At 45.3% G+C, this 53,042-nt stretch carries 44 protein-coding genes and 1 pseudogene; 28 read left to right on the top strand and 17 right to left on the bottom strand.

Features of this window, described 5'->3' with window-relative positions; translation table 11 throughout:
• Together BMY62_RS11255 and BMY62_RS11250 are read left to right on the top strand one after the other, a co-directional pair.
• Nucleotides 1–294, top strand: a pseudogene (locus tag BMY62_RS11255) (hypothetical protein); the annotation flags it as partial.
• A gap of 147 nt (nucleotides 295–441) precedes the next feature.
• Nucleotides 442–4,320: a hypothetical protein gene (locus BMY62_RS11250; RefSeq protein ID WP_090659815.1), complete on the top strand. Its 3,879-nt coding sequence runs from the start codon at nucleotides 442–444 to the stop codon at nucleotides 4,318–4,320.
• 31 nt (nucleotides 4,321–4,351) lie between these two features.
• Here the strand turns inward: BMY62_RS11250 and BMY62_RS11245 are convergent, their stop codons facing one another.
• Genes BMY62_RS11245 through nudF form a run of 3 tightly spaced genes read right to left on the bottom strand, consistent with a single transcriptional unit; the run spans nucleotide 4,352 to nucleotide 7,193 of the window.
• The gene (locus tag BMY62_RS11245) at nucleotides 4,352–5,134 is read right to left on the bottom strand and encodes a slipin family protein (RefSeq protein WP_090659812.1); all 783 of its coding nucleotides are present in this window, start codon (nucleotides 5,132–5,134) and stop codon (nucleotides 4,352–4,354) included.
• A 4-nt stretch (nucleotides 5,135–5,138) separates the two neighbouring features.
• Nucleotides 5,139–6,518 carry an NfeD family protein gene (locus BMY62_RS11240; RefSeq protein ID WP_090659808.1) on the bottom strand — a complete coding sequence of 460 codons (1,380 nt, stop codon included), beginning with the start codon at nucleotides 6,516–6,518 and terminating at the stop codon, nucleotides 5,139–5,141.
• A gap of 39 nt (nucleotides 6,519–6,557) precedes the next feature.
• The gene (gene nudF, locus BMY62_RS11235; RefSeq protein ID WP_090659805.1) at nucleotides 6,558–7,193 is read right to left on the bottom strand and encodes an ADP-ribose diphosphatase; all 636 of its coding nucleotides are present in this window, start codon (nucleotides 7,191–7,193) and stop codon (nucleotides 6,558–6,560) included.
• Nucleotides 7,194–7,461: 268 nt separating this feature from the next.
• On the opposite strand from nudF, the gene BMY62_RS11230 reads away from it, so the two are divergent.
• From BMY62_RS11230 to BMY62_RS11215, 4 genes are all read left to right on the top strand, one after another.
• On the top strand, nucleotides 7,462–8,811 hold the full coding sequence (locus BMY62_RS11230; protein ID WP_371264087.1) for an EAL domain-containing response regulator: 1,350 nt from the start codon (nucleotides 7,462–7,464) through the stop codon (nucleotides 8,809–8,811).
• Nucleotides 8,812–8,951: 140 nt separating this feature from the next.
• Nucleotides 8,952–9,908, top strand: coding sequence for an efflux RND transporter periplasmic adaptor subunit (locus BMY62_RS11225; RefSeq protein WP_143058801.1), 957 nt, complete (start codon nucleotides 8,952–8,954; stop codon nucleotides 9,906–9,908).
• Nucleotides 9,905–11,074 (top strand): ABC transporter permease DevC, encoded by a 1,170-nt coding sequence (gene devC, locus BMY62_RS11220; RefSeq protein ID WP_256207572.1) that lies wholly within the window; start codon nucleotides 9,905–9,907, stop codon nucleotides 11,072–11,074. The genes BMY62_RS11225 and devC overlap by 4 nt, the downstream gene beginning before the upstream one ends.
• 5 nt (nucleotides 11,075–11,079) lie before the next feature.
• Nucleotides 11,080–11,763, top strand: coding sequence for an ATP-binding cassette domain-containing protein (locus BMY62_RS11215; protein ID WP_090659800.1), 684 nt, complete (start codon nucleotides 11,080–11,082; stop codon nucleotides 11,761–11,763).
• Nucleotides 11,764–12,315: 552 nt separating this feature from the next.
• Here BMY62_RS11215 and BMY62_RS11210 read toward each other — a convergent pair.
• Nucleotides 12,316–12,957 (bottom strand): reverse transcriptase domain-containing protein, encoded by a 642-nt coding sequence (locus BMY62_RS11210; RefSeq protein WP_090659797.1) that lies wholly within the window; start codon nucleotides 12,955–12,957, stop codon nucleotides 12,316–12,318.
• 29 nt (nucleotides 12,958–12,986) lie between these two features.
• Nucleotides 12,987–13,127 (bottom strand): hypothetical protein, encoded by a 141-nt coding sequence (locus tag BMY62_RS16175; protein ID WP_177170367.1) that lies wholly within the window; start codon nucleotides 13,125–13,127, stop codon nucleotides 12,987–12,989.
• 687 nt (nucleotides 13,128–13,814) lie between these two features.
• On the opposite strand from BMY62_RS16175, the gene BMY62_RS16170 reads away from it, so the two are divergent.
• From BMY62_RS16170 to hslU, 7 genes are all read left to right on the top strand, one after another.
• On the top strand, nucleotides 13,815–13,958 hold the full coding sequence (locus BMY62_RS16170) for a hypothetical protein (protein ID WP_177170366.1): 144 nt from the start codon (nucleotides 13,815–13,817) through the stop codon (nucleotides 13,956–13,958).
• A 265-nt stretch (nucleotides 13,959–14,223) separates the two neighbouring features.
• Nucleotides 14,224–14,733, top strand: a complete 510-nt coding sequence (locus BMY62_RS11200; RefSeq protein ID WP_090659792.1) for a GNAT family N-acetyltransferase — start codon at nucleotides 14,224–14,226, stop codon at nucleotides 14,731–14,733.
• A 15-nt stretch (nucleotides 14,734–14,748) separates the two neighbouring features.
• Nucleotides 14,749–15,576, top strand: a complete 828-nt coding sequence (dapF, locus tag BMY62_RS11195; RefSeq protein WP_090659789.1) for a diaminopimelate epimerase — start codon at nucleotides 14,749–14,751, stop codon at nucleotides 15,574–15,576.
• Nucleotides 15,577–15,683: 107 nt separating this feature from the next.
• The gene (locus BMY62_RS11190) at nucleotides 15,684–16,373 is read left to right on the top strand and encodes a DUF484 family protein (protein WP_090659786.1); all 690 of its coding nucleotides are present in this window, start codon (nucleotides 15,684–15,686) and stop codon (nucleotides 16,371–16,373) included.
• The gene (xerC, locus tag BMY62_RS11185) at nucleotides 16,373–17,272 is read left to right on the top strand and encodes a tyrosine recombinase XerC (protein ID WP_090659784.1); all 900 of its coding nucleotides are present in this window, start codon (nucleotides 16,373–16,375) and stop codon (nucleotides 17,270–17,272) included. The genes BMY62_RS11190 and xerC overlap by 1 nt, the downstream gene beginning before the upstream one ends.
• A 113-nt stretch (nucleotides 17,273–17,385) precedes the next feature.
• Entirely contained in the window at nucleotides 17,386–17,907 is a 522-nt protein-coding gene (gene hslV, locus BMY62_RS11180) for an ATP-dependent protease subunit HslV (RefSeq protein WP_090659781.1), read from the top strand.
• 63 nt (nucleotides 17,908–17,970) lie between these two features.
• A complete protein-coding gene (gene hslU, locus BMY62_RS11175) occupies nucleotides 17,971–19,305 on the top strand; it encodes an ATP-dependent protease ATPase subunit HslU (protein WP_090659780.1) in 1,335 nt (444 codons plus the stop codon).
• 239 nt (nucleotides 19,306–19,544) lie between these two features.
• On the opposite strand, the gene BMY62_RS11170 is transcribed toward hslU, so the two are convergent.
• The gene (locus tag BMY62_RS11170) at nucleotides 19,545–21,194 is read right to left on the bottom strand and encodes an MFS transporter (protein WP_090659777.1); all 1,650 of its coding nucleotides are present in this window, start codon (nucleotides 21,192–21,194) and stop codon (nucleotides 19,545–19,547) included.
• Between the two features lie 36 nt (nucleotides 21,195–21,230).
• Here BMY62_RS11170 and BMY62_RS11165 point away from each other — a divergent pair, with 36 nt between their 5' ends.
• Entirely contained in the window at nucleotides 21,231–21,464 is a 234-nt protein-coding gene (locus tag BMY62_RS11165; protein WP_090659774.1) for a hypothetical protein, read from the top strand.
• 82 nt (nucleotides 21,465–21,546) lie between these two features.
• On the opposite strand, the gene ispH is transcribed toward BMY62_RS11165, so the two are convergent.
• The 3 genes from ispH to BMY62_RS11150 form a co-directional block, all read right to left on the bottom strand.
• Nucleotides 21,547–22,491, bottom strand: a complete 945-nt coding sequence (ispH, locus tag BMY62_RS11160; RefSeq protein ID WP_090659824.1) for a 4-hydroxy-3-methylbut-2-enyl diphosphate reductase — start codon at nucleotides 22,489–22,491, stop codon at nucleotides 21,547–21,549.
• A 53-nt stretch (nucleotides 22,492–22,544) separates the two neighbouring features.
• Complete coding sequence (locus tag BMY62_RS11155) at nucleotides 22,545–23,669, bottom strand: 3-deoxy-7-phosphoheptulonate synthase (protein WP_090659771.1); 1,125 nt, start codon at nucleotides 23,667–23,669, stop codon at nucleotides 22,545–22,547.
• A 93-nt stretch (nucleotides 23,670–23,762) separates the two neighbouring features.
• On the bottom strand, nucleotides 23,763–25,490 hold the full coding sequence (locus BMY62_RS11150) for a chloride channel protein (protein ID WP_090659768.1): 1,728 nt from the start codon (nucleotides 25,488–25,490) through the stop codon (nucleotides 23,763–23,765).
• Nucleotides 25,491–25,853: 363 nt separating this feature from the next.
• On the opposite strand from BMY62_RS11150, the gene BMY62_RS11145 reads away from it, so the two are divergent.
• The 4 genes from BMY62_RS11145 (at nucleotide 25,854) to pyrF (ending at nucleotide 31,512) form a co-directional block, all read left to right on the top strand.
• Entirely contained in the window at nucleotides 25,854–27,122 is a 1,269-nt protein-coding gene (locus tag BMY62_RS11145) for an ATP-binding protein (RefSeq protein WP_090659766.1), read from the top strand.
• Nucleotides 27,119–27,679, top strand: a complete 561-nt coding sequence (locus BMY62_RS11140; RefSeq protein ID WP_090659763.1) for a response regulator transcription factor — start codon at nucleotides 27,119–27,121, stop codon at nucleotides 27,677–27,679. The genes BMY62_RS11145 and BMY62_RS11140 overlap by 4 nt, the downstream gene beginning before the upstream one ends.
• 104 nt (nucleotides 27,680–27,783) lie before the next feature.
• The gene (gene rapA / locus BMY62_RS11135; protein WP_090659760.1) at nucleotides 27,784–30,684 is read left to right on the top strand and encodes an RNA polymerase-associated protein RapA; all 2,901 of its coding nucleotides are present in this window, start codon (nucleotides 27,784–27,786) and stop codon (nucleotides 30,682–30,684) included.
• A 111-nt stretch (nucleotides 30,685–30,795) separates the two neighbouring features.
• On the top strand, nucleotides 30,796–31,512 hold the full coding sequence (gene pyrF / locus BMY62_RS11130; protein WP_090659821.1) for an orotidine-5'-phosphate decarboxylase: 717 nt from the start codon (nucleotides 30,796–30,798) through the stop codon (nucleotides 31,510–31,512).
• 54 nt (nucleotides 31,513–31,566) lie between these two features.
• Here the strand turns inward: pyrF and BMY62_RS11125 are convergent, their stop codons facing one another.
• Nucleotides 31,567–32,598, bottom strand: a complete 1,032-nt coding sequence (locus tag BMY62_RS11125; protein WP_090659757.1) for a retropepsin-like aspartic protease family protein — start codon at nucleotides 32,596–32,598, stop codon at nucleotides 31,567–31,569.
• Between the two features lie 354 nt (nucleotides 32,599–32,952).
• Between BMY62_RS11125 and BMY62_RS15965 the strand changes: the two genes are divergently transcribed.
• The 5 genes from BMY62_RS15965 (at nucleotide 32,953) to BMY62_RS11100 (ending at nucleotide 37,322) form a co-directional block, all read left to right on the top strand.
• A complete protein-coding gene (locus BMY62_RS15965; RefSeq protein ID WP_143058800.1) occupies nucleotides 32,953–33,387 on the top strand; it encodes a hypothetical protein in 435 nt (144 codons plus the stop codon).
• 152 nt (nucleotides 33,388–33,539) lie between these two features.
• Nucleotides 33,540–34,613: a phosphoribosylformylglycinamidine cyclo-ligase gene (gene purM / locus BMY62_RS11115; protein ID WP_090659752.1), complete on the top strand. Its 1,074-nt coding sequence runs from the start codon at nucleotides 33,540–33,542 to the stop codon at nucleotides 34,611–34,613.
• Nucleotides 34,614–34,634: 21 nt separating this feature from the next.
• A complete protein-coding gene (gene purN, locus BMY62_RS11110; RefSeq protein ID WP_090659749.1) occupies nucleotides 34,635–35,273 on the top strand; it encodes a phosphoribosylglycinamide formyltransferase in 639 nt (212 codons plus the stop codon).
• A complete protein-coding gene (locus BMY62_RS11105; RefSeq protein ID WP_090659746.1) occupies nucleotides 35,270–36,049 on the top strand; it encodes a DUF3108 domain-containing protein in 780 nt (259 codons plus the stop codon). Before purN ends, BMY62_RS11105 begins: the two co-directional genes overlap by 4 nt.
• Before the next feature lie 13 nt (nucleotides 36,050–36,062).
• On the top strand, nucleotides 36,063–37,322 hold the full coding sequence (locus BMY62_RS11100; RefSeq protein ID WP_090659743.1) for an RsmB/NOP family class I SAM-dependent RNA methyltransferase: 1,260 nt from the start codon (nucleotides 36,063–36,065) through the stop codon (nucleotides 37,320–37,322).
• 36 nt (nucleotides 37,323–37,358) lie between these two features.
• Here BMY62_RS11100 and BMY62_RS11095 read toward each other — a convergent pair whose 3' ends face one another.
• The 5 genes from BMY62_RS11095 to BMY62_RS16520 form a co-directional block, all read right to left on the bottom strand.
• Nucleotides 37,359–40,001, bottom strand: coding sequence for an MMPL family transporter (locus BMY62_RS11095; RefSeq protein WP_256207570.1), 2,643 nt, complete (start codon nucleotides 39,999–40,001; stop codon nucleotides 37,359–37,361).
• A 19-nt stretch (nucleotides 40,002–40,020) separates the two neighbouring features.
• Entirely contained in the window at nucleotides 40,021–40,677 is a 657-nt protein-coding gene (locus BMY62_RS11090; RefSeq protein WP_090659737.1) for an ABC transporter substrate-binding protein, read from the bottom strand.
• On the bottom strand, nucleotides 40,655–41,806 hold the full coding sequence (locus tag BMY62_RS11085; protein WP_090659734.1) for a glycosyltransferase: 1,152 nt from the start codon (nucleotides 41,804–41,806) through the stop codon (nucleotides 40,655–40,657). Before BMY62_RS11085 ends, BMY62_RS11090 begins: the two co-directional genes overlap by 23 nt.
• Nucleotides 41,807–41,917: 111 nt before the next feature.
• Nucleotides 41,918–43,036, bottom strand: a complete 1,119-nt coding sequence (hpnH, locus tag BMY62_RS11080; protein WP_090659731.1) for an adenosyl-hopene transferase HpnH — start codon at nucleotides 43,034–43,036, stop codon at nucleotides 41,918–41,920.
• 554 nt (nucleotides 43,037–43,590) lie between these two features.
• Nucleotides 43,591–44,244: a peptidoglycan-binding domain-containing protein gene (locus BMY62_RS16520; protein ID WP_256207569.1), complete on the bottom strand. Its 654-nt coding sequence runs from the start codon at nucleotides 44,242–44,244 to the stop codon at nucleotides 43,591–43,593.
• Between the two features lie 254 nt (nucleotides 44,245–44,498).
• On the opposite strand from BMY62_RS16520, the gene BMY62_RS11070 reads away from it, so the two are divergent.
• The 5 genes from BMY62_RS11070 to spt all read left to right on the top strand — a co-directional run bounded on the left by BMY62_RS11070 (nucleotide 44,499) and on the right by spt (nucleotide 50,539).
• The gene (locus BMY62_RS11070; protein ID WP_143058799.1) at nucleotides 44,499–45,776 is read left to right on the top strand and encodes an FAD-dependent oxidoreductase; all 1,278 of its coding nucleotides are present in this window, start codon (nucleotides 44,499–44,501) and stop codon (nucleotides 45,774–45,776) included.
• A gap of 539 nt (nucleotides 45,777–46,315) precedes the next feature.
• Nucleotides 46,316–48,142 carry a fatty acyl-AMP ligase gene (locus tag BMY62_RS11065; RefSeq protein WP_090659725.1) on the top strand — a complete coding sequence of 609 codons (1,827 nt, stop codon included), beginning with the start codon at nucleotides 46,316–46,318 and terminating at the stop codon, nucleotides 48,140–48,142.
• Between the two features lie 6 nt (nucleotides 48,143–48,148).
• Entirely contained in the window at nucleotides 48,149–49,060 is a 912-nt protein-coding gene (locus BMY62_RS11060; protein WP_090659722.1) for an NAD-dependent epimerase/dehydratase family protein, read from the top strand.
• A gap of 27 nt (nucleotides 49,061–49,087) precedes the next feature.
• On the top strand, nucleotides 49,088–49,342 hold the full coding sequence (locus tag BMY62_RS11055) for an acyl carrier protein (RefSeq protein ID WP_090659720.1): 255 nt from the start codon (nucleotides 49,088–49,090) through the stop codon (nucleotides 49,340–49,342).
• A complete protein-coding gene (spt, locus tag BMY62_RS11050) occupies nucleotides 49,343–50,539 on the top strand; it encodes a serine palmitoyltransferase (protein ID WP_090659717.1) in 1,197 nt (398 codons plus the stop codon).
• Nucleotides 50,540–50,629: 90 nt separating this feature from the next.
• On the opposite strand, the gene BMY62_RS11045 is transcribed toward spt, so the two are convergent.
• On the bottom strand, nucleotides 50,630–51,292 hold the full coding sequence (locus BMY62_RS11045; protein WP_090659714.1) for a histidinol-phosphatase: 663 nt from the start codon (nucleotides 51,290–51,292) through the stop codon (nucleotides 50,630–50,632).
• A gap of 15 nt (nucleotides 51,293–51,307) precedes the next feature.
• Nucleotides 51,308–51,985, bottom strand: coding sequence for a DnaA regulatory inactivator Hda (hda, locus tag BMY62_RS11040; RefSeq protein ID WP_090659712.1), 678 nt, complete (start codon nucleotides 51,983–51,985; stop codon nucleotides 51,308–51,310).
• Nucleotides 51,986–53,042: the final 1,057 nt, after the last annotated feature.

Here is a 53,042-nt window from a genome sequence, read left to right as displayed (position 1 = left end):
CATGAAGCGAAAAGCGAATGCGGCATGGCCGATTATCAAGTACGCCGGTGGGATGCATGGCATCATCACATGGCGCTGGTCATGCTGGCAACGCTATTCTTGGTCAAGCAAAAGATGCTTGGGCGCAAGCAATGGCCGATGTTATCCTTCAATGACCTGGTGACCGCATTAGCGCACATGCTGCCGCAAAGACAACTTACCACCGAGGATCTGGCTGATATCATTCATAAGCGGCACCGGCGACGGCTCAGCGCTAAAAAGTCTTCTGCCAGGCAAAAAGTGGCTTTTGAGTAATCTGACAAAGTAGAACTAGGTTTAAAGTACTTAAACCGAATACCACTTCTTGCTTACATCTCGACTTATTCTCGTGCTAATACACAGGCTTTCAGAATACCAAATCAGCAAACTGCCAATCGATACAAAGTTCCAGGAATCACAGCCATGAACACGCACGCAGACAAAAAACCGGAAAATGAGAATACATCCGCTGTAATCAATACTGCTAAAAAACTGAATGTTAATAGAAGCAATCCCCAGTTTGTCGATAACCGATCTGAAACCGCTGCCCGTAACGCACTGCGTGAAACAATCAACAACAGCGAACAGGTAAAGCAGCTGTCTGCTTTTCGGGAAATGGTCAGCGGCAGCACCCGGACAAAACAGCAGTGCGCCATTTCGAAGTTTTCCGCGAGTACACGGCCTGCAGTCAGGAATGGAAAAACCAGCCTCCAGGCGAACACAAAAACAGACGTCGTGCAGCGACATGTCATTCAACTGGAATACGATGCCGATGCGAAACTGGAATCTGTCAGAACGAAAAAGGATGAAGCCATTGAAAAGCTGAAAAGCGGCAATTATTTAGATGCCATAAATCTGCACACCGAGATAAAAGAAATTACCCAGGACCTGAACGAACGCAGAGCCAGCGGCCGGGACAAAGTCTATAACAAGCACGCCAACGGTTCGGTAGATTTTTTAAAAGCTGTGATCAAGGCTTTTCAGGAGATCCCGCAACCGAAAGTGGATGAATTGACCGAGAAATTTGAAAACCTTTTCATAGAATACAAGGCATTATATAACGATGCGTTCGATCAAATTGCCAATGCCATTGCAGCTAAAAATGATCTCAAGGAATACAACGAAAAAATAGAGCTGGTTGGAAAACAACACCGCGAAAAATACGGCAAACTTGAAGAATTATTTAAACCCATTTTCAGCTTCAACGAAGCGTTAGAAAAAGACAAAGACATTCAATACAGCCTGGAAAAAGACCGGTCTTCTTCAATATCCGGTTCCGCCTTAAAAACGCTGGACTTTGCCAAAATAAAAAAGCCTTACAAAAAAAATCGCAAGTTATTATTTACCCAGCTAAAGCAAAAGAAAACAACTATTAAAAACTATGAAAAGGACACGGAAAACGAGCCGCTGCGAAAAAATACCGCACTCACCTTGCTGGCCGGCACCGAGGAGCGGAAAAGCAAAATCGTTGAATTGTTTAAAAATGATTTCGGCAAGCAATTGCAGATTTTCAACCAGATCAACAAAAAACACCGCAAAGATCCGATTGAAGATGTCGTCAAACTCTTTGGCGATATCGGGCTCGAACATGTCGCCAATACGCTTCAACTAATCGACAAGATCGGCGGCAAAGGAAGCATTGCCGAAATCAATGATTATCAGAAAAAAGCCAGGGCCACCAAAGACAAACCCAGTCTAACGGGTGCGACCGGCTTTCTGGAAAGTCTGGAGTATGACTTTCTGGCCAGGCTTACCCGATTCATGATAGAGGTTGGAAAAATTTGTAACTTGGGGGACATCAAGAGCCTATGGGAAAAAGCAGCGAAAAATAATCACACCGACGAAACCATTTTACTTTTCTCAGGCGCGTACATACCGGAAACTCTGGCCGGTTCCGAAGCAGATATCGGTATGGCATTCGCCCAGAAAACCGGAAACAGCACACCGGCAGACTGGGGGAAACTGTTAGGCATCAACGCTTGGGAAAAAGAACATTTGCTTGCACTCGCAAAAGCCTTCGATGAAAACAACGGAAATGCCACCGCTGAGCAATGGGTCAAGACTGCGAAAGCCGACCCTGCGCTTAAAACCAGACCGGATGAAGTGCGCGCCACAACCAGGTTAAACATGTTTGCCAATGAAGATTGGTACGACAACTACGATATTTCAATAAAGGGCTCTTCTGCCCGGAAAGCGCAGAAGAAATACACCCAGCTTTTATATGCGCTGCTGGGCGATAAAAACCTGACAGGACTCGGAGATATCAGTTTTGATAATATCAAAGATGACTTTCTGTCCATGCTGATATTTTTTCACCGGCATATCGCTTCGTTTGATTCCGGCACGGGTCAGGGTTTCGACCGGGAGAAAACGGGTGAAGGAAAATATGCCAGAAGCAACAAAGATCACCCTCTAAATGAGCAGTACAAGGATTTATTATCCCAGGAAGGCGTCAATACTAAAGATTTGCTCCAGCCTTTGAACACCGCTTTACTTGATCTTCAGGGCGGAGGCTGGGTACAGTCAACCGGAACCAAAGGTGCAGCCACCTACCGAACAGGACGAAAGGGAGTCGCTTCGGCAGGACTGCCTACTCACAACCTTAAACTGTTGCAAGACCAGCAGGAAATCATCGGCGTCTCCAGCGACAAAAAGAAGGCGAAAGGAACGTTTTTCAAAGACCCCAAACTGACCACTGTTCCCAAGATCAGCCGTTCCGTTGATAATGACACGTCCATAACAGATACCTTAATTGAAAAGCAGAAAGAAGCGCTAAAAGATAAAATCAGCACCACATACGCCAACAAGAATTTTCATGACGGGCTATTGCAGGACAGAGGTGCGCTGGTAACAAAAATAAGTACGGTGATCAATTCGATTTCGGGTGGAGACCAGGTATTAAACGCCATCGGCTCGGAAGATCATCCCAGCCTGATCCTAAAAGTGCCCAAACCCGCCAAGTACAGGTACAAAAACACTGATTACGACACGACGAAACAAATCCTTCCGGATATTGCTACTGATTTTAACTCGGCACCAGGACAGGAAATAAAAATAACCGAAAGAGGCAGTTTCGGTTTTCAACGACCCACCATAGCCGATACCGGAGAATCTGTCAGATTATGGCCGGGTTATACACCGGTAGAGTCGCTTTTGCCCGGCCTGAAAGCGTTGGTAGAGAATCTGGCCAGTAAAAAAACCGGCGTCCCTTTAACGAAAATCGGCGATCTGGATGCATTAAAAACCGACACCAAGCAACCGGTCTTGTATATCGAAGCCTTGAAAACAGCCATGCGGCATGCTTTTATTGTTTTACAACGTAAAATAGACAGTAATGCGCCGAACGAAAAGAAAAGAGTTTATGAGTGGCTAAAATCCAGAATGCTTATCAAGCTTCAGCAAGCAGGTATTTTATTGGCAAAAGGCAACACATTGTTCGATGGTGTCTCAACACCAACTCAAAAAGAGAAAAACAAGCACTTCGCGATAACTGCAGACATGACCGACAAACTGCAGGAATATGCCATGCTGCTATCGGCCACCACACTGGATAACACTACCAACCCCAACAGCGACCACACCACCCCTGGAAAATTTAAAGACACAAACGACGTTTATGAGAAAAAAGTCATTTCCAAATTAAGCGCTACCGATTACCGGGTCTTCTATCTGGACAGCGGCGAGCAGGCGTTGGTTATAGCGGGAATGCTTGCCAACAGATTTCAGCAAGGCAAAGATGAAAGCAATTCCAGAGTTAGCAGAAGTCAATATATCAGTAAAAACCCATACTTTGAAATCGGCGTTTTTGGCGGAGACAGGCGTTCCAATCTCGAAAAAGACGAATCGGGAAATTCAGGAAAAATCGTTCACGCAGACTTGTCGCCCGTGATTACGGAAGGCAGAACCAGGCCCAAACCCAAATCCGAGACTCAAACGGAAGTCAAACGAACCTGGCAGGACGCAAAAGGCGATGTGAATAGACGTGACGTCATTCCGATTATCGATATTACCAACAGCAGCATTGACGAGGCGGTCAATCTAGGCAAAATGCCGGATAGTTTCATCATTGTCGAAAGCTTGACCAAGCACCAGCAACTCGGCGCTGATAAATTTATCATGGGCAGGCTTATCGCTGTTAGCAACGCTGAAGGCACAAAAGACCCAAATAAGCTCGTCAAAACAAATTTTCTGGATCTGGCACAAAAAATTGTCGGACCGGTCGCCAACGAAGCCTATAACCCGCTGTTAGCAAAAATCAGAGCCAATATGGACAGGGCGCTTTATTCGAATGACCTGGCATAATCACCCGGCCATTCGGTTGGGTGCAATAAAATCAAGCGCTTTCCGTTTTGCTTTCCTGCTCTTGCGCCTGTTTTTCAAGAATCTTTTGAAACGGCACGATGATCTCCATAGGCAATGGAAAAACAATGGTTGAATTTTTCTCTCCGGCAATCTCGGTTAGTGTCTGTAAATAGCGCAGTTGCAACGCTTGCGGCTCCTTGACCAGCACCTGCGACGCTTCCAGCAGATGCTGTGACGCCTGCAATTCGCCTTCGGCATGAATAATTTTGGCGCGCCGCTCGCGTTCGGCCTCTGCCTGCTTGGCGATGGCGCGGATCATGGATTCATTGATGTCGACATGTTTGATTTCGACATTGGCTACTTTAATACCCCAGGCTTCCGTCTGTTCATCCAGAATTTTCTGAATATCGTCGTTCAGCTTGTCACGACTGGCCAGCATCTCGTCGAGTTCATGCTGACCCAGAACCGAACGCAAAGTCGTCTGTGCCAGTTGACTCGTGGCAGCGTCAAAATCTTCTACCTGAATAATGGCGCGCTCGGGATTAACCACACGGAAATAAATCACCGCGTTCACTTTAACGGAAACATTATCACGTGAAATCACATCCTGACTTGGCACGTCCATGACGATGGTTCTGAGATCAACACGCACCATGGTCTGGATAACAGGCACGATAATAATGAGCCCCGGGCCTTTGACTTTCCAGAACCGGCCCAACTGAAACACCACGCCGCGCTCATATTCTCGCAGTACTCTAAACGCACTGGCGAGAAAAAGAATGACGATACTCAGAATAATCAATACGATTTCCATCAGACTAATCCTCCATGAATTGAGTAGCTTTATTTGAATAGGGCTCAACCTTTAAAACCAGTCCGTCTATCGCCACCACACGAACCCTTTCGCCGCGCTTGAGTGGCGTACTTGCCTGCGCCTCCCACCGCTCACCCTGGACTCTGACCCACCCCTGTCCAGAGAAATCATTCAACACCTCACCGGTGCAGTGGATGATATGTTCAGCTCCACTAACCACCGGACGCTGCCGCGCCTTAATCGCCATACCCAACACCAGCAGGAAAAACGCGGCTGACAATAAAGCGAATGTCACAATCAGCGGAATCGATACGCCGTATCCGGGTACCCCCGTATCCAGCAGCATGACGGAACCGATAACGAATGCAATCATGCCACCGATGCCAAGGGCACCAAAACTTGGCACAAAAACTTCCGCCAGCATGAAAGCAATACCGAAAAGCAGCAGCGCAAGCCCCGCATAATTGATAGGCAGTACCTGGAACGCGAACAACGCCAGCACCAGACAAACAGCACCCACAACACCAGGAAAAATCATACCGGGGTTGGAAAACTCGAAAATCAGTGCATATATGCCGAGCAACATCAGTATGTAGGCGATATTCGGATCGGTAATAATCGCCAGTAGCCGGGTACGCCAATCGGGTTCAAAATGCTCAATAGAAATATGCTGAGTGGATAATGTCCGAGAATTACCCAGAACATTGACGGTGCGGCCGTCGATCTTGGCCAGCAAATCCGGAATATTTTCTGCAATAAGATCGATGACACCATTTTCCAAGGCTTCTTCAGCGGTCAGGCTGGCTGCCTGGCGCACTGCTTTTTCCGCCCATTCGGCATTACGACCGCGCATTTGTGCCAGACCGCGAATATAAGCCACTGCATCGTTGATGATTTTATTTGACATGGGGTCTGCAAGTTGTGTTTCCTCCTCATTGCTGTCCCGGGACCGGTCAAACATGTCTTTATCAGGCGAACCTGGAAAACCACCGATCTGTACCGGCGTTGCCGCTCCAAGATTTGTGGCAGGCGCCATGGCGGCAATATGACCAGCATACAGAATATACGTACCTGCACTAGCCGCACGTGCGCCACTGGGCGATACAAAAACAGCTACCGGCACGGGCGATGCGATTATGCTGCGAATTATTTCACGCATGGAAGCGTCGAGTCCGCCCGGTGTATCCAGCTGCAAAATAATCACCTGACTGTTCTGTTCGATCGCTTTGTCAAAACCGCGCTGCAGATAGTCATTGATAGCTGGACCAATGGCACCATTCACATTCAGCCATAACGCCTGACCGGTATTCTGTGCGGTCAATATTGGTGACCAGCAAATAAACAGGAGAAAAATAATAGCACCGCTTATATTTGAATAGCGCATGTTTATAGTCCACCTCAGGAGCAGTTCATACGGCATTGCTTACCCCATCCATTGCGTTCGAACCTGATCGCGATTTAACGCCAACCATTGTAATGCAATGATTGCGCTGGCGGAATTGATTTTGCCTGATCTCAGATACTGCAGCGCAATATCGTAAGCAACAACGTGTACCCGGATATCCTCGCCTTCATGCGCCACACCAAAAATACCGCCCGCACGTGCTGCGTCCACCCGGCCACAAAACAAAGTAACTCGCTCGGTCATGCCGCCGGGACTGACCAGGTAATCATACAAAGGAATCAAATCAGCGACAACGCAACCCGCTTCTTCAACACTTTCACGTTTGACGACTTCATCCGCCTGTTCACCATCTTCGATAATACCAGCAACGATCTCAAGCAACCACGGACCGCCAGGCGCACTCATGGCACCGACACGGAATTGTTCAATCAGAATGATTTCATCTCTGTCAGGATCGTAAGGTAGCACTGCTGCCGCATGTCCGCGCTCGAACAACTCACGTACGATAGGCTGACTCCAGCCACCACTGAACAGGCGATGACGCAACCGAAACCGGTCTATGCGAAAAAAACCCTGATAACAGACTGCTTGTTCGAGAATCTGCAGATCCTTGTCGTGCGCCATTGTCGCTTCCTTGTTCCTTCCTTTTCTCATCAGTGCTTTTACTGAACAGTATAGTGTGGGAAGATATCATGTGCAAAAATTAAAAACAGTCATTCCAATATAAAACCCGAACAGATGATCAGTTCAGTCTATACCGCACGGCGATGGTTGATTCAGACGACAATACCAATGCGCAATGTCAGTGCTCGAAAACTTACTGCTTATCGCCCGGCTGGCTGAAACATCGTGTCTATCACCCCAATTTTATTGCGCAATTCAAAATCCCCTGCTAGATTTAAGGTTGTTGAGAGAATGGATAATGGGCTCAATAATATCCAGACTTGGCTCTAACGAACAGAATTTATTGACAAACAATACGTTATGGATACAGCATTACCACTTTATTGTTTCCGAACGCGTAGCGCTCAAAGAAAATATCATGCATAGTGCCTCCCAAATAAAAATTCTAATAGTCGATGACGATACTTTCATGTTGAAAATTCTGACCAAAATGCTGAATAACCAGGGTTTTGAATCAGTAGAAGCATGTGATAACGGAACCGACGCACTGGCCAGGATTGACCGGCAAGAGACGTGTCCAGATCTGATTTTACTTGATCTCAATATGCCAAATATGGATGGCATCGAATTTGTCCGCTACCTGGTCGAACGCAAATTCCCTGGCAGTCTCATATTGGTCAGCGGCGAAGATGAGCGAATGCTTAAAACTGCAGAAAAACTCGTGCACGCGCACCGGATTCCCATGCTGGGCTATCTGCATAAACCGGTCAGCCCCGATAAACTGAACGCACTTATCACAAAATGGGCGCCGCCCGAGAAACAGCAGCAACCGGTATCCGAAAAAAAAACGTATAGCGCAGAATCGCTACAAACAGCAATAACCAACCGTGAACTGGTCAATTACTATCAACCCAAAGTAACTGTGGCCACGGGCAAAATCATTGGAGTTGAAACGCTGGTACGCTGGCATCATCCATCGGACGGACTGGTAATGCCAGGTCAGTTCATCCATATTGCCGAACAGTGTGGACTGATCAACGATCTGACTTGCCTGGTTCTGAAACAGGCACTTACCCAAGCCAGAATCTGGCAGGAAAATGGCATTGTGCTGCGCGTAGCCACCAATGTTTCAATGGATAACCTGACATCATTGGATTTTCAGGATCTGGTTGTAAATCTTGCCATTGAAAACGGATTGTCACCGCAGAATATTGTACTTGAGGTAACAGAAAGTCAATTAATGGACGCCGACTCCCGCGTGCCACTCGAGATTTTGACCCGATTGCGTTTAAAGCGGTTTCATCTGTCGATCGACGATTTTGGCACCGGTCATTCATCGATGGCACAGTTACGCGACATTCCTTTTGACGAGCTCAAAATTGATCAGAGTTTTGTACATCGTGCATGGTCGGATGAAACGTTACGCGCCATGTACGATGCCAGTCTCTCTATGGCAAAGCAACTGGGTATGGAGGTCGTAGCAGAAGGTGTAGCGGATGCTGAAGACTGGACGTTCTTACGCAATACAGGTTGCGATTTTGCCCAAGGCAACTTTATCTCAAAACCACTCAAGGCCGAGGATTTTGAACAATGGATGAGCGATTGGGAAAATCGTTTGCATAACGGCCTGATCGCGAATACTGCCTGATTTCCAGAGCTTTGCAGACCAACGGTTTAGTAACAATTCTTTATCAAAACCAATTACAATACAGCGTACACAGACAACAGCGTACTATAAACTTTGCATTAGCGCTGATTTTCCGTGCAAGAAATGGAACTGAAACGTTTATGCGCTGTTTAAGCTTTCGCCGTTTTCGATTTATTGAGAATTTCTGGTTGGACAATCTATCCAGCTGTTTCTTTTTTGGCATTCTGTTATTTTTGGTGGCCTGCTTACCGCTCTCTGTTGTGCACGCCAGCACGCCGGAAGTTACCAAAAAACAAATCGGTATCGGCGCACTGGGTTATATCGAACCCCGTTCCAGGGTAATCAGGGTTTCTCATAACGCTGGCCCGGAGGGAGCCAGAGTTGCGCAGCTTTTTTTTCAGGAAGCGGACCAGGTCAAATCAGGCCAGAAACTGGCTCTGCTTTCCGATCACAAAAAGAAATTTGCCGAAGTCGATGCTGCCAAAACCCGCATCAAGGCACTGGATGCACAACTGGCTGCCGAAAAAGCCACTATGGCTTTTAATCAAAAAGAATACCAGCGTTATGAATCGCTTTCACGCCAATCGATGACGACGATCTCTCATGCAGAAAACAAGCATCTCGCGTTCAAGCAATCGCAATTAAACGTTGAGCGTCTATTAGCTGAAATTGACAATGCAAAATCCCAATTATTGATTGCTGAGGCGGAGCTCGAAAATACAATTATTTATGCGCCGATTACCGGTACGGTGTTAAAAATTCTAACGCGCCCTGGTGAACGCATTGCAGATGCCGGACTACTTGAAATGGCCGATTTATCGCAGTTGGATATTGTTGCCGAAGTATACGAATCTGATTTACCTAAAGTCAAAGTCGGACAGCAGGCACGCATCAACGCTCTTGGCTTCACACGCATGTACAGCGCCGAAGTCAGAGAACTCGGTTTTCAGGTCAAAAAAAACGATTTGAATGATACTGACCCCCTGGCCGACAGGGACAATCGAATCATTGAGGTGCGTCTGACACTTGAAACTGACGCCATTGTCGACCTGAAACACCAGATTTTTCGTCAGGTACGCGTGCATATCAAGCCGTGAGCATCGTGAACACATGGTATTTTCCAACGCGACTTGCCTGGCGGCAGTTGATCCATGACCGGCTAAAACTGGTTGCAGCCATCAGTGGTGTATTATTTGCCTGTGTTCTGGTTTTTATGCAACTAGGCTTCAAAGATGCGTTGTATGCCAGTGCGGCTTCCATGCCGCTGAAGTTCGATGGCGACCTGTTTTTGATCCACCAGCAAAGCGAAGCCATGTGGCGGCCAGCGCAGTTTGAACGCAGTGAACTGATGCGTGCACTGGGCCATCCGGCAGTTGCTGAAGTTGCGCCGTTGTACCTGTCACTGGCAACATTTAAGGCACTGGACACCCAGGTTAAGCGAACATTGATGGTCTATGGCTACGATCCGGATACCGATTTGCTGAATGTCGATGCCATCAAAACCAAGAAGCATGAACTGCGGGTTAAAGACACTGTCCTGTTTGACGAATACTCCCGCCCTGAATTCGGACCGGTAAGCAACATGTTAGAAGCGGGTCAGAACAGAACAGAGGTTAATGACTACAAAGTTACCATTCTGGGTGTTTTTCAATTGGGCATTTCATTTGCAGCTGACGGCAATATCGTCACCAGCGATTTAAATTTCCTGCGCATCTTTCCGAACCGGAGTGCCGAAGAGATTGATGTTGGTGTCATTCGATTGCAACCCGGTGCATTCATACCGGAGATAAAAGAAGAACTACGTGCTCATTTGAACGACTTTGTAAAAATCTACACGTATGAAGAAGTGCTCGAACATGAACGACTGTACTGGGAAAATGCCGCACCGATCGGGTTTATTTTCAACTTCGGCACCATCATGGGATTGATTGTCGGCATGGTGATTGTGTATCAGATCCTGTTTACCGAGATTAACAATTACCGTTTTGAATTCGCCACGTTGAAAGCCATGGGCTATCCACACAGCTATTTTATCCGCATGGTGTTTGCCTCAGCATTCATTCTTGCTATTCTCGGTTTCGTTCCAGGGCTGGCACTGTCCAGCAGTCTGTACAATCTGGCTGAATCGCAGATATTTATACCGATGCCAATGACACTCGAAAAGGCCGTTACTGTTTTCGTGTTTATCCTGTTTATGTGCACTACAGCCGGTTCCCTCGCGATCCACAGATTGGATTCAGCAAGCCCCGCCGACATGTTCTGAGCATCATGGTCATTGACGTCCACAATCTGAATTTCAGTTTTGGCAGCGGTTCACTTACCCAACCTGTACTAAAAGGCATTGATCTCGCCATCCGAAAAGGGGAAATTGTACTTATGACGGGTCCGTCCGGCTCGGGTAAAACCACGCTGCTCACAATTATCGGTGGTTTGCGACAAGCTTCAAACGGCAGTGTGGTGATTCTCGGTGAGCAGCTGGTCAACAGTAATGAGCAGACCAAGGTGAAAATTCGTCGCCAGACAGGATACATCTTTCAGCAGCACAATCTGCTTAAATCACTTACAGCACTGCAAAATGTATGCATGACGCTGGAGTTACAGCGCGACCTGACTGAATCCGAACGACAATACCGCGCTCAACAGATGCTCGCCGCAGTCGGACTTGAAGACAGGATGCATTATTTTCCGGAAGCACTTTCCGGCGGCCAGCGACAGCGCGTCTCGATTGCCAGAGCGCTGGCTGGGCGACCCAAAATCATTCTGGCTGACGAACCGACCGCATCTCTGGATAGACAAAGCGGACATGACGCCGTCGAAATTTTAAAGCAGCTTGCCAAAGAATTGAATACGACTATCCTACTGGTTACACATGATTATCGAATTCTTGACATTGCCGACCGCGTGGTTGAGTTGGAGGACGGTTTTGTTAAAGCCGTTGAGAAACAAGAATAAGAGGCTTGTTGTTTTTAATACTTGTCTCTGGTTCGTGGTAACCGTCAGACAAGGCCAACAATTCTTTGCATCCCGTTTCATCAGAAACGATAATCGCCAGTAAACATAACCGGCCATCTATTCGTCGTACCGTACTGTAGACGCTATCAGTCCAGATGTATACATACCGCCTGCCGCTCAGGTCACGCGAGACCCGTTATGACAACTCTGTTCCCGAACGATCCTGTATTTTTGGTACTTTGGTTTCAATATCTCATAGTCCGGATTGAATCGTCCGATCGGAAAATATCCATTTCTCAAAACTGCTGATTTATCTTCATCAGTATTTAAATTGCCATGCCGCCCAATAAAGCTGACCACCTCTGATTCTATTGCCACCACCAGTATTTTACGCGCACCTTCTCGCAACACTGCCTGTAACGGATCATTTTGTTCTAACGATTCAGCCTGAAAATATTACTATCTCTCATACGGTGTTTTCCTCTTTTTACTGATAGATCTACCGAGATCCTTACCAACAGACTACACCGCTTTTTCTTACCTTGTCATACACTAGAAATAATCCCAGATTTCCCGTTCGGAAAATTTCGCCGCCATAGAACGGCCAGTTACCTGACCGCCCCGGCACAGATCCCGGCGTGCGGAATTACCGCACCGGGCTCTTCTGACCAGATGATTGAAGAAGCCTTTAATGTCGGCCTCTACCATATAACCGTAACCATTATATTGGAGATTGAACGTCAAGCTCTTTACGGCCTCTTTGGCTCCCGTCATCGGACGGTATCCAAAGCTGTTGGGCAAAAAGTCCTGTTCGTAAATCGCCTCCAATAACTGGCTGGCCGCAGTCTGCACCAACTTGTCTTCCAGGGCGGGTAGCCCTAGTGGACGCAGCTTGCCATTGCTCTTGGGTATGTAGTGTCTCTTAACCAGTTTGGTTCGATAGCGTTTCTGCTTGAGTTTGTTGACTACAGCGATAATATTATGCTGCAAATCCTTTTCGTAGTCTCGGGCTTTCACCCTGTCTACGCCTGCAGCAGCGCTTTTGTTCAAGCGCCGCCAGCTATCCGTGAACAGCACCTCGTTCAGCTCTCTGTATAGATTGCCAAACCGATGCGTACGTTTGGCTTTCGCCTTGTCGGCTATGGCTTGCAGTGAGGTTGGCTTAGTATGTTCCAGTCCTGCAATGTCCGGCATAAGTTTCCTTTACAAGCTGCGTGATATTGTCAGCCGCTTCCCCATGTACATGGCTCTCCCATGCGCAGAGCACTATCCGCTGATCCGACTCCCCATGCATCGTCGTTCGTTTCACCATTTCGGTTAACTGCTCTACCTGCAAGGCTGCCAACACCCTTACAGGAACGCATGGGGCCTCCCAAGTTCTTGTGTACATCTCTCATTGCATGCCATGGCCTGAGGACCCCGGTAGCCTTCCACTGTCTCGCCTTAACTACGACAGTTTCATGTTGGCTTCGTGTTCATTAACACACTCGCCAACTACCACAATGGATATTTCGAGGCTGTACCAGCGCTTCAGGGTGCGCGATCACCCTTTTGGCCTACAATGTTCTCTGTCTACGCTTCACCTGTATTGTTCGCCGAGGATCACCCAGCACTGCCCCAGCCGCAAGACTCGATACGGGCGGCGGGCTAGGCCTTACCCGACAGGGGCTTTCACCCTGCAAGATGCACCAAGCTTCGCTTGGCGCGATAATGAAAGTCATTAGATAAACTTGTTGAATATAAAGTTGTTTCTATAAATTTGAGTTGCTTAAATCTGCAAGTTTTCCTTCCGGGAGATTTCGACAAAAGTTGTTTATTTGATTGGTTTTTCGTTATTGGGAAATCGCTAATGGAAAATCTGGGTTAATCATAGCTCTAAAATGTTCGAAGTCGGCCTGATCTGACTTGTTGATTTCGCCACAAGCTGAGCAAGCTCATAATTCTTCAAGTTTGACATAGATCAAGATACGGCAGGTGTATTACAGGCACCATTACGAATCGCATATCATCCAATGATATCGTTTATTTCAATTTTAAAGGACTATATCTATATGAAACAATTAGCACTTGTTTTTGTTTTGCTGTCTTCATTCATGCTTATGGCATGCTCTCCATCTGCACCGGACTCACCCAATCCGGACAGTTATGGACAAACCATTAAACCTGATCATAATGTGCCAGCAGATCATCAATAAACAAGTAATTTAAACGTACTGAAAGCATTGTTAACACTTCATTAACTTGCTTTCAGTAACAATTTAACAAAACATTTTCATCAACTCTCAGACAGATTCTTCATGAACGCGCGCGGAACGTTCTTCAGGACAGTTCATGCGCACAAAAACCCATATTCGCTTCCGACATAACAAATACGTTCACAATTCTCGCGTGTTTCCTGGGTTTTTCGAGTGTTTCATTACGCTCAACACTGATTTCCACTTGATATAAAACAGCCCGGTGATGATCAAAATTCTGCCACTTACAAAGAATGATTCTGTCACTATCTCTATTCTGGCCAGAGAAATCTGGTTCAGACAATACTGTGACATGCTCTCGAACGCACAAATCTACTATATGCTGGCACAACGCTATTGTCCTGTGCTGATTCAGTCTCAATTATCAGAAGAAAATATCTGGTGGAAAAAACTGGTTATAAACGATACTATTATCGGATTCTCCTGCTGCATACGCGCAAGCATGCCGAATGAATTGAAAATCGACAAATTGTATATACATCACGACTATCACCGCAGAGGTTATGGCAAAATACTCGTAGACGATGCGATAGAAACTATGCGCGGGATTGGCTGTAGCAAATTGACACTGACTGTCAACAAGGGGAACCATGGCGCTATCCACGCATACCGACATTATGGTTTTGAGATCATCGGAGACAGTGTCGTCGATATTGGCGGCGGCTTCGTCATGAATGATTACCTGATGTCGATGACACCTGACATCTCAATTTGAATCATTTCATTTCAAATGAAAATAAAATTCACCAAGATGCACGGACTTGGCAATGATTTTGTGGTTTTTGACTGCATCAATCAAAACGTTTCATTGAATCGCGAACAAATACGTTTTATTGCCGACCGGCACTTCGGCATTGGCTGCGATCAGATTTTGCTAGTAGAAAAGACCTCCACTGGTGCAGACTTTTTTTACCGGATTTTTAACGCCGACGGCGGCGAAGTGGAACAATGCGGCAACGGTGCGCGCTGTTTTGTTCGTTTCGTACATGATCATGGTCTCACGAAAAAAAATCCGGTTCGAGTCACAACACTTAGCGGTGAAATTACACCGGTATTGCAGGAAAATGGTGATGTCATGGTCGATATGGGTATTCCCCTGTTTGAACCAGAGCGAATCCCCTTTGTAGCTGACAAACAGGCCATAACTTATTTACTTGATGTGGAAGGAAAGACTGTTAAAATTAGCGTATTATCAATGGGAAACCCACACGCGGTGCGTATCGTTGAAAACGTTGAGACAGCGCCTGTAAACAGTGAAGGTGCATTCATCGAGACACATCCGCGTTTTCCCAAACGCGTCAATGTCGGCTACATGCAAATTGATGACCGCCATCATATTCGGTTACGCGTATTCGAACGAGGCGCGGGAGAAACACTCGCTTGCGGCACAGGTGCCTGCGCAGCAGTGGTCACCGGTATTCGGCAGAATCTGCTGGACACACCTGTGTCTGTCAGCACACGCGGTGGCAAACTGTCTGTCAGCTGGGATGGAGAAAATACGCCCGTGATGATGACGGGACCTGCCGTGAGCGTATTTGAGGGCGAGATTAATCTGTAAGACGAGAATCCCAGACGAACCGGCTTGCTCAACATGCATTTACTCACATCAACACTAGTACTCTATCAATATCATATTGATAGAGTACCAGGTATCAAGGAAAAATAATGAAACCGGAAGATGTTGCGCACTATCTTGCAAATCACCCTGATTTTTTTAACGACCATATGGATTTATTAGCCGATCTGCAAATTCCGCATCCGCACCAGAAAAATGTGGTTTCACTGCATGAACGGCAGACAATCGCCCTCAAAGAAAAAAATAAAATTCTGCAGGACAAGCTATTGGAGCTAATCAGTTTTGGAGAGGAAAATGATGCTATCAGCGAAAAAATGCACCGCCTGACGATAGCATTACTGACTGCATATAATTTCGACGATCTCCTAAACGGGCTCAGCTACAGCCTGCGTGAGGATTTTGCCATTCCTTACTATGTTATGCGGCTATGGGAACTTGAGTGTGAAAATATGCAATATGATGAATTTGCATCAACCAGTGAAGACATTCATGCGATAGCCACAAGCTTGACCCAGCCATATTGTGGCAATCATGTCGCTGATGGCATCAAGGCATTGTTTGCTGAAAATGCCGAGCAGTTGCAATCCTTTTCCATGATACCACTCAATACCACCCGTTCTATCGGCCTGCTGGTCCTGGCCAGCCCGGAAATTGAGCGCTTCTATGCCGACATGGGCACACTGCATTTAAAACGGCTTGGTGAGCTTGTCAGCGCATCAATTGCACGTCATACAATGACTGCAACCAACCCACAAAATCAGCAACCAGCGCCTAACTGATGGACACTCAGTCTAAATCATTTGCAACCGCTTTCAACCGGCATCTTGCAAGTGAACGCCGACTCTCGGCACATACCTGTAAGAGTTACGCCCATGACATACATATTCTGTTCAGGGAAATCGCGCCTACCACAATTGCCCAGGCACAGTCCCAGCATATCCGCCATGCAATCATACGGCTGCACGGCATGGGATATTCAGGCAGGAGTCTCAGTCGCATGTTATCGGCCTGGCGCAGGTTTTATCATTATCTGATACGCGATTTCAGCTTTCACCATAATCCGTGCATAGGCATACGCGTGCCCAGGTCAACCAAAAAGCTGCCACACGCGCTGTCTCCTGATGAAACTGCACAACTGCTAACCTTTGCAAGTTTGGAACCCTTGACGATTCGAGACCGCGCCATGTTCGAGTTATTTTATTCTTCAGGACTGCGACTGGCCGAGCTTACACAACTTCGAATCAATGATATAGATCTGTCGGAAGGAACGGTCAGAGTTACCGGAAAAGGTGGTAAAACGCGTATTGTACCGGTTGGAAAAAAAGCGATTGAAGCACTGCAGATCTGGTTGGATTACCGAATCAAAATCGTTAGAAACGATACCGACACACTGTTTTTGACTCACCACGGCAATGCTATCAGCGCCAGAACTGTCAGCCATCGACTGAAAATTCACAGCAAGCAACAAAGCATGCACAAAAATGTCCATCCACACATTTTGCGTCATTCGTTTGCATCACACTTACTGCAGTCAAGTGGCGATTTACGTGCCGTACAAGAAATGCTGGGACATGCGCATATCACATCCACCCAGGTATATACACACCTTGATTTCCAGCATTTGGCGCATGTGTACGATGCTGCACATCCACGCGCCAAAAAGAAGCAAGACAATTGATGCAAAGCGAATAGCATCCTTTCTCTTTTATCGTCGTCGCTTTCTCTCAGTATAGGTCGGCCGTAATCAGGTATAATTCAGGTTTTGAATCATCTCGGACATAAAAACACGTCATGACAACAATCGTATCAGTAAGACGGGGAAATCGAGTAGCACTCGGAGGGGACGGACAGGTTACCCTGGGCGCAGTCGTTGCCAAGTCGAGTGCACGAAAAGTTCGCAGACTTTATCATGACAAAATCCTTGCCGGATTTGCCGGTGGCACGGCCGATGCTTTTACATTATTTGAACGTTTCGAAGGTAAGCTTGAAGCGCATCACGGCCATTTGATGCGATCCGCAGTTGAACTTGCCAAAGACTGGCGCACCGACCGCATGCTGCGTCGGCTGGAAGCCATGCTCGTAGTCGCAAGTGAAGATTCGACATTGATCATCACCGGTGCAGGTGATGTTATCGAGCCCGAATACGGTCTCGCAGCGATCGGCAGCGGCGGCTCTTATGCACATGCAGCAGCACGCGCGCTTCTGGAGAACACGGAGTTGCCGCCCAAAGACATTGTAAGCAAGGCATTAATAATTGCAGGTGATTTGTGCATTTATACGAACCAGCAACATGCCATCGAAACCATAAACTAATCTGCGGCACCTTGATATTTTGCCGCTTTCACCAAATAACTTTTACATTTACTTTTTAGAATCATGTCTCAAATGACGCCACAGGAAATTGTCCACGAACTGGACAAGCATATTATCGGACAGAATTCAGCCAAACGCGCGGTGGCCATTGCGCTCAGAAACCGGTGGCGAAGGCAGCAGATTGCCGATCCACTGCGTCAGGAAATCACACCTAAAAATATTCTTATGATTGGCCCAACAGGCGTTGGAAAAACCGAGATTGCCAGGCGTCTTGCCAAGTTGGCAGACGCACCCTTCATTAAAATCGAAGCAACCAAATTTACCGAAGTCGGTTATGTTGGTCGCGACGTGGATTCCATCATCAGGGATCTGGTTGAGACGGCAATCAAACAACTGCGCGAAAAGGAAACCAAAAAGAAACAACCACTTGCAGAGGACCGAGCAGAAGAACGGATTCTTGACGCCTTATTACCGCCCGCACGGAATCTTGATTCTCACCTCAGCTCAACCGAAGAAGACAATTCGACACGGCAGAAATTTCGTAAGAAGCTACGTGAAGGTAATCTTGACCATAAAGAAATCGACATTGAAATCGCGACACCGCGCGCCAGTATGGAAATTTTCGCGCCACCCGGTATGGAAGATCTGACTTCCCAGATACAAGGGATGTTCCAGAATATGACCGGTGATAGAAAAAGGACCCGAAAGCTTACGATTCGAGAAGCAAAAAAACTGCTTCTTGAAGAAGAAGCCGCTAAAATGGTCAATGATGAAGAACTGAAGCTCAATGCGATCCAGAATGTTGAACAGAACGGTATTGTTTTTCTGGATGAAATTGACAAAATAACCAGCCGCTCCGGCAATGTATCGGGGGGCGACGTGTCCCGCCAGGGTGTGCAGCGCGATTTGCTGCCACTGGTTGAGGGCACTACAATCTCTACCAAGTACGGCATGATCAGAACAGACCATATTCTTTTTGTTGCAAGTGGTGCTTTTCATCTGACAAAACCGTCCGATTTAATCCCCGAGCTGCAGGGTCGGTTTCCGATACGTGTAGAACTGACCAGTTTGAGCGTCAGTGACTTCGAACAGATATTGACCAATACCGATGCATGCTTGACTCGCCAATACGAAGCACTACTGAAAACAGAGAGTATCGAACTAAAATTTTCATCAGACGCAATCAAACGACTCGCCGAAATCGCTTATTCCGTTAACAACAAAACCGAGAATATCGGCGCCCGGCGCCTGCATACCGTCATGGAAAGAATGCTGGAAGATATTTCATTTAACGCGCCCAAACACAGTGGAAAAACGATCGAAATTGATGCTGCGTATGTAGAGGAGCGACTGGGTGAATTATCTCAGAGCGAAGATCTTGCGCGTTATGTGCTCTAGTCGTAGAAAGGTAAAAAAGCATCTCCGGAATAGAGATGCTTTTCAAATATAATCACTAGCATTATATTAGTGCTCGCTATTTTTATTTACATAATAAACCGGTAATTTACCGTCCATTTATCGCATTCTTACTCGGATATTAGCTTGCACGTACTAAATTACCAAGTCGCAATCACTATTATTATTTCAATCGAATACCATTGAAAATACTTGCTGCTGCCGTGCTTTACAGAAGCACACTACGCATTCCGAAAACGTGAATGCTTCACCAGAACAATGGACAAGACCGGTAAAACCAGACCAACAATGGTTACCGTTATCAGTAAATGGCCCAATTCGCTGTAGTCCGCAGGAACTGTGACCTCACCTGTAACGGCGTCCTTCACTTCACGCGTTACTTCGTAAATCTGATTCAGATATTTGGTACCCAGTTGAGAAGCTGACAACGCCAGATTTGTAAATGAGGCCATCACTGCAAAGAATGTAGCCTTGAGTTTGTCCGGAGCAGAGTTGGCAATCCATGCCAGCATCGGAATCATGGCTATCTGACCCAGCGGGGATTCCAGTGCCGTGTCAATCAATGCAATAAAACGTGCATCTACAACACCACCGGTCAATGCTGCAGTCCATTCATGCAATCCAAAATACATACCGATTATGGGTAGTGATAAGAAAGTACCGGCAATTGTCAAAAACCCGATAATATAGGCGATAGAACGCTCTGCCATAAAACGGCGAAAAATAAACATGCCGAATAACGTCAATGTTGCGCCAACCAGTGATAACACCGCGAGAAACTGCTGGTCAAATCCCAACTCATCTATCATCCACCAGGTCGAACCGGCACCTGGTCCCGGAATAGCGCGAAAAATGAACACCAGAAACGCAGTGCCTACCAGAACATTTCGTGCTTCAGGCTCAAGTTCATTCGTCAATCGCCACATCAGAAACAGCACAATCGACATGGATATCAGAAAAATTACTTCTTCTGCACCTGGCATACGACTCAGGCCTACTGTCAGTGAGGTGATCGTGAAAATCAAACCGCCACCCAAGATCCACCAGTTAACCGGCGGCGGGTCCGCATGTATTGTCAGCAGGTTGGTCGCTTCGAGTTTGCTATATCCCTGGGACATAAATCGCTGAATATCGCGCCGGCGTAGCCAAGATGCCAGAACCACGCCCAAAACCGATACCAAGGGAATAATGAGCGCAAGTTCGTATACCAGTAAATACACTGCTTCTTTTTCAGCTTCCGGTAACGCAGCGGCATCCCGCAACAAGAAAACATTCGCTACTGATACAAGAATTCCACCACCAACTATAGCCACCCGACCCAATGTTTGCATCGTAACGTGCATCAATTTGCGTGTCTGTGCATCCAGTGCCATTCCGTTTTCGTCGACACGTGGCACAGCCTCAACAGTCATCGCATCGGCGACAACATCCTGCAACACATATCCAATTGGCGCCAGCAATGCTGAAACAACGTACCAGGTTTCTACAGATGCCATTGACGTCATGACTTCTGTATGACCGAGTAATCCGATCATGATCAGCAGGCTTATCATAATCAGACCAGCTCCAAGATATACGAGCAGGCTTTTCCAGCGCCACATCAGATCAACAAGATGGCCAAGCGGCATTTTTAACGCCCACGGCAACATCATCCAGAAACCAAGCATAGCCAGGAATTCAGCTGACAATCCAAGCTTTTCCTTGACATAAAATGTCCCAACTATACCGGTCAGACCCGAGATACCGGCGGCTACATAGACCATTAGCGGTGGCATGTAGGAAAGCCGCATTTCGCGACCTAGCGAGACTATGTTTGCGCTGAACCAGTGACTTGCAACTGAAAAAAAACCCGTAGCAGAAGAAATTTTCATGGATTGTTATTATTAATAGGAATTGAGCATGCTGACATGCTCAAAGTCAAAGTACAAATTTTCACAAAAATAAATTTCAGCATCAGAAACTGGCTACACAACAGCATGAAGCAAGCACCCTTCCCCCTGTTAAAACATATTCACGATGCAAATCAAAACAGTAGAGCGCCAATGAGTTTATGTATTCGGATTGTTTCGACAGCCGAGAATGCGAATAAAACTGTTCGCATTACACATGACGGGAAAGACGGACTTTCGATTTTTGAATAACGTAGCTTCTCAGAAGATACTCTAATAACGAAGCTTGCAGAAACCTGTGTCCGTCGATTAAGTAATATTTTCTGTCGAAAATCTATGCTTTCGGCAATGGGAACACCACTGACTCCACGACACCGCTTAATTCTTCCACGGAGACTTCCTCACCGGTCTGTTCCGCACCAATTTGCTTAATCCTGGCGATGACCTGCTGGACCAGTATTTCAGGTGCGGACGCGCCCGCGGTGATGCCGATCTGGTGTTTGTTGGCAAACCAGTTATCTTTCAACTGCTGGGCATTATCAACCATATAGGCTTCTACATTGGCATTACGTGCAACTTCACATAAACGATTCGAATTCGAGCTATTAGGTGAACCGACTACGATAACCAGATCACATTGCTTTACCATCTTTTTTACCGCATCCTGCCGATTCTGCGTAGCGTAGCAAATATCATCTTTCTTAGGACCGGTAATCTGTGGAAAACGCTTTTTCAAGGCTTCAACTACCCGGGCTGCGTCATCAACCGATAGTGTCGTCTGGGTTACATAGGCCAGATTTGATTCATCTTTAACCTGGAGTTTCTCAACGTCATCTTCAGTTTCGACAAGGTACATACCCTTATCATTTCCTTCGGCCTGTCCCATCGTCCCTTCGACTTCAGGGTGTCCCTGGTGCCCGATCATGATGATTTCCTTACCTTCCTTGCGCATCTTGGCCACTTCCACATGTACTTTGGTTACCAATGGGCAAGTCGCATCAAAAACCTGAAGCTCCCGTGCAGCAGCTTCTCTGCGGACTGCATGGGAAACACCATGGGCACTGAAAATCAAAATACTGTCTTTTGGCACCTCATCCAGTGTCTCGACAAAAACAGCACCCTTTTTTTCCAGATCTTCTACAACAAAACGATTATGCACGACTTCATGACGTACATAAATCGGTGCACCATGCATCGACAATGCACGCTCTACAATCCCGATTGCACGATCAACCCCTGCACAAAAGCCTCTGGGGTTTGAGAGTAATACTCTGATCATTTCATTTTTCTCCATGAAAACATGCGTACAAAAATATCATTCAATTAACTATTTTAATCCTGTTCCTGACGGTAACGCTTAACCAGTTCAACACGTTTCAAATAGGCTTCACGCGCTATTTGAATATCCTCAAGATACTGCGGCAACTCTTTCATCAATAATGCCTGTGGCCCATCAACCAGTGCCTTACTGGGTACCGGATGAAAATCCACCAGAATCATATTGGCGCCCGCAATAACACCCTGAGCCGTTGCGTGCATTATATCGAGTATGCCGTCGGGAGAATCGGCCCGGGTACCAACCGAATGTGATGGATCGATACAAACCGGCATTCTTGTCAACCGCTTAACCACCGGCACGTGTGCAAAATCGACAAAATTGCGATGCGGGTCACCCATATTCGTTTTCATTCCCCGTAAACCAAATATCACCTTGCGATTACCTTCAGAAGCCAAATATTCTGCTGCGTTTAACGATTCATCCAGCGTTATGCCAAATCCTCGTTTAATCAATACCGGAAATGTCTGCTGCCGACCAACTATTTTCAGCAGTTCAAAATTCTGGGTATTACGGGTTCCGATCTGCAACATGACACCTGTTGCGTTACCTGTCTGATGAAGCGCAGTTCGTATTTCCTCCAGATGACCTTCATGGGTAATTTCCATTGCGATGACTTTTATGCCATATTTTCCTGCCAGATCAAACACGTAAGGAAGACAATTCTTACCATGTCCCTGAAATGAATAGGGACTGGTTCTGGGTTTGTAAGCACCCATCCGGGTACATACCTGCCCCTCAGCACGCAATGCCTTCATCATGATTTCTACATGCTCGATTGTATCAACAGCGCACAAACCCGCAAAAACATGTAACGAATCCTGGCTGAAAAGCACACCGTTATATTCAAAACTGGAGGAGCGACCGTCATTCTGATGCCGTCCCAGCACGCGATATTCTTCTGAGATACGCACCACGCGTTCTACGCAGGGAAGAATACTGATTTCTTCTGTAGATAATGCCTTGGTGTTTCCGATCAAGTACAGTTCGGTCAGTGTTTGCTCTGCTCCGATTTCGGTATGAATACGCGTTGTGATACCGGGCAGATTGGCAAGATATGCTAACAACTGTCTATATTCCGGGCTCTCAGGCCGAGTATTGGGAACTAGTATTAGAATCATATAATAGCTTTAAAAAGTTTGTGCTGACAAACCAGACACAAATCAATGGGTATTGAATTTTAACTGAAAATACGACCTGTCGCCATGGCCCCGCTAGCGCTCCGCCATGCGATATCTTTCAAATGCCTGCAAACAGGCATGTATTAAATCACCCACACGTACAATACCCAAAAACTGCCGTGTCTGACTGTCAATCACTGGAACAGTTGCATGCCGACAATTTTTCAATAATACATACGCCTGATAAACACTTAAATCACCTGTTAAAACTTCTGAGGGTGTTACAGGCATGTATTCAGCCCATTGACTCAGGACTGTTTGTTCGTCTCTGGCAACCAGCATCCGCGGATTGACCTGCCCCTGTAACACGCCTTCTTGATCAACAACATAGACCACTTCTGCCGATGATACAAATGGCGCCACCCTGCGGTACGCTGTTTTCAATGTCATATCGGCAGTCAATACAACTGGTTGTTCTAACATTAATGCGCTCACTGGTTGCTCTATCAGAATCTGTTGTATCTGGGAAGTTTCCGGCTCCATACCCCGCAAACGCAATTGATGGAAAAAATAGGATCGGTTAAACAGATCTCTGGTTACAGTACTTCCGACAACCACCGAGACCATCACAGCTGTCATCAACAGGTAGCTGCCCGTCATTTCAAAAACAATCAGTATTGTCGCAATCGGCGCACCGATCACACGACTGACGACCGCACCCATACCTACAGCGCCGTAAATAGCCGGGGATACATCCATACCGGTCAATTCCTGCACGCCGACACCGAACATGGTGCCCATCACAGCACCGAGAAACAGTGCGGGTCCAAATATGCCTCCCGAAAAACCCGCGGCAAAGCTTACAGATGTCGCCAACAATTTTGCCACTAACAGCATTATCAGAACATCTATTGACAGTTCGGACTGTAAAACATCGCGAATCACCTGCTCACCCAAACCAAATGTCTGTGGAAAAACAACTATAATGCCACCCAGCAACATGCTCCCTAACAGGGATTTGATCATCACAGGACAGGGTAACCTTTGCACGACAAGACTAAAGCGGGCCATCATAGCCATATAAACGATGGCCAGCGCACCACCACTAACACCTACCAGCGCAAACAGCAGATATTCCCAGTTCGCGAATTCCGGCAGATCTGACAGTATAAAAATAAGACTATCATACGCATGCAGCTTGACGACCGCCGTGGCCACCACAGACGAAATCACAATAGGCATAACAGATCTGCTTCCAAACCGGCCCAGCACCACTTCATGCGCAAACACAACTCCAGCCAGGGGTGCAGAAAATGAAGCTGAAATAGCACCCGCCACACCGCATGCAAGCAGATTCTTTTTGCGCTCTGCCGTGAGTTTAAACACTTGCCCCAACCACGAACCTATAGAAGCCCCAAGATGGACCGCAGGACCGTAACGCCCGACTGATGCACCGGTACCGATTGACACAATGGTGGCTATCGCGCTGTTCACACCTGCTTTAATCGACATTTCCCCCGTTCCCAGCCGTGTTGCTTGAATGACATCAGCCGGTCCTTGATTTTCGTGTCCGGGCATTCCATATCGAATGATGAATCGAACGACAATCACGCCAATAACCGGCAGAAAAAATAAATGCCAGTTGGAAACTTCATCCAGGTGCTCATAGAGTTCGACACCCGCCTCCCCCAGAAACAGCAGATGCAAACGGTCAATCGCCCATAAAAAGCCCAGCGAGGCGTAACTTGTCACTACACCCACAATTATGGCCAATATGGCCATGCGTATGGTTTCACGCCAATTGTTTACGGAATCATCCATGGAATATCAAACTGTCGCTAAGAAACATGATTAGCAGTCAATGTCAGACCGGGCCGCGACAAAATGTCGCATGGTCATGCGTATCAATTTAAACTAATGTAATATTTTCTACGTCAACGCCGACTGATCAAACGGAAAAACTTGAGGATATGCGTCACATTGAAAAGATAATAAGCTGAAAAGATAACATGCATCTTGAAACAAGCTTTAATAAATAGGGGCAACCACGGCTTTACCGGACTGAATTATGCAACGATACAAAAAACCTTACTCACCGTCATTCTACATTTTGTGCACTCCCTGAGTTTTTTCCACACTGCAATATCCGTCCGGTTACGCCACAACTATTATAACTAACGTACTATGTTTAACGATCTAAGCAAATCTCCGCTCAGCAAAAACCTGCAGCGACTGTTCATGCTCAGAAATATTGCGATTCTCGCACAATGCCTGACATTCAGCCTGGTGTATATCATCATTGATCTTGATATTCCGTGGACTGAGATGATTATTGTTGTCATTTTGCTGGCAACACTCAATTTATTGACATGGATACGGCTATATCGAAAATGGCCCGTATCACATCTCGAATTTTTCGCTCAATTGCTGATCGATGTATTCGCGTTAAGCGCGCTATTATATTTCAGTGGCGGTTCAACCAATCCATTTATTTCCCTGTATCTTCTGCCTCTTACCATTGCAGCCGCCACACTTCCATGGCGCTATACCTGGGTTATGGCCACTATAACCATTGGTTGCTATACTATCCTGCTGTTTAATTATATTCCACTTCCACATGACCACAGCAAACATCTGATCGAATTCAATCTGCATGTTTCCGGCATGTGGCTGGCGTTCGTACTCAGCACTGTCATTATTGCCTGGTTCGTTGTTAAAATGAGCATTTCTATTCGTGATCGTGATCACGATCTTGCCCTTGCTCGTGAACAAGTGCTACGCAATGAACAGATTATAGCGCTGGGCACACTGGCAGCTGGTGCTGCGCACGAACTTGGCACTCCGCTCTCAACCATGGCCGTCATCACCGGAGAATTGCAAAAGGAATATGTCCACGATAGTGAATTTCAAAATAATATTCGCATTCTGCGAGACCAGATCACGCACTGCAAGGAGACTTTGACACAACTTCTTGCCAAAGCAGGGCAGGCACGCATCGAAGGTGGAAGCCAGTTACCCGTTAATGAATTTTTAAACTCCCTGCTGGAAAAATGGGAGCTCATACGGCCGGCTGTAAAATTCAGTCATCAAAGTAAAGGTCCATTGCCAGCACCAAAGATCATGGACAATCAGCTTGTTAGTCAGTCGATTCTGAATTTACTCAACAATGCCGCCGACGCATCGTCGAAACAAATCGAGATCAAGAGCCACTGGGACGAGAAAAACCTGCATCTGGAAATTATTGACGATGGCGATGGATTATCAGATGAAGCCACACAACGTGCGGGAGAAGCTTTCTTTACCACCAAAACACCGGAACAGGGATTTGGTATTGGTCTGTTTCTGGCCAATGCAAATATAGAGCGATTAGGCGGAAGCGTGCATTTATTCAATCTTGAGAACCGGGGTGCATGCACACAAGTCACTTTACCATTAATTGAATCCAAATCATGAACTTATCAGAATCAATAGATGCCAACGAACAGCCCGATCTGCTCATTGTCGATGACGATGAAATATTTTCCGATGTTCTGGCAAAAGCAATGGCCAAACGTAATTTCAATGTCCACACCACGCACACTATTGAAGCCGCACTGAATCTGGCTGAAAACATTGCTCCGGAATATGCAATTGTTGATCTCAAATTATCCAGCGATTCGGGACTAGTGCTCGTAGAAAAATTAAAAACCCTGGATCCCGGCACCAGAATAGTCATGTTGACCGGCTATGCCAGTATCGCAACAGCTGTTGAGGCAATTAAACTTGGCGCCACGCATTATCTGGCCAAGCCTGTCGATGCAGATGAAATCATGTCCGCATTTGAGCGTACCATTGGCGAAACCGATACACCCATCAGTGCAAATCCATTATCGGTGGGCAGGCTTGAATGGGAATATATTCATCGCGTTCTGGCCGAGAATGATTATAATATCTCGGTCACGGCGCGGGCATTGAATATGCATCGCCGTACACTGCAGCGTAAGCTTGCGAAAAAACCACACCGCGAATAACTTCAAATCTACACATCCATTGTTTACAACGGAGCACAGAGAAGCGGAACTTTTATCCTGTTTCTGTTACCTACTTTAGACCCTAAGTATAGAAGATCAGGCAGATGAAAAACTTTAAACCAGGTCAGCGGTGGATTTGTAATGCCGACTTGCAACTGGGTCTTGGCGTTGTACAAACTGTTGAAGATCGTGTTGTCAGTATCGCTTTCATGGCATCAGGCGAAACTCGCACCTATGCCCGCCAATCAGCTCCACTGACACGCGTAATTTTTGGTATTGGCGATACTGTTACAAACATGGAAGGTGTTGCCATGCAAATTTTAACCGTACAGGAAGAAAACGATCTTCTGATCTATTCAGGCAAAGACAAAGCCGGCACTGTATTTACACTACCGGAGAACCAGCTGGCTGACCATCTGCAATTCAGCAGGCCCACCGACAGACTGTTCAACCTGCATCTTGACCCGGATAAATGGTTTCGATTACGTTATCAAACCTGGCTGCAAGGCAATCAACTCTCAAATTCACCCTTATTTGGCTTACTGGGCGGACGCACCAGCCTCATTCGACATCAGTTATATATCGCATATGAAATCGGACGGCGGTTTGCACCGCGTGTTTTACTGGCCGATGAAGTTGGTTTGGGTAAAACAATTGAGGCTGGCATGATTATGCACCAGCAACATTTAACCGGCCGCGCCAAGCGGATTCTGATCGTGGTTCCGGAAGCGCTGGTTCATCAGTGGCTGCTAGAAATGCTGCGCCGTTTCAATCTTCGCTTCAGTTTGTTCGACAAAGAACGATTTGCAACACTTGAAGCAGACCATACCTACTCAAATCCTTTTCACAGCGAACAACTGGTTTTGTGCGGACTGGATTTTCTCTGTCACAACCGGAAACACATTCAGGCAGCGTTGGAAGGTGACTGGGACCTGGTAACTGTTGATGAAGCGCATCATCTGCTATGGACAGAAGCTGAGTCCAGCCCGGCATACCAGGTAATTGACCAGTTGGCGACATGCACACCTGGCCTATTGTTATTGACAGCCACACCCGAACAGCTGGGAAAAACAAGCCACTTTGCCCGTCTGCGCCTGCTAGATCCAGACCGCTATTCAGATTTCCACCGTTTCGTCGCTGAAGAGCAGCAGTTCGAACCGGTCGCTAATGTCGTCGAGCGGCTGATCGACGGTCAAACATTAAATGATGATCACAAGCACACAATACTATCGACCGAAAATACTACACAAACCCGGTCACTGATTGCCACCCTCGAGAACCCAGAGTCAGGGGCCGAAACAGATTCACAGACACGACATGCACTCGCGTCGATTCTGTTAGACCGTCATGGTACGGGACGCGTACTGTTTCGAAATACGCGCGCGAAAATTAATGGTTTTCCAGAAAGAAAACTATCGATTGTTCCATTGCCGCTACCCGATTACTATGACGATTGTTTGACCAGTTTCGAAACGAACTTATTGTCGGAACCGCAACTGTTGCTTTATCCGGAACTGCTTTATCAGGCCAGCGCCGATAACAATGCTCCGGAATGGATAGAAATTGACCCGCGAATTGACTGGCTGAACAAAACTGTTCGGCAACTCAGACCTGAAAAAATTCTGGTAATAACGGCCAGCGCACAAACAGCGTGCGATATAGCATTTGCGCTCAAAATGCTGACAGGCATTCACACCCCGGTATTTCATGAGCAGATGACGCTTTTGGAGCGGGATCGTGCAGCGGCGTTTTTCGCCGACAAAGATACAGGTGCTCAAATTTTGATTTGTTCTGAAATCGGCAGTGAAGGACGCAATTTTCAATTTGCACATCATCTGGTTTTATTTGATCTGCCGTTTAATCCTGATTTACTGGAGCAAAGAATCGGCCGACTCGATCGCATAGGCCAGACAGATACTATTAATATTCATGTACCCTGTTTACAAAACAGCGCTCAGATGATTTTGCTCAACTGGTACCATGAAGGACTGGATGCGCTGCAGAAAAACTGCCCAGCAGGACAAACTGTCTATCAGCAGTTTAAACAAGAGCTGATATCGGCCATGCATCAACGAGCACTCGAGTCAATCACCTTTGCTGATTTAATCAAGCGTACCCGGCAGGCAAATCAAGTGCTTGGCGAGGCTCTTGAGCGCGGACGCGACAGACTGCTGGAATATAACTCATTTCGTCCGCATATTGCCGAACAGCTTTACACCACTGCTATTTCTCAAGATGAGGACAACAGCATACAACAGTATATGGAATCTGCTTTCGATTGCCTCGGCATACATATCGAATCGCATCGCGCTGATAGCCATCGCATAGAGCCCAGCGAGCATATGACAGCGACTTTTCCAGGATTACCAGACGATGGCCTGATTATTACTTACAATAGAAATACAGCGCTTGCTAACGAGGACATGCAATTTCTGACCTGGGAACATCCCATAGTCATTCATGCCATGGAGCGCATACTGAATACCGAAACCGGCAATGCTACCGTATCGAGCTTTTCACATCGCGACGCCCAACCTGGAACGCTGTATGTCGAGTGTCTGTTCGTACTCGATATTACGGCGGAAGTTTCTGTTGCTGACAACCACAACCTTCCGTCTATCATGGTTCGTACGATCATTGATGAGCATGGTTGCTCTGAGCATCCAACGCTTGATCATGACAGCATCAATCGGAATCTGACTACAATATCACCACATGTGGCCAGCCAGGTCATTGAATTAAAGAAAGACGCTATTAAGGATATGGTTGCCGACAGCGAAAAACTGGCTCAAATACAAATTCCGTTCATTACTCGGCAAAGCAGGAACCGATTACAAAAAACGCTTACTTTGGAAATAGAGCGACTGAAAGCATTACAGAAAATCAATCACAGCATTCGTGAAGCAGAAATTCGATTTTTCGAGCGGCAATTGAAAACTATAACCCGGGCGCTGGATTCTGCACAAACCAGACTGGATGCAATACGAGTGATTGTTGCAATTTGAGTGATTGTTGCAATTTGAGTGATTTAAAGGATTTTTGTGCGCACACCGCTTTTACTGCATTTATTTCACAGCAACCGCATATATTTTACCTTTTTTTGTCTGAATTTAATCATGAACGAATCACGTATTATTGTTGCACTGGATTTCAATAATGCCAAACAAGCATTAAACCTGACCTCACAGCTTGATCCACAGCTATGCCGTTTAAAAGTTGGCAAAGAATTATTTACCGCAGCAGGACCAGTTCTGGTTGAACAGCTGGTACGAGGCGGGTTCGATGTTTTTCTTGATCTGAAATTTCATGATATTCCCAATACCGTTGCAGGAGCCTGCAAAGCAGCTGTCAGTATGGGTGTATGGATGCTGAATGTACACGCTTTTGGCGGAAAAAAAATGCTGCTTGCCGCACGCGAAGCGATTCCGTCTGGTACGGCCAAACTGATCGCAGTGACGTTGCTAACCAGCATAGGACGAGATGACCTGGATGATATTGGGCTACATGAAGAGCCTGAACAGATCGTACGCCGTCTCGCCGCATTAACTGAAAGCTGCGGACTCGACGGCGTGGTCTGCTCAGCACAGGAAACCAGCAGTCTAAGACATCACGTAAACCCAGACTTTACCCTGGTTACGCCCGGTATACGTCTAGAAAATAACAATCATGATGATCAGATACGCATTGCAACACCATCTGCTGCAATAAAAAACGGTGCTGATTACCTTGTCATCGGCAGACCGGTTACCCAGGCGCATGATCCGCTATGCATGCTACGACAATTGAACCAAATCGTAGAAAATGAAAGACCTGTTTCACCACCCGCTTTATAAAGCGGGTTCATATCCTACCAGTAAATTGAAAAACATAATCTTCAAACTACCCGATCAACGGACAGAAATTGTCATCTTCTCACTTACCTGTTCAATTCTGAAATGGCGCAACACATTCATACCCAGCAATGCCTCGCCTGACAAATCAGGTAAAATGGTGACGTCAACGTGAACCAGCCGGTATTTTCCAAATGTCAAATCAGACACCGTTGCAGAACACGCATTTACCAAACCGTTTGCGGTTGACACAATGCGAGGCTGGCATTCTTTGATACCAGCCCTTGCTGCAATCTCGGCGGAAATAGAAACGGTTGTAGCCCCTGTATCAATCATGAACACGACAGGTGAACCATTGATGGCGCCCGAACTGAAATAATGGCCTGCTGGCGTTTGCAGCAATTCTAACGCACCATCACCGATCACCTCTGACGGCAGTTTTATTTGCTGAGGGTCTACCGGACGCGCCGTGCGATATGCAAGCGCAAGCTGTATCGGGTCAAGGCTCGCACCATAGAACTCAAGTAACGTTGTCTGACCAGCTTGAATAGCGATGCCACCTTCCACTAGAGCAATCGCACCATCAGCAAATCCGCTATCGAAATTACACCAGCGCGACCCAAAATAAACCTGCATGGCATATTGCCCGATTGGAACACTAAGCTGAACAGCCTCTGAGGATGCAATCGAAACGGCGATAAATTGCTTCATCCCCGTCTTGTCAGATAATACAACCACCATTGGATATCCATGTTGATTATGAATTTGCAATCCGGAATAGAGCACATCAGTCCGCTTCATGAAAGCCGGCTCAATGGCATAAACGGTCCCATGGGCGGGTAAGGATTGGCAGTGGGACGGAAACAGCACGGCATTATTTTCAAGTTGCGCCACAGCAGGATAATTTTGCTGAGGAAACCATTCCTTTTCCCAGGCCACCAGGCAGATTAGACCGATGGCAAATCCAATTATAATTGCCCTAACGATTGATCCAAATGAATAATACGGAACCTGTAATGCAGAATTTGCTTTATTTTGCCTGCCATCAAATCGGTACGCCCGTGCGTTGTCGCGCTTTTGAATAAACATTTGCCAGTCTGCTCTCTGTTTAATGAATTAAATTCCCAGTTAAAGATACATTGCCAGGCCGTCTTCAAAATCCGCTGATTAAAATTTATGACGGAACGACACACCCAAAGTTTATTAACGGCAAATTGCTGATCAATTTATATTCAGTCAGGGTTCAGTTCGACCACCCTACAATTCAGTCATAAGAATCGAAAGTGACTGAATGCACGATCCTAATAACGGAAGGAAAACCAGAATTGCTTTCGACTAAACACTGCGGGCAGGACTGGACATGAAACTGTCATCTGCCACGTTAACTTTACAATCAGGCTCAGGGGATTTATCCATATGTCTGGTTATTGATGGAGGTGTATCATGAATTCAAAAAAATTCTTAATCATGTCCGCTTTACTCACACCATTGCTTTTTAGCGGATGCGTAGCCCCACCTTATTACAATGGAGCCGGATATTATGGAAGCACAAGCACCGGCTACGGCTACGGCTACCGACCGGCATTCTATGGCGGAGCGAGCTACGTAGGTGGCTCCAGCCACTTTTATCGCCCTTACAGGATTCATCGTGGAGGACACGGACACATACGTGGCACTCATTCGCATTTTCGCAGTGGGCACAAGCATTTCCGAGGCAGCCACGGGCATATCGGACGTGGGCATTCATCCTTCAGAGGAAGTCACAGAAGCGGCAGTTTCCGACACGGGCATAAGCATTTTCGGAGCAATCAAGGACATTCCGGACGTGGACACTCGCGCTTTAGAGGCGGGCATGGAAGAGGCGGTCATCGTCATTAATTCACGCAGCATCCAACTTGATGCAATACATGCCTTGCACATGCGTTACATGATTACCTCTTCAAACATCGGAAGAAGAATCGACATATTTGCTGTAAAATACCCAACAAAACATACTTTATCCAGTAACTTCATTGCAATAATAATACACCGTGACCGCGCATCATTCCGACGACAACAGTTCCTCACACAAGTTAACAACTTCTCTTTCCTATCGTGACGCCGGCGTCAATATCGACGCCGGTAACGATCTGGTACAGGCAATCAAACCACTTGCCAAACGTACACAGCGTCCGGAGGTATTAGCCGGTATCGGCGGATTTGGCGCATTGTTTGAATTATCCGGGAAATACCGGAATCCGGTACTGGTATCGGGTACCGATGGCGTGGGTACCAAGCTAAAACTTGCTTTTCAATTGCACCGGCACGACACAATTGGCATAGATCTGGTAGCCATGAGCGTGAATGACATTCTGGTCTCAGGTGCGGAGCCGCTATTTTTTCTCGATTACTATGCTTGCGGCAAACTTGACACAGATATAGCATCTGCCGTTGTCAGTGGCGTCGCTGAGGGCTGTGAGCAAGCTGGTTGCGCCCTGATAGGCGGCGAGACTGCGGAAATGCCAGGCATGTATCCTGTAGGAGAATATGATCTGGCCGGTTTTGCTGTTGGGATAGTGGAAAAAGACAAAATTATCAACGGCTCAGATATACAGGCCGGTGACGCCGTGATCGGCCTGGCTTCAAGCGGTGCGCACGCAAATGGTTATTCGTTGATTCGCAAAATCATCGCCACAAACCACATCGATTTGTCTCAGGACTTTCAAGGAAAACCACTCAGCGATATTATTCTGGCACCGACAAAAATTTATGCAAAACCAGTACTATCGCTGATGAAACAAGTATCCATCAAAGGTCTTGCACATATAACCGGTGGCGGCCTTACAGAGAATCTGCCGCGAATTCTTCCGGCCCACACCACTGCGGAATTGAACACAAACGCATGGGACTTACCGATACTCTTCGATTGGTTGCAGCAACAAGGCCACATTAGCGATGATGAAATGTTTCGTGTATTCAACTGTGGTATTGGTATGGTTGTAGTTGTCGCTGCAGACCAGGCAGATAAAGCTATTCAAAGCCTACAGCACGCTGGTGAAACGGTTTTTCTGATAGGCAAAATAAAACAACGTACGCCCAACCAGCCAGCAGTCATACTGAAATAGAATCCTTCAGGTACGTTTGTCATGAAGACACTGATCATTCTAATTTCTGGTCGTGGCAGCAACATGCGCGCCTTACTTGAAGCCAGGCTACCAGTTGATCGTATTATCGTTATTAGTAACAATCCAGCTGCTGAAGGACTACAAACCGCTGCCACTAAGGGTGCGCAGACGATATGTATCAATCATCATGCTTTTTCAGACCGGACAACCTTTGATAGCGCGCTGGCTGACGAAATTGACCGTTATCAACCCGATCTGATTGCACTCGCCGGGTTTATGCGTATACTCACAGACGATTTTGTTTTTCGCTACCATCGTCGTCTTATGAACATCCACCCATCTCTGTTACCCGCATTCCCGGGGTTACATACACACAAGCGTGTACTGGACGACGGTGTAAAGATTCATGGTTGCACGGTTCATTTCGTAACACCAAAACTCGACCATGGCCCTATCGTGATTCAGGCAGCTGTTCCGGTATTTCCCAATGACACTGAAAAAACGCTCGCAGACCGTGTACTAAAACAGGAACACCGAATTTACCCCCAGGCCGTTCGCTGGTTTCTACAGGGCCGGATCAGGCTGACTGAAAATACTGTATTCATAGCCGATACCTGTGTTCACGATTCGGTAATTTACTCTCCTGGACTGCAGGAATGAAAAACTCTCTAATTTTTCTGGTTCTATGGTGGGCGAATTCAGCCATCCATGCGGCTGAAAACAGTCTGAATGCTGAAGCAAAAGATACGGCAGGTTTACCGGCACGTATCCATATCAGCTATACCGTTAGAACGGGTATTGGTCATGGTGAACTGAATGAAACTGTTGATATCAACCAGGAAAGTGATTCTCATACGTACAGTATTAGCAGTAATGCACAAGCAACCGGCGTTTTCAAGCTGGTTAATCCCGGCAATATTTTCAGAAACAGTCAGGGTATCGTAACCGAACTGGGTTTAAGGCCTGTCCGTTATTCAGACGAAAGAACAAACAACAACTCAAGCATGGCACTGTTTGACTGGGAGAACAGAATTCTGACATTGAAACACCAGAATGAAGAAAAACAGACAACTTTAAATATCGACACACAGGATCGATTGAGCCTGTCGTATCATTTTATTTTTGCACCCGAACATATATTAAAGACAGGAAATCTGCTCGCTATCAATGTAACCGATGGACGCAGTCATCATTTAATGCAGTTCGAAGTCAGCAGAGAAAAACTCAGCACACCACTGGGTGAGATGGAAACGATCGTATTGACCAAACAACATAACCAGGACGACAAGATGCAGAGAAAAATATGGCTCGCACCCAAGTATCATATGATTCCTGTACAAATTCAAACCATAGAGGAGGATGGTTTGAACGTTGATAAAATGATCGCCGAAATTCAGATTGATTACACAGAGAATAATACCTGCTGCAAAAAATAACACTACAATTACGATGCAATTGACACTTGTTCAACTGAATAAAGCGGCTGACGCCCTACAGAAACTGTTGCCACTTGAGTATCCGGCAGATTCAATACTAAGACGTTTTTTTCAACAAAACCCCAAGCTCGGTGCACATGATCGCGCATTCATCGCCGAAGCAACATTTGGAATTTTGCGCCACCGATTCTTTTTGCAACAATGCACTGATTCGGCTGCACCCCGCTTACTACTGCTGGCATACCTGGTCCGTTTCCATAATATTGATGTGCACGAGCTGAAGAGCTGGATTCGAGACTCAGAAATGAGCATATTACAAACCATTACAGCAACCGCACTAGAATCGCAGCCATTGAATGTGCAAGCTGAATTTCCGCTGTGGTTGATAGAAAAGTTAAGGTGTTTCATGCCCGATGACGCTATTCTCAGTCTCGGACAATCACTGCAGAAAGCTGCGCCACTGGATTTACGTGTAAACACGATGCTTGCCAAACGCGAGCAGGTTCTCGAGACACTGTTGAAAGATGGTATTCACGCAGAAGTTATGCATTTTTCACCCTGCGGTATTCGTTTGCACAGCAAACCAGCAATCAACCGTCATCCGCTTTTTTTAACCGGAAAAATTGAAGTGCAAGACGAAGGTAGCCAATTATTAGGTTACTTACTGGCACCAAGACGTGGAGAAATGGTAGTCGATTTTTGCGCAGGCGCAGGCGGTAAAACGTTATTGATTGGCGCGCTTATGCATTCAAAAGGTCGCGTGTACGCTTTTGACATTGATGAGAAACGGCTAAACAACCTGAAGCCCCGCCTCAAACGCTCAGGATTATCCAATGTTCACATTCAGCGCATCGCGAACGAGAATGATCTTAAAACAAAGCGCCTCTCGAAAAAAATCGACCGAGTGCTCGTTGATGCGCCATGCAGTGGTCTGGGAACCTTACGCCGCAATCCCGATTTAAAATGGCGGCAATCGCCACAGAGCATTAAAGAATTACAAGCAAAGCAGTCATCAATTCTGGATTCGGCAGCTGGTTTGGTCAAACCTGGCGGGCGATTAGTATACGCCACTTGCAGTTTTCTGCCTGAGGAAAACCAGCGGGTTATCGACACATTTCAGTCAATAAATGCAGATTTTGATTTACTAGACAGCTCCGAACTGATGGCAGAACAGAAAATTGCAATTAATACTGGAAAATTCCTACAGCTCTCTCCCAGCATCCATCAAACTGATGGTTTCTTTGCGGCGGTATTACAACGTAAAGTACGTTGAACAACAATTTATCATACGGAAAATCAGAAGAAAAGATCAAGTAGACGGCTTGTGGTTTGCAGCATGCAACAATACGGGCAGAATGATTAAAACACATACCAGTGTCAACACAACACCGATCAGCAACAACAGTCCCATACTGGTGGTGCCCTGATGTTGCGAGAAGATCAGACTCCCAAAACCCGCCATTGTCGTTAAAGCACTATAATAAATAGCACGTGCTGTACTGGTATATAGTAAATTTTCATACGCTTCCCCGTTATTGCGGCTTCTATGCACCATATGAACGCTACAATCAATACCGATACCCAGAATCAGCGGTAAGGCAATCACGTTGGCAAAATTAAACGGCAATCCCATCAATACGGTTACAGCGCCAGTAAATAACGCAGCGAGTATCAACGGCACCAATACAAGCACAGTCGATTTTAAACACCTGAGTAATACCAGCAATGCCACCACAACGCCGATAATCGCCAGTGAGAATGCATGGATAAATGCGTCAACTACCGCCTTGCCCGCTTCCAGACTGATAACAGGTACGCCAGTTGCTCCGGGAGTCACATCCTGAACCGCACGCACAAACATTTTCAATGCATTATTATCACTAATATTATCAGCAGGGTAGACTGCAATACGATAAATGCCCTGTTTGCTTAACCAATGCATTTTAACTGATTCAGGTATGTCCTCCAGGGTAAAGGTCGATGCGCCCAACGCAAGCTGCAGACGTTGCAAGGACACTGGCAGTAAATGCAACAAGTCATACTCGACCTCGAATAACAGACTCTCCCGTGCTTCGCCTTCAGACAGCGCATTCAATCGCGACAGCAGATTACGTACTGACGCATGCAGGTTTTTTGCTGCTTGGCTAGCCTGATGTGCAGACTGTTCATCCAGAAAACGTGACAGTTCTCTCTTCAAATCCACCAAAACGATACGTTGTTCATCAATATTGACCCGTTTCTGAGAAGATGGGACAAATGAGATTGGCCCGAGAGTCATTGCCATCTCTTCAATCAAGCGGATCTTCTCTTCCTGATGCTTCGGCACAAAATCCAGCAAGGTGACTGCTTTGTCCACTTCCTGTAAACCGGATAACTGTTGAACGAGCCGAACGGTTTCATCACGGTTATCTGCCAGAGCAATGATATGCCAGGGTGAATCATCTGAATTTTCCAGCAACTCACGAAAAGTTTCCACAGATTCCGCCCTTGGATCGTTCAGATTAAGCAGATTGTAATCAAACTTTATCTGCGGTAATGCGAATATCGAAAGTAATGCGGCACATATTGTCAAAATAAAAATGCTTTTCCGTGCATGAATCGGCCATTCCAATACAGTATGCACAGGCTTAACAGAAATCAGCGGTTTGATCGGTTGTATTGGAAAAAAACGTTGCAAAGCAGGAACGATTGTCAATGTCACCAACAAGCTGATAATCATTCCCGAACCGGAGATCAGACCTAGCTCCGCTACACCATCATACGATGTTGGTATAAAAGCATAAAAGCCAATTGCTGTCGTTACCGCACAGATTGTCAGGGCACGCCCGATATCACCGCCTGCCATGGGCAGCGCTTGAATAACCGGAGAGCCGTTTTTTCTGATTTCTTCGTGTCGTAATAAAAAATGTATTGCGTAATCCACACCCAGCCCGATATACAGCACCGCAAAGGCAATTGAAATCAGATTCAGATGACCCACTGCAAACGTTGCAAATGCTGCAGTTAGAATCAACCCTAATATAAGGGTTAACATCACTGTCATGATTGCACCGACACTGCGAACCGCCACAAGCAATACCACGATTACCAGCACCAGCGCGAGTATTCCGGCACTTTGTGCACCATGCATGGCGCTATTCAGTTCATCGAAGGCAAGCGCCGCTTCGCCCGTAATGCGTAATTTTACTGGTGAATCATGAGTCAGTCCCATATCCATTGCTGTTTCACGTACAGCATTCATCGACTGTTCTGCAGCAAACAACTGCGCATAATCATGCTTGGGCCTGGTCAGTATCAATTCTTGATACAAACCGGTCTGCCGCTCACCATTGAACAATATTTGCCACGATAATGCGCGCGGCTCTCCAGCGAGTCTGGCGTCCAATGTTGAACTAACACCATTGAAAACAGTTTCGAGTTCCAAATTTCTGCCGCTATTGATCTCAACAACAGCTTCGGATAATACTGATAGAAATGTCTCGAGCGTCGGATTTTCAGCAAGACGTGCAATCAGTGGTTGAGCAGCAGCAAGCTGATCTGTGATATTTTCCAACTCGGAGAGATTTTTGTAGAGCAAACCATTTTGCTCAAAAAATGAGTCGCCGCTTAAGTAGCTCGCCTCGTAAAAATGAGCGTCATCGTTCTGGAGATAGTAGGTCAGTTGTTTAGCAGTCTCATGCGCCTGTTCGGGTGTTGGCGCATCCACTACCAGAAGCAATGCATCCTCATATTGCGGAAACGCTTCTTTATAGCGTTTGTGATTAATCCGGAAAGGAACATCCTCTGATAGCATGTCCGTTGTATCAGTCTGCACACCCAGGTTATTAACAGTGTAGGTTATGCTGAGTACAGCCGCGACAAAAGCTAGAATAATGATCCAGATGGCTTGTCGGTAGGAAAACGCTGTCCAGTGAGCAAAAAAATGACTACCTGCACCAGTTAAAATTTTCACATAAAATCCTTCTGAACAGCTATTCGCTATGCTCGGCTTCAGCAATTTTGACATTCAGCATGTCTATCAATGACTGAAATCCTTCGCGTTGCAAGATTGATCGATATTCGCTACGCTTAATCGCCAAATCACTTACGCCATCAAATAATATGTTCACAATTAACCAATGCTCTTCTGGCCGGTGGAGCACGTAATCAAAATTCACTGCGCCACCATCTCCCTTGTTGAGCCGACTACGCACCAGCTTTTGGTTTCTTGGCAAATCACGCTGTTCGATAAACTCGAATTGTTCGCCATTATATTGTTTAAATCGACCGGCGTATGACGCAATACTAAGCTTTCTGAATGTTTCTATGATCAGATTTTGCTGCATTGTATCAAGCTCGTGCCAAAGACTCGCTCCAAGGATAGTTTTTATAATTAAATCAATATCATGCGTCTTGTTGACAACGGGCGTTAAGAATTCAACCCGCTCTGAATAGTTAAGCTGCTCTCCCTCACGCATTACATGCAACAAAGACTGCTGCAAAGAATCAATCGCACTTTGTGCACTATTAAATTCGGGTTCATCTGCGTGTGTAATACCGATTGGAACAATAATGAGTAAGGATAGCAGCACAGCGGTAATTAATCGCGACGCCAAGCTTATTTTCCTAGTAGTCTGTTTTGCTTTCATATCGGCGGTCCTTCCAGCGAGCACGTTCACCGCGCCAGTAACGTATTGCTGAGGTCCATGTCATGGCAAGATACAGCATACCAATAACTGGTAACGCAAATACCCATATTGGTGAACGATGAAAATAAACCAAAGTCGGCCTGTAAGCCAAGTACATGGCCAGCCACGCTGCTGCACAAAGCATATAAGCTTTTTGATCATCAGGCAGCAACAAGAACACGAAGGGCCCAAACCAGAACATTGATACCATTATCACAGTACACAGGACCAGTAATGGCAGCGAGTAATTAAGTTGTGTATAAGCCGTTCTGGATACCATTTCCCAGACAGTCTCCAATCCAGGATAACCACGCTGACTGCGCACTGAGTGACTTAAACCTAACCAGATCTTGTTTCCTGCATGTTTGATGTGTGCAGCCAACGTACAATCATCAATCAATGCATTGTGCAGACTGGTAAATGCGCCCACTGCACGCAATGCTTGCGTTTCCACAAGTATACACCCTCCTGCAGCAGCAGCCATGCTTGAAGAAGGTTTGTTTGTCAATCCGAAAGGATACAACAACTTAAAGAAAAAAATAAATGCGGGCATGAGCGAACGCTCTACAAGATTGCTTAGAGGTGGCTCGGCCATTATTGACACCAGGGCACATTGCTCTTTTGTTACTTTATCCAGAAGCGCGGCAATAATTCCTGGCGACAAAGCAATATCAGCATCAAGTAATAGTGTGTAAGCGGTACGCACTTCCCGCAAACCTTGTTCGAGAGCCCAAAGCTTACCGCTCCAGCCGGCCGGCGGCGCGGTGCCGCTAATAACCCGCGCTCCATTTGCTCGCGCTAATTGTGCTGTCTGATCAGTAGATTGATCATCTACGACAATGATTTTTAAACCAGTTCCCTGGATATAGACAGTTTCGAGTGTATGACGGATATACTCCGCTTCATTACGAGCAGGAATCAACACCGTGACGTCGTTTAGATTAGATGCAGAATGCGCACTCTGTTTTGGTTCCATCTGCTCATATGTACTAGCCGGACGCCAGGGAAGTATGAGTATCAAAGACCAGCCAAAAACTCCAATTGCGCCTAATATAAACCCCAATAAACCAATCAACGAAGGATTAAACATAAAATACTTATAAATCTTTCGTTCAAATAACTATCCACTGACTCACCTTGCATGTAGAGCCGCAGACGATCATTCAGTGCAACACTGCTACCGTGTTGATGTGATTTTTGTCTATTTATTTGATATCGTAACAGGAATGTCTGCCAGTTTTTTCCCTTTTTTGTCAGTTTCAGCAATCCACTTGGGTAAGGGTTCCGCCACCATCTCACCTGTTGTTCTGGGACCTTTAACTGAGGTCACAAGTGCTTTCCAAGGATGTTGCAGCGTATCTTCCACTGCAGTGGCTTCGTAACCACAATGCGCCATGCATTGAGCACATTTTGGGTTGCTTGCATTACCGTATTTTTCCCAAGGTGTTGTATCGAGCAACTCTTGAAATGTATTAACATAACCCTCGTCAGCCAGCAAATAGCACGGTTTTTGCCATCCAAAAACATTACGTGTCGGGTTACCCCATGGAGTACACTTATAATCCTGGTTACCCGCCAAAAAATCGAGATAAAGAGCCGAGTGATTGAGCCGCCATTTACGCTTCAGTTTTTTGCCTAACGCAAAAATACCGCGAAACAATTTTTTAGTATCTGCACCTTTGATAAACACATCCTGCTTGGGAGCATGCTCATAACTGAACCCTGGAGCAATTGTTGCGCCTTCTACGCCAAGTTCCATAGCATAATCAAGAAATTCGACAACATCTTCCGGTGTCTCGCCTTGAAATAACGTGCAATTAATTGTAACTCTGAATCCTTTTTCCAAAGCAATTTTAATCGCTTCAACCGCCCGGTCAAATACGCCATCTTGACAAACCGATGCATCATGCCTTTCTCTCATACCGTCCAGGTGAACTGAAAATGTCAGGTATGGCGATGGAGTATAGTCATCAATTCTCTTCTTCAACAGCAACGCATTGGTACAAAGATACACATATTTTTTGCGTTTTATGATACCGGCAACTATTTGCGGCATTTCTTTATGCAATAAAGGTTCGCCACCCGGTATGGAAACCATGGGTGCACCACATTCATCAACAGCCTGCATACACTCATCATACGACAACCGTTTATCGAGAATTTCCTCTGGGTGTGCAATTTTTCCGCAACCAGCGCAGGCGAGATTACAACGAAACAGCGGCTCCAGCATTAAAACCAGTGGATATTTCTTGACTCCCAAAACTTTTTGCTTAATCAAGTATGTGCCTACCGCGATTTGTTGGCGTAAGGGTACTCCCATGGACAAAACCTCCAAAAGCTTGTATCGATTGCAAAATATCGGCGGGTGGATGCCAAGCGCCTGACATCAAAATTCATCACATCACTATGGTCACATCAATAACTTAATGCACCACACAATCCGCAATCGATTGAAAAAATGAAATATATTCCGGTTCTCAAAAAAGCTCCATAATTTCCTGAAAACCGGTTATTTTGAAAACATTGTAATTATATCTTAATCTTACTTGGAAACTGAACTACCAACAGCAGATCATTTACATTCACTATCTAACGCTTGATCCAAAATAGCTAATCAAACAATCAATTATTGACTATAGACTGCGTTAAAATCTGCCCAAGTACAATTTGTATAAATGCAACACTGTGCTGATTATCGTGTAAACACAGTATTATATTCAGAGAACCCCTTTATTCAGAGAACCTCTTAAAACAGCATTCTATGCGTATACAGATTATCAGATTTTATCCAGTCAACATTTTGATCCAAACTGATACAAGTACCTCACATTTCCGGTTGATAGATTGTCCGCCAGGAAGCTTTTATGACAGCCTCTAAAAATCAACTCCGAGTGCACGCAATGTTTCCTTGGTTAGCTCACCCGTTGCAAGATCGTTATCTTGTTGAAAGTTTTCAATGGCAGATAAAGTCCTTGGGCCACTAATTCCATCGACTGGACCCGGGTTGTAACCAGCGTTTGCCAAAGCTTGCTGCACGCGACGTATTAAACCAGGCGTTGCTGCAACAACTTCATGGGAATCTTCCATAATTTCATTAGCCGGCTCAACAACTGTCGCCTCTAATGCATCGGCAGCATCTTCCTGTATCTCGCTGACCGCAATTTCAGCTTCATTCGCAGTTTCTTTAGCTGCATCAATCATCTTGTCAAACGCGTCGCCCGCTGTTTTCGCAGCGGTGTCAATTGATTCACTAGTCTCGTCAGACAAGTCATTCAATATACCTTCCATGGAACTCATTTCTTCTTCCAAATCAATATTTCCAAACGGTTCAATGTCGTCTGTTTCTTGTATATCTACCAACGGCTCAGGCTCAATGATTGTTTCCAAACTTTGAATTGGCTCATCAGTCACTTGCTCCTGGCTCTGAGTTGCCGCATCCTCCGGTTCGTCGCCGCAACCGGATAACAATCCGGCAGTAAATAAGAAAACAACACTAGCTGATAATAATTTAACTTTGCTTGACTTCATTGACTCCCTCCGTACTTATGAAACATAGACAACAAGCGATGATAGACTTAATACTGCATTTAACTCTGGAATATACTCAAATATGGTTTTGATATTATTATTTAATAACATAACGCTTAAATAGATGTTATCGAGGACATTCTGGGCTATCAAACATTCGTCTGCGCACTAACTATTTAGCAAGCCACTCTACTCCTGAATAACACAATATATCAGAGCAGATATAATTTTTTATCTGTTTTTCATGGTGTTGGTTGCCTCAAGAGCAATCTTTAACAACAAGACAAGACAAAACATCAGATTTAACCCATATCCAGTATAGACTAATTTATATTGCTACAAATTACCAATTTTTTTATTCTTATATTCACAGATTATATGATTTTTCGTTTTGCCCCATAATGAAAACTCACGCATCCGAAAAACAACATTTGTGTTTAATTGGCGGAGGCCATAGTCATGTGATGGTGATCAAACAGCTGATCACAGAACCATTGCAAAATACAGATGTAACGTTAATAAGCCCGGATATGTATACCCCCTATTCAGGTATGCTGCCTGGATTAATTGCAGGCCATTATTTATTTGAAGATTGCCATATCAATTTACGACGTCTGTGTCAGTGGGCTGGAATCAGATTTGTTCGAAGCTCAGTGGAACGAATCGATCCCGAGCTTCAAATAATTAACTGTCCAGATTTTGAACCTATTAGATATGATCTGCTATCCATAAATATAGGCTCGCAACCCACTACGCATGGAATACTCGGTGCAGATAACTTTGGCTGCGCCATCAAGCCAATTCGCAATTTTCTTTTACGATGGCATCATTGGCTGGACTCTCGAGCCGAGTCAAAACGAAAGCAAAAAATTGTCGTGGTTGGTGGTGGTGCTGCAGGCGTTGAAGTATTGCTTGCAATGCATTATCACGTGCAAGCCTCAACCACAATTGAGGTCGACTTTACACTCATTAACGGAGATTTGGCCATTCTTGCCACACACAACCGCACGGTACAAAATTATTTTCACAGACATTTACAGTCCAAAGGCATCACTGTAAGAAATGGAAAGGTGTTTTCTATAGACGAGCAATCACTGCATTTGCAAGATGGCACCTCTTTAGATTACGATTTTACGGTATGGGCCACTCATGCTGGCGCATATTCATGGCCGGCAGGAAGTGGAATAAAATGCGACTCACGCGGTTTTATTGAAGTTAATCAAAACCTACAAAGTATTTCGCATGCGAATATCTTTGCTGCAGGTGATTGTGCTGCATTTATGCCACAAGCACTGTCCAAAGCAGGCGTATTTGCAGTACGGCAAGGCCCTCTACTTTTTGACAATATCGTCGCATCAATCAATCGGACAAAGCTTTCTTCATTTAAGCCGCAACATCAATTTTTGAGCTTAATCACTACGGGTGGGCGACATGCAATTGCATCACGGGGGGTCATTTTCTTACACGGAAGATGGGTCTGGCGCTGGAAAGATTTTATTGACAGCAAATTTATGAAAAGCTTTCGCCACTAACATCAAACAAAATGTGCGACAGCACAGTTCACTTCTTACAGCTCTATCAATAATAATGCACATGTCAGACTGGCATAGATAAATCAAATATGTGTGCCAATCTAAGCGTCTAATTTACACATACATAATGAAAAAAATCCGCGTATTTTTATCAATTATGCAAGCAAAGATAAACTCTCACGCTGCAATCCTGACTAGTTTTGACACACCTATACAGCAAGGATGAAATATAAATGCCTCAAATAAAACAATATATACAATTTTTTAGAAATCAGTGCAATTGTTGTTTTGGCGCAACAACCAGCCAAGATTGCCTTGACAGAAAAAACCTCCTTATATAAGCTGCGCTTTGGTCAAATACGACACACTTATTGAACATTTGGAATGTCAGCTGTTAGCGATTAAGTATAGAAATTTCCGGTAAGCGAAAAGTCAATAGACGACATATAATAAAATAAGAGTTGACACGCACCATCAGAATACCTTGCTATAGGAAGCAAGATGAAACGTAAAAGTTATATTACTTCGAGGGGAAGATCTTGAGTTCGACAATAACCAAGTTGAACGCTCCGCTAACGCAAGCGTTTGATTTTCAGCCTTCAAGCGAATTAAAAACAACACCAACACCGACACGCAACACTCTTGCGCAGCGATTGGCAGGGTTTGATACTCTGACAAATGCACTTGAATATGCTGCGCAAGGAATAACGGGATATAACTTCTATAATGCAAAAGGTCATTTGCAATCAGTTTTACCCTATAAATTGCTCAGGAACAACGCACGTTCGTTTGCTCGACGGTTAGCCGGATTCAATTTAGCGCGAGGCAGCCGCATTGCCATAATAGCTGATACATCCCCTGAATTCATTGAGTTATTTTTTGCTTGTCGATATGCTGGATTAGTCCCGTTTGCCATGCCTGTACCTGTTAATTTAGGCAGTCATGGAATTTATGTGCAGCAATTAAAAGGTATGCTTGAAAGCAGTCAAGCAAGTTTAGCGATTGCGAATCTGGATTACATTAATTTTCTTGAAGAAGCTTCCAACAAAACAACAAATCTTCAATGGGTTGGAACTCCAGCTCAACTCTGGGAATTACCTGAAAAAGAGGTAACACTCCGGCCAAATACCACGGACGAGGTTGCTTATCTGCAATTTACGTCGGGAAGTACGCGCATGCCCAGAGGTGTTGTAATAACTGAACATGCGCTCATGTGCAACCTGGAAGGTATCGTACGCAATGGTTTGGAAATAAAACCAGAGGATCGTTCTGCATCATGGCTGCCTTTTTATCACGATATGGGTTTGGTCGGCCTGGTGTTAGCACCGATGGTCACTCAAATTTCAGTTGATTATTTAGCTACGCGTGATTTTGCAATTCGCCCCCTACAATGGTTGCGCCTTATAAGCCGCAATCGCTGTACAGTTGCTTTCAGTCAGCCTTTTGGACTTAAGTTATGCACAATGCGCGTTCGTGAATCCGACTTAAGGGATCTTGATCTCAGCTGCTGGCGCGCCGCCGGCATTGGCGCAGAAATGATTCGTCCGGAAACTTTAAGAAATTTTGCAGAGAAATTTTCTTCTGCAGGTTTCAGTGACAGTGCATTTTTACCATGTTATGGACTTGCTGAATCAACGCTTGCAGTTACATTCTCAAAAATTGGTAATGGATTCCACAGCATTCAGGTTGATAGCAAAACTCTCATAGACAAAAGAATGGCTACGAAACTACGTGCTGAAGGCCGTAAATATAACGAATTTGTTAATTGCGGTCGCCCGCTTCCGGGACATACAGTCAAAATTGTAGATGAGACAGGACAGCAGTTGGGTGAGAATATGGTTGGCAGCGTACTTGTTCATGGCGCAAGTGTCATGACGGGTTATTACAACAACCCAGAAGAAACAAAGAAAGCGCTTATGCCCAATAATTGGTTAGACACGGGTGATATTGGTTTTCTGTACGATGGTGATTTGTATATAACAGGACGCCGGACAGATGTTATTATCGTCAATGGTCGGAATATTCGAGCTCAGGATATCGAAGAGTTGGCAGAACAACAACCTGAAATCAGATCAAGAGAAGCTTCTGCATTTGGAATCAACGATACAGACGGAACAACGACAATAGTTCTCGTGATTGAGTGCCGATTGACCTCGACAGCAGAGCGTCACTCACTGATCAAGCGGTTGCAACAACTGGTTTACATGGCTTTTGGCGTTAATTGTATTGTAGAATTAGTGCCGCCACATACATTACCTAGAACTTCATCTGGCAAATTATCCCGTTTTGCTGCTCGTCAGGGCTATATTCAGCGAACAAATCTGGACGAACAACTGTTGTCAGTAGCCGAGTCAGGAGATCGTTAGGTCAATATGCGGAAATTGGTAGCAATAACGGGTGCTACTGGTTTTATCGGTCAACGGTTAATTAAAAAACTTGCCAGCGAAGGCTGGCAAGTAAAAGCACTTGCCCGGCATAAACAAGAAAATTCAAAGCTCATACAATGGGTGTATGGGGATTTGGACAACCACACTGCACTCGCAGAACTAACACAAGGAGCTTCAGCTATTATTCATTGCGCAGGTGCAGTGAGGGGCCGTACGCTCAATGATTTCATCCATACAAATGTGATCGGAACCAGAAATCTTCTTGATATTGTCGCTAGACATAACCATCATCCGCGCTTTCTGTTTGTTTCTTCGCTTGCTGCGAGACATCCAGAGTTGTCATGGTACTCTACAAGTAAAAATATTGCCGAGCATGAAGTGATCAACCATGCAGCTAAACTGCAGTGGACCATATTTCGACCTACAGCAGTCTATGGTCCCGGGGACAAGGAACTCGCCCCACTATTCAAATCAATCCGAAAAGGATTGCTGCCAATAGTGGGAAAACCAAGCAATCGATTTGGTTTAATACACGTAGATGATCTAGTTCAAGCAGTTCAATTATGGCTTGTTTCAAAAGAGCCGTGCAACGGTATCTTCGAGTTAGATGACGGCACACCCAATGGTTACAGTTTTAAGTCTCTAGCAGATTTAGCACAGAAAGTTTGGAAAAGGCGGATTCATTGTATAATGATCCCAAATTTATTAATCAAAACTATAGCTGTTCTCAATCTTTGGTTAGCACACTTGTTGCGTTACTCTCCGATGTTGACACCAGGAAAAGTAAATGAACTTCAGCATCATGACTGGGTATGTGACAATACTCGGCTTATACGTGCATTACCGGCTTGGCAACCAAGCATCCAGTTAAATGAATCGTTATCCAAAATCATTTAGTGCAAATACTTAAGGATCCCATATTTTATGACTGATAGTAATTATGATGAAATTCTGCAGTTACTCAGGGATCGTCTTAGCAGCATAGCAAGTTCTGAAATAGTCATAACACCAGAGACCAATATCATCAGTGAGTTATCAATTGATTCAATCAAGTTGTTAAATCTTATAATGGAAATTGAAGATACCTTTGATATTTCCATTCCCATCAATGCATTAGCTGATGTTCAAACTGTTCATGATCTTGCAAGTCTAATCTCCAGAATAAAATCTAATCACTAAATGAATTTACTCGAAAAACTCGATGCAGCCGCAGCTGCAAGGAAAGCTATGCTTCCAGAAGGCGTCGGAGCTTTCGGCATACCTATCGAAGAAGTATACTCGGCAACGGAAGCGAGAATAGGTGAACGTCGCGTCATATTACTCGGTACTAATAATTATCTTGGCTTAACTTTTGCTCCTGAATGCATACAGGCAGCTCATGATGCATTGGACGCAGAGGGTACGGGTACAACTGGCTCCAGAATGGCTAATGGTAGTTACTACGGCCACCGTGCACTTGAGAGAGAGTTTGCAGAATTTTACGGATACTGCGCCGGGATTGTATTCACAACCGGTTATCAAGCAAACCTAGGAACAATTTCTGGTTTAGTGAGCCGCGGTGATACGGTATTAATTGACAGTGACTCTCATGCAAGTATTTATGATGGTTGCATACTCAGTGGCGCGGAAATTATTCGCTTTAAACATAACGATATGATCGATATGGAAAAACGCTTACGCCGCCTGGGAAATCGCACAGAAAATACATTGATCATAGTCGAAGGTATCTACAGCATGCTAGGAGATCAGGCACCACTGGCTGAAATTGTAGATTTAAAAAACAAATATAACTGTACTCTTTTACTTGACGAAGCTCACTCCATAGGTGTGCTCGGAGAGACAGGCCAAGGTTTAGTCGAAAAAACAGGCCTACAAAATGAAGTCGATTTTATCACTGGCACATTTAGTAAGAGTTTATGTAGTATCGGTGGCTTCTGTGTCAGCAATCATCCGCAACTCGATCAATTACGCTATCTCAGCCATCCCTATATTTTTACAGCTTCACCCTCGCCAGCAACCATAGCATCAACTCGTGCAGCGTTGGTTCTATTACGAGAAGGGAAAGCGTTACGCAGACAACTCTGGAAAAATTGTACACAATTGTACGATCATCTAAAAAAAGCTGGCTATACACTTGGTCCGGAGCCTGGTCCCGTCATCGCCGCAATACTCGACAATCCCAAGCAAGCGCTGCAAATCTGGCAGAGTCTGTTGGAAAACAATATTTACGTTAATTTAATTTTACCACCTGCTGCACCTGATGGAAAATCTCTAGTTCGATGTAGTGTAAATGCAGCTCACTCTACTGAGCAAATTTCTTATGTGGGCGAAACATTTGCAAAACTGCATCGGCAAATATTAGATGCAGATGCATGAAAAAATGTGTTCTGATGATTCTGTTTCAAAATATCGTACTGTTTTAATTATGTAATCTCATCAGTCTGGCTCACCTGAATAAGATACAATTTAACGTAGGCTAATAACAGGCCACCCCTTCGTTTCCGCATGTTTCTTCAGAGTAGGATCAGGGTCAACAGCTACCGGGTGGGTTACTTTACTTAATAACGGTAAGTCATTCAGTGAGTCGCTGTAAAACCAACTTTGTAAAAACGATAGCCACGTTAAATTATGCTGGTTCAGCCATTCTTCAAGACGATCAATTTTACCCTCTCTAAAACTCGGTTTGCCTAGGACTTTACCCGTAAATTCTCCATTTTCTTCCTCTGGATTTGTGGCAATCAAGTTATCAATTTCAAACAATCGCGCAATTGGTGCAGTCACGAAACTATTCGTTGCTGTAATAATAATACATAGATCTCCGTCAAGCATATGACTTTCTATCAATTTTTTTGCACCTGGCGCAACAAGTGGTTTTATTTTTATTTCTATAAACTCTTTCCGCCATGTTTCTAACTGACTTCGCGGATGCCTTGATAGGGGCTTGAGCTGAAAATCCAGAAATTCATGAATATCCAATGTACCTGCTTTATATTGTTCATAAAATTCTAGATTCCGTGCCTCATGCAATTCACGATCCAATGCTCTTTTCTCAATCAGAAATTGTGCCCATTCGAAATCACTATCACCTACTAATAAGGTATTGTCTAAATCAAATAATGCGAGTTTCATGATAATATATATTTGTTATGATAAGCTACTTAACATTTCTTTCAATAACGGAACCGTAATTTGGCGTTGATGTGCCAAAGAAAATCTATCAAGAGCATCAAGTATCATCATCAGAGAAGGCAAATCGCGTCGAGTATGTTGGAGCAAATACCGACATACTGCCTTTTTCAGTACAAACCCTCGTTCTGCGGCTTTTTGTTGTAATGCCTTTATTTTCTCGTCCTCTGTTAATTCATGAACCTGATAAACCAGTCCCCAACCCAATCGAGTTACCAAATCACGTCGTAGATTTAATTGTACTGGCGGCAAAGAGCCACTCACAAGCAATGACGAACATCCGTCTTCCTTCATTCGATTATAGATATTAAACAAAGTAATCTGCGATTCGTTATCTAACAAATCTACATCATCGATTGCCAAGCATCGCAAGCAATCCGTCGTTTGAATATTGCTAGTTATCTCACCAGAAAAATAGTAAGCCGTATATTCACATTGTAAGACCTCCCCGACCACAGCCTGTAGCAAATGGCTTTTGCCACAGCCAGAATTTCCCCAAATATACACAAACTGTTCTTTATCGCGGGCAAAAATAACATTTTTCAGTGTCTGCACTAATTCAGAATTACGTCCTGTCACAAAATTTGTCAATGAGGGCTTTTCATTAGGCTTAATATCAAGCAATAATTGTTTCATGGGAAAACAACTGTACAAATATTCATTACGTGTCAAATTGTGCTTAACATAACAGGAAACTTTCCAATAATTGTAGCTTGTTTAATTTATATAATTTTTTTATGGAAAATTCAAAGTGATGACTGATAGATATTTCTAAAACCAAACTACTCACGATCTTCTATAATCAAAGCGGAAGCAACAACGTTTCTCCTAACCCGTCATTACGCACATAATATCCATATAATTTCCATTTGGTGACAGCAACGAGTCAACTGGAATCGATCGACCCTTTGAATTAAAGGCGATCATTTGGAAAAAATTCTATCCTGGACATCTTTCTAATTTGCATGATCTTCGTTGTCAAACCGTTCTCAAATGAATTCGATTGTCAGATCTGCACCTTCGATCCTGATGGACTCCCCGGTAAAATTATTCGCATAGGTTAGCCTGTCAATCGATACGCCCTATCAGACCTAAGGCCTCTCTTAATTGATCTTCTGCTAATTCTGAAGTTAATGGTGTTTCCAAAAATTTTTTCAGCCACCCAAGATTTATTGTACAAAACGACCTCGAAATAAATAAAGGTCAAAACCCTAACGGATTCTTAACTATCAAAAATCTGATACCTATCCGTTCGTTAACTTGTTCATAGAACATAGTTATCATACACATCCTGAATTTTGTCGCATGTATATCTAGTACTCTATCAATATGATATCGCCAGGTACAACGTTGCCGTGGTGTTATGGAGCAAGGCACAGTACGCGGAAAAGGGTTGTTCCCTTTTCAAGTACTGTAACACGGCTGCAGGACGCCACGGTAACGCCCTGTGGGTGAGCTTGTCAGCATCCATGAGCTACGTTGTGTCTTTTGGTAATAGAACGAACTATTTCCTGCAAGACACGCCTTGCCATGAACACTGACAAGCTCACTGAACCCGTCAATATCATATTGATAGAGTACTAACTAGGTTCCAGACAAAAAAAGCCGGTACACCGGCTGTCATATGACAGTGGTGTACCGGCGTTGTTGCTTGCTTCTGGTTTACAGTCTGGTAAAGACCGGGATCACCGCT

Origin of the sequence: Nitrosomonas marina, assembly GCF_900111605.1 — a bacterium.
Taxonomy (GTDB): domain Bacteria; phylum Pseudomonadota; class Gammaproteobacteria; order Burkholderiales; family Nitrosomonadaceae; genus Nitrosomonas; species Nitrosomonas marina_A.
The sequence above is the reverse complement of the archived record's forward strand: the minus strand, read 5'-3'. Positions and strand labels throughout refer to the sequence as shown.

Excerpts from the sequence above, each read along its gene's own strand:
- BMY62_RS11230 (WP_371264087.1), top strand. The coding sequence starts at position 7,462 with ATGGGCTCAATAATATCCAGACTTGGCTCTAACGAACAGAATTTATTG.
- hda (WP_090659712.1), bottom strand. The coding sequence starts at position 51,985 with ATGAAACAATTATTGCTTGATATTAAGCCTAATGAAAAGCCCTCATTG.
- BMY62_RS11225 (WP_143058801.1), top strand. The coding sequence starts at position 8,952 with ATGCGCTGTTTAAGCTTTCGCCGTTTTCGATTTATTGAGAATTTCTGG.
- dapF (WP_090659789.1), top strand. The coding sequence starts at position 14,749 with ATGAAAATAAAATTCACCAAGATGCACGGACTTGGCAATGATTTTGTG.
- BMY62_RS16170 (WP_177170366.1), top strand. The coding sequence starts at position 13,815 with ATGAAACAATTAGCACTTGTTTTTGTTTTGCTGTCTTCATTCATGCTT.
- hslV (WP_090659781.1), top strand. The coding sequence starts at position 17,386 with ATGACAACAATCGTATCAGTAAGACGGGGAAATCGAGTAGCACTCGGA.
- BMY62_RS11100 (WP_090659743.1), top strand. The coding sequence starts at position 36,063 with ATGCAATTGACACTTGTTCAACTGAATAAAGCGGCTGACGCCCTACAG.
- BMY62_RS16520 (WP_256207569.1), bottom strand. The coding sequence starts at position 44,244 with ATGAAGTCAAGCAAAGTTAAATTATTATCAGCTAGTGTTGTTTTCTTA.
- BMY62_RS11090 (WP_090659737.1), bottom strand. The coding sequence starts at position 40,677 with ATGAAAGCAAAACAGACTACTAGGAAAATAAGCTTGGCGTCGCGATTA.
- BMY62_RS11200 (WP_090659792.1), top strand. The coding sequence starts at position 14,224 with ATGATCAAAATTCTGCCACTTACAAAGAATGATTCTGTCACTATCTCT.
- hslU (WP_090659780.1), top strand. The coding sequence starts at position 17,971 with ATGTCTCAAATGACGCCACAGGAAATTGTCCACGAACTGGACAAGCAT.
- xerC (WP_090659784.1), top strand. The coding sequence starts at position 16,373 with ATGGACACTCAGTCTAAATCATTTGCAACCGCTTTCAACCGGCATCTT.
- BMY62_RS11190 (WP_090659786.1), top strand. The coding sequence starts at position 15,684 with ATGAAACCGGAAGATGTTGCGCACTATCTTGCAAATCACCCTGATTTT.
- BMY62_RS11055 (WP_090659720.1), top strand. The coding sequence starts at position 49,088 with ATGACTGATAGTAATTATGATGAAATTCTGCAGTTACTCAGGGATCGT.
- BMY62_RS11240 (WP_090659808.1), bottom strand. The coding sequence starts at position 6,518 with ATGCGCTATTCAAATATAAGCGGTGCTATTATTTTTCTCCTGTTTATT.
- BMY62_RS11060 (WP_090659722.1), top strand. The coding sequence starts at position 48,149 with ATGCGGAAATTGGTAGCAATAACGGGTGCTACTGGTTTTATCGGTCAA.
- spt (WP_090659717.1), top strand. The coding sequence starts at position 49,343 with ATGAATTTACTCGAAAAACTCGATGCAGCCGCAGCTGCAAGGAAAGCT.
- BMY62_RS11165 (WP_090659774.1), top strand. The coding sequence starts at position 21,231 with ATGCTCAAAGTCAAAGTACAAATTTTCACAAAAATAAATTTCAGCATC.
- BMY62_RS11140 (WP_090659763.1), top strand. The coding sequence starts at position 27,119 with ATGAACTTATCAGAATCAATAGATGCCAACGAACAGCCCGATCTGCTC.
- rapA (WP_090659760.1), top strand. The coding sequence starts at position 27,784 with ATGAAAAACTTTAAACCAGGTCAGCGGTGGATTTGTAATGCCGACTTG.
- BMY62_RS11045 (WP_090659714.1), bottom strand. The coding sequence starts at position 51,292 with ATGAAACTCGCATTATTTGATTTAGACAATACCTTATTAGTAGGTGAT.
- nudF (WP_090659805.1), bottom strand. The coding sequence starts at position 7,193 with ATGAGAAAAGGAAGGAACAAGGAAGCGACAATGGCGCACGACAAGGAT.
- BMY62_RS11145 (WP_090659766.1), top strand. The coding sequence starts at position 25,854 with ATGTTTAACGATCTAAGCAAATCTCCGCTCAGCAAAAACCTGCAGCGA.
- BMY62_RS11170 (WP_090659777.1), bottom strand. The coding sequence starts at position 21,194 with ATGAAAATTTCTTCTGCTACGGGTTTTTTTTCAGTTGCAAGTCACTGG.
- pyrF (WP_090659821.1), top strand. The coding sequence starts at position 30,796 with ATGAACGAATCACGTATTATTGTTGCACTGGATTTCAATAATGCCAAA.
- BMY62_RS11125 (WP_090659757.1), bottom strand. The coding sequence starts at position 32,598 with ATGTTTATTCAAAAGCGCGACAACGCACGGGCGTACCGATTTGATGGC.
- BMY62_RS11215 (WP_090659800.1), top strand. The coding sequence starts at position 11,080 with ATGGTCATTGACGTCCACAATCTGAATTTCAGTTTTGGCAGCGGTTCA.
- BMY62_RS11155 (WP_090659771.1), bottom strand. The coding sequence starts at position 23,669 with ATGATTCTAATACTAGTTCCCAATACTCGGCCTGAGAGCCCGGAATAT.
- BMY62_RS11105 (WP_090659746.1), top strand. The coding sequence starts at position 35,270 with ATGAAAAACTCTCTAATTTTTCTGGTTCTATGGTGGGCGAATTCAGCC.
- BMY62_RS11245 (WP_090659812.1), bottom strand. The coding sequence starts at position 5,134 with ATGGAAATCGTATTGATTATTCTGAGTATCGTCATTCTTTTTCTCGCC.
- BMY62_RS11250 (WP_090659815.1), top strand. The coding sequence starts at position 442 with ATGAACACGCACGCAGACAAAAAACCGGAAAATGAGAATACATCCGCT.
- purN (WP_090659749.1), top strand. The coding sequence starts at position 34,635 with ATGAAGACACTGATCATTCTAATTTCTGGTCGTGGCAGCAACATGCGC.
- BMY62_RS16175 (WP_177170367.1), bottom strand. The coding sequence starts at position 13,127 with ATGCGTTCCTGTAAGGGTGTTGGCAGCCTTGCAGGTAGAGCAGTTAAC.
- BMY62_RS15965 (WP_143058800.1), top strand. The coding sequence starts at position 32,953 with ATGAATTCAAAAAAATTCTTAATCATGTCCGCTTTACTCACACCATTG.
- BMY62_RS11085 (WP_090659734.1), bottom strand. The coding sequence starts at position 41,806 with ATGTTTAATCCTTCGTTGATTGGTTTATTGGGGTTTATATTAGGCGCA.
- hpnH (WP_090659731.1), bottom strand. The coding sequence starts at position 43,036 with ATGGGAGTACCCTTACGCCAACAAATCGCGGTAGGCACATACTTGATT.
- BMY62_RS11150 (WP_090659768.1), bottom strand. The coding sequence starts at position 25,490 with ATGGATGATTCCGTAAACAATTGGCGTGAAACCATACGCATGGCCATA.
- ispH (WP_090659824.1), bottom strand. The coding sequence starts at position 22,491 with ATGATCAGAGTATTACTCTCAAACCCCAGAGGCTTTTGTGCAGGGGTT.
- BMY62_RS11210 (WP_090659797.1), bottom strand. The coding sequence starts at position 12,957 with ATGCCGGACATTGCAGGACTGGAACATACTAAGCCAACCTCACTGCAA.